The sequence below is a fragment of the Pontibacterium sinense genome, assembly GCF_015209595.1.
Classification (GTDB): Bacteria; Pseudomonadota; Gammaproteobacteria; order Pseudomonadales; family Balneatricaceae; genus Pontibacterium; species Pontibacterium sinense.
On record NZ_JADEYS010000002.1, the window covers coordinates 57,672 to 115,342 of the forward strand.

49 protein-coding genes (2 of these 49 cut by a window edge) are annotated in these 57,671 nt (G+C 49.1%); 29 read left to right on the forward strand and 20 right to left on the reverse strand.

Going from position 1 to position 57,671, the window contains the following annotated elements; translation table 11 throughout:
• Positions 1 to 1,002, reverse strand: partial view of a glycosyltransferase family 4 protein gene (locus IOQ59_RS02515; RefSeq protein WP_193951686.1) — the 5' portion only. 51 nt of this gene lie to the left of the window's left edge; 1,002 of the gene's 1,053 nt are visible here — the first part of the coding sequence; its start codon is at positions 1,000 to 1,002; its stop codon lies off the left edge, out of view.
• A 283-nt stretch (positions 1,003 to 1,285) separates the two neighbouring features.
• Between IOQ59_RS02515 and IOQ59_RS02520 the strand changes: the two genes are divergently transcribed.
• A complete protein-coding gene (locus tag IOQ59_RS02520) occupies positions 1,286 to 2,233 on the forward strand; it encodes an NAD-dependent epimerase/dehydratase family protein (protein WP_193951687.1) in 948 nt (315 codons plus the stop codon).
• Positions 2,234 to 2,255: 22 nt separating this feature from the next.
• Here IOQ59_RS02520 and IOQ59_RS02525 read toward each other — a convergent pair whose 3' ends face one another.
• The gene (locus IOQ59_RS02525) at positions 2,256 to 3,413 is read right to left on the reverse strand and encodes a benzoate/H(+) symporter BenE family transporter (protein WP_193951688.1); all 1,158 of its coding nucleotides are present in this window, start codon (positions 3,411 to 3,413) and stop codon (positions 2,256 to 2,258) included.
• 145 nt (positions 3,414 to 3,558) lie between these two features.
• On the opposite strand from IOQ59_RS02525, the gene IOQ59_RS02530 reads away from it, so the two are divergent.
• On the forward strand, positions 3,559 to 4,134 hold the full coding sequence (locus IOQ59_RS02530; RefSeq protein ID WP_193951689.1) for a helix-turn-helix domain-containing protein: 576 nt from the start codon (positions 3,559 to 3,561) through the stop codon (positions 4,132 to 4,134).
• Positions 4,135 to 4,172: 38 nt separating this feature from the next.
• Here the strand turns inward: IOQ59_RS02530 and IOQ59_RS02535 are convergent, their stop codons facing one another.
• Entirely contained in the window at positions 4,173 to 5,087 is a 915-nt protein-coding gene (locus IOQ59_RS02535; RefSeq protein WP_193951690.1) for a LysR family transcriptional regulator, read from the reverse strand.
• A gap of 107 nt (positions 5,088 to 5,194) precedes the next feature.
• Here IOQ59_RS02535 and IOQ59_RS02540 point away from each other — a divergent pair, with 107 nt between their 5' ends.
• The 7 genes from IOQ59_RS02540 to IOQ59_RS02570 all read left to right on the forward strand — a co-directional run bounded on the left by IOQ59_RS02540 (position 5,195) and on the right by IOQ59_RS02570 (position 10,450).
• The gene (locus IOQ59_RS02540) at positions 5,195 to 5,776 is read left to right on the forward strand and encodes a flavodoxin family protein (protein WP_193951691.1); all 582 of its coding nucleotides are present in this window, start codon (positions 5,195 to 5,197) and stop codon (positions 5,774 to 5,776) included.
• Positions 5,777 to 5,881: 105 nt separating this feature from the next.
• Complete coding sequence (locus IOQ59_RS02545) at positions 5,882 to 7,099, forward strand: Bcr/CflA family multidrug efflux MFS transporter (RefSeq protein WP_193951692.1); 1,218 nt, start codon at positions 5,882 to 5,884, stop codon at positions 7,097 to 7,099.
• Positions 7,100 to 7,184: 85 nt separating this feature from the next.
• Complete coding sequence (locus IOQ59_RS02550) at positions 7,185 to 7,730, forward strand: DUF2878 domain-containing protein (RefSeq protein WP_193951693.1); 546 nt, start codon at positions 7,185 to 7,187, stop codon at positions 7,728 to 7,730.
• Positions 7,723 to 8,244 carry a chalcone isomerase family protein gene (locus IOQ59_RS21685; protein ID WP_193951694.1) on the forward strand — a complete coding sequence of 174 codons (522 nt, stop codon included), beginning with the start codon at positions 7,723 to 7,725 and terminating at the stop codon, positions 8,242 to 8,244. Before IOQ59_RS02550 ends, IOQ59_RS21685 begins: the two co-directional genes overlap by 8 nt.
• A gap of 288 nt (positions 8,245 to 8,532) precedes the next feature.
• Positions 8,533 to 9,426, forward strand: coding sequence for an SDR family NAD(P)-dependent oxidoreductase (locus IOQ59_RS02560; RefSeq protein WP_228050641.1), 894 nt, complete (start codon positions 8,533 to 8,535; stop codon positions 9,424 to 9,426).
• A 5-nt stretch (positions 9,427 to 9,431) separates the two neighbouring features.
• Entirely contained in the window at positions 9,432 to 9,920 is a 489-nt protein-coding gene (locus tag IOQ59_RS02565) for a nuclear transport factor 2 family protein (RefSeq protein ID WP_193951695.1), read from the forward strand.
• Between the two features lie 62 nt (positions 9,921 to 9,982).
• On the forward strand, positions 9,983 to 10,450 hold the full coding sequence (locus tag IOQ59_RS02570; protein ID WP_193951696.1) for a GNAT family N-acetyltransferase: 468 nt from the start codon (positions 9,983 to 9,985) through the stop codon (positions 10,448 to 10,450).
• Positions 10,451 to 10,542: 92 nt separating this feature from the next.
• Here the strand turns inward: IOQ59_RS02570 and IOQ59_RS02575 are convergent, their stop codons facing one another.
• From IOQ59_RS02575 to IOQ59_RS02585, 3 genes are read right to left on the reverse strand one after another with little or no spacing between them, the layout of a single operon-like run.
• Positions 10,543 to 11,775, reverse strand: a complete 1,233-nt coding sequence (locus tag IOQ59_RS02575; protein ID WP_193951697.1) for an SAM-dependent methyltransferase — start codon at positions 11,773 to 11,775, stop codon at positions 10,543 to 10,545.
• Positions 11,762 to 12,568 (reverse strand): DUF1365 domain-containing protein, encoded by an 807-nt coding sequence (locus tag IOQ59_RS02580; RefSeq protein WP_193951698.1) that lies wholly within the window; start codon positions 12,566 to 12,568, stop codon positions 11,762 to 11,764. The genes IOQ59_RS02575 and IOQ59_RS02580 overlap by 14 nt, the downstream gene beginning before the upstream one ends.
• Complete coding sequence (locus tag IOQ59_RS02585) at positions 12,561 to 13,937, reverse strand: NAD(P)/FAD-dependent oxidoreductase (protein WP_193951699.1); 1,377 nt, start codon at positions 13,935 to 13,937, stop codon at positions 12,561 to 12,563. The genes IOQ59_RS02580 and IOQ59_RS02585 overlap by 8 nt, the downstream gene beginning before the upstream one ends.
• 149 nt (positions 13,938 to 14,086) lie before the next feature.
• On the opposite strand from IOQ59_RS02585, the gene IOQ59_RS02590 reads away from it, so the two are divergent.
• From IOQ59_RS02590 to IOQ59_RS02610, 5 genes are all read left to right on the forward strand, one after another.
• Positions 14,087 to 14,683, forward strand: coding sequence for a sigma-70 family RNA polymerase sigma factor (locus IOQ59_RS02590; protein ID WP_193951700.1), 597 nt, complete (start codon positions 14,087 to 14,089; stop codon positions 14,681 to 14,683).
• Positions 14,680 to 15,345, forward strand: coding sequence for a ChrR family anti-sigma-E factor (locus tag IOQ59_RS02595; protein ID WP_193951701.1), 666 nt, complete (start codon positions 14,680 to 14,682; stop codon positions 15,343 to 15,345). The genes IOQ59_RS02590 and IOQ59_RS02595 overlap by 4 nt, the downstream gene beginning before the upstream one ends.
• A 34-nt stretch (positions 15,346 to 15,379) precedes the next feature.
• Positions 15,380 to 16,342, forward strand: coding sequence for a YbgA family protein (locus tag IOQ59_RS02600; RefSeq protein WP_228050642.1), 963 nt, complete (start codon positions 15,380 to 15,382; stop codon positions 16,340 to 16,342).
• 54 nt (positions 16,343 to 16,396) lie between these two features.
• Positions 16,397 to 17,803: a cryptochrome/photolyase family protein gene (locus IOQ59_RS02605; RefSeq protein ID WP_193951702.1), complete on the forward strand. Its 1,407-nt coding sequence runs from the start codon at positions 16,397 to 16,399 to the stop codon at positions 17,801 to 17,803.
• Between the two features lie 481 nt (positions 17,804 to 18,284).
• Entirely contained in the window at positions 18,285 to 19,148 is an 864-nt protein-coding gene (locus IOQ59_RS02610) for an MBL fold metallo-hydrolase (protein WP_228050643.1), read from the forward strand.
• Between the two features lie 19 nt (positions 19,149 to 19,167).
• On the opposite strand, the gene IOQ59_RS02615 is transcribed toward IOQ59_RS02610, so the two are convergent.
• Positions 19,168 to 19,536, reverse strand: coding sequence for a thiol-disulfide oxidoreductase DCC family protein (locus IOQ59_RS02615; RefSeq protein WP_193951703.1), 369 nt, complete (start codon positions 19,534 to 19,536; stop codon positions 19,168 to 19,170).
• A 121-nt stretch (positions 19,537 to 19,657) separates the two neighbouring features.
• Here IOQ59_RS02615 and IOQ59_RS02620 point away from each other — a divergent pair, with 121 nt between their 5' ends.
• A complete protein-coding gene (locus IOQ59_RS02620; RefSeq protein ID WP_193951704.1) occupies positions 19,658 to 20,419 on the forward strand; it encodes an SDR family NAD(P)-dependent oxidoreductase in 762 nt (253 codons plus the stop codon).
• A 94-nt stretch (positions 20,420 to 20,513) separates the two neighbouring features.
• Here the strand turns inward: IOQ59_RS02620 and folE are convergent, their stop codons facing one another.
• On the reverse strand, positions 20,514 to 21,152 hold the full coding sequence (gene folE / locus IOQ59_RS02625) for a GTP cyclohydrolase I FolE (RefSeq protein WP_193951705.1): 639 nt from the start codon (positions 21,150 to 21,152) through the stop codon (positions 20,514 to 20,516).
• 129 nt (positions 21,153 to 21,281) lie between these two features.
• Here folE and IOQ59_RS02630 point away from each other — a divergent pair, with 129 nt between their 5' ends.
• On the forward strand, positions 21,282 to 21,833 hold the full coding sequence (locus IOQ59_RS02630; RefSeq protein WP_228050644.1) for a DUF3833 family protein: 552 nt from the start codon (positions 21,282 to 21,284) through the stop codon (positions 21,831 to 21,833).
• Position 21,834: 1 nt separating this feature from the next.
• On the opposite strand, the gene IOQ59_RS02635 is transcribed toward IOQ59_RS02630, so the two are convergent.
• Entirely contained in the window at positions 21,835 to 22,857 is a 1,023-nt protein-coding gene (locus tag IOQ59_RS02635) for an NAD(P)/FAD-dependent oxidoreductase (RefSeq protein WP_193951706.1), read from the reverse strand.
• 346 nt (positions 22,858 to 23,203) lie between these two features.
• Here IOQ59_RS02635 and IOQ59_RS02640 point away from each other — a divergent pair, with 346 nt between their 5' ends.
• The 7 genes from IOQ59_RS02640 to IOQ59_RS02670 all read left to right on the forward strand — a co-directional run bounded on the left by IOQ59_RS02640 (position 23,204) and on the right by IOQ59_RS02670 (position 34,698).
• Entirely contained in the window at positions 23,204 to 28,492 is a 5,289-nt protein-coding gene (locus IOQ59_RS02640) for a diguanylate cyclase (RefSeq protein ID WP_193951707.1), read from the forward strand.
• 222 nt (positions 28,493 to 28,714) lie between these two features.
• Positions 28,715 to 29,281 (forward strand): response regulator, encoded by a 567-nt coding sequence (locus IOQ59_RS02645; RefSeq protein ID WP_193951708.1) that lies wholly within the window; start codon positions 28,715 to 28,717, stop codon positions 29,279 to 29,281.
• 86 nt (positions 29,282 to 29,367) lie between these two features.
• Positions 29,368 to 30,150 carry a phosphate/phosphite/phosphonate ABC transporter substrate-binding protein gene (locus IOQ59_RS02650; RefSeq protein ID WP_443094386.1) on the forward strand — a complete coding sequence of 261 codons (783 nt, stop codon included), beginning with the start codon at positions 29,368 to 29,370 and terminating at the stop codon, positions 30,148 to 30,150.
• A gap of 26 nt (positions 30,151 to 30,176) precedes the next feature.
• The gene (locus IOQ59_RS02655) at positions 30,177 to 31,799 is read left to right on the forward strand and encodes a sensor histidine kinase (RefSeq protein ID WP_193951710.1); all 1,623 of its coding nucleotides are present in this window, start codon (positions 30,177 to 30,179) and stop codon (positions 31,797 to 31,799) included.
• Positions 31,800 to 31,842: 43 nt separating this feature from the next.
• Positions 31,843 to 33,126, forward strand: coding sequence for a response regulator c-di-GMP phosphodiesterase, NosR family (gene nosR, locus IOQ59_RS02660; RefSeq protein WP_193951711.1), 1,284 nt, complete (start codon positions 31,843 to 31,845; stop codon positions 33,124 to 33,126).
• Positions 33,127 to 33,337: 211 nt separating this feature from the next.
• A complete protein-coding gene (locus IOQ59_RS02665) occupies positions 33,338 to 33,955 on the forward strand; it encodes a chemotaxis protein (RefSeq protein ID WP_193951712.1) in 618 nt (205 codons plus the stop codon).
• Positions 33,952 to 34,698: an oxygen-binding di-iron domain-containing protein gene (locus IOQ59_RS02670; protein ID WP_193951713.1), complete on the forward strand. Its 747-nt coding sequence runs from the start codon at positions 33,952 to 33,954 to the stop codon at positions 34,696 to 34,698. Before IOQ59_RS02665 ends, IOQ59_RS02670 begins: the two co-directional genes overlap by 4 nt.
• A gap of 39 nt (positions 34,699 to 34,737) precedes the next feature.
• On the opposite strand, the gene IOQ59_RS02675 is transcribed toward IOQ59_RS02670, so the two are convergent.
• Together IOQ59_RS02675 and IOQ59_RS02680 are read right to left on the reverse strand one after the other, a co-directional pair.
• A complete protein-coding gene (locus tag IOQ59_RS02675; RefSeq protein WP_193951714.1) occupies positions 34,738 to 35,865 on the reverse strand; it encodes an HDOD domain-containing protein in 1,128 nt (375 codons plus the stop codon).
• A gap of 14 nt (positions 35,866 to 35,879) precedes the next feature.
• Complete coding sequence (locus IOQ59_RS02680) at positions 35,880 to 37,907, reverse strand: EAL domain-containing protein (protein ID WP_193951715.1); 2,028 nt, start codon at positions 37,905 to 37,907, stop codon at positions 35,880 to 35,882.
• Between the two features lie 599 nt (positions 37,908 to 38,506).
• Here IOQ59_RS02680 and nosR (IOQ59_RS02685) point away from each other — a divergent pair.
• The 4 genes from nosR (IOQ59_RS02685) (at position 38,507) to IOQ59_RS02700 (ending at position 41,974) form a co-directional block, all read left to right on the forward strand.
• A complete protein-coding gene (gene nosR, locus IOQ59_RS02685) occupies positions 38,507 to 39,853 on the forward strand; it encodes a response regulator c-di-GMP phosphodiesterase, NosR family (RefSeq protein WP_193951716.1) in 1,347 nt (448 codons plus the stop codon).
• Between the two features lie 10 nt (positions 39,854 to 39,863).
• Positions 39,864 to 40,367 carry a response regulator gene (locus tag IOQ59_RS02690; RefSeq protein WP_193951717.1) on the forward strand — a complete coding sequence of 168 codons (504 nt, stop codon included), beginning with the start codon at positions 39,864 to 39,866 and terminating at the stop codon, positions 40,365 to 40,367.
• A gap of 76 nt (positions 40,368 to 40,443) precedes the next feature.
• On the forward strand, positions 40,444 to 40,989 hold the full coding sequence (locus tag IOQ59_RS02695; protein WP_193951718.1) for a heme NO-binding domain-containing protein: 546 nt from the start codon (positions 40,444 to 40,446) through the stop codon (positions 40,987 to 40,989).
• On the forward strand, positions 40,982 to 41,974 hold the full coding sequence (locus IOQ59_RS02700) for a sensor histidine kinase (RefSeq protein ID WP_193951719.1): 993 nt from the start codon (positions 40,982 to 40,984) through the stop codon (positions 41,972 to 41,974). Before IOQ59_RS02695 ends, IOQ59_RS02700 begins: the two co-directional genes overlap by 8 nt.
• A gap of 4 nt (positions 41,975 to 41,978) precedes the next feature.
• Here IOQ59_RS02700 and IOQ59_RS02705 read toward each other — a convergent pair whose 3' ends face one another.
• The 4 genes from IOQ59_RS02705 to proV form a co-directional block, all read right to left on the reverse strand.
• A complete protein-coding gene (locus IOQ59_RS02705) occupies positions 41,979 to 42,503 on the reverse strand; it encodes a MarR family winged helix-turn-helix transcriptional regulator (protein ID WP_193951720.1) in 525 nt (174 codons plus the stop codon).
• A gap of 181 nt (positions 42,504 to 42,684) precedes the next feature.
• Entirely contained in the window at positions 42,685 to 43,692 is a 1,008-nt protein-coding gene (gene proX, locus IOQ59_RS02710; RefSeq protein WP_193951721.1) for a glycine betaine/L-proline ABC transporter substrate-binding protein ProX, read from the reverse strand.
• Between the two features lie 43 nt (positions 43,693 to 43,735).
• A complete protein-coding gene (proW, locus tag IOQ59_RS02715; protein ID WP_193951722.1) occupies positions 43,736 to 44,845 on the reverse strand; it encodes a glycine betaine/L-proline ABC transporter permease ProW in 1,110 nt (369 codons plus the stop codon).
• Entirely contained in the window at positions 44,835 to 46,040 is a 1,206-nt protein-coding gene (proV, locus tag IOQ59_RS02720; protein WP_193951723.1) for a glycine betaine/L-proline ABC transporter ATP-binding protein ProV, read from the reverse strand. The genes proW and proV overlap by 11 nt, the downstream gene beginning before the upstream one ends.
• Before the next feature lie 625 nt (positions 46,041 to 46,665).
• Between proV and IOQ59_RS02725 the strand changes: the two genes are divergently transcribed.
• Positions 46,666 to 48,966: a putative bifunctional diguanylate cyclase/phosphodiesterase gene (locus IOQ59_RS02725; protein WP_193951724.1), complete on the forward strand. Its 2,301-nt coding sequence runs from the start codon at positions 46,666 to 46,668 to the stop codon at positions 48,964 to 48,966.
• Between the two features lie 4 nt (positions 48,967 to 48,970).
• On the opposite strand, the gene IOQ59_RS02730 is transcribed toward IOQ59_RS02725, so the two are convergent.
• Together IOQ59_RS02730 and IOQ59_RS02735 are read right to left on the reverse strand one after the other, a co-directional pair.
• Positions 48,971 to 50,329, reverse strand: a complete 1,359-nt coding sequence (locus IOQ59_RS02730; RefSeq protein ID WP_193951725.1) for an MATE family efflux transporter — start codon at positions 50,327 to 50,329, stop codon at positions 48,971 to 48,973.
• Positions 50,330 to 50,654: 325 nt separating this feature from the next.
• Positions 50,655 to 51,200, reverse strand: coding sequence for a hypothetical protein (locus IOQ59_RS02735; RefSeq protein ID WP_193951726.1), 546 nt, complete (start codon positions 51,198 to 51,200; stop codon positions 50,655 to 50,657).
• A 347-nt stretch (positions 51,201 to 51,547) separates the two neighbouring features.
• Between IOQ59_RS02735 and IOQ59_RS02740 the strand changes: the two genes are divergently transcribed.
• On the forward strand, positions 51,548 to 53,845 hold the full coding sequence (locus tag IOQ59_RS02740; protein WP_193951727.1) for a DUF6351 family protein: 2,298 nt from the start codon (positions 51,548 to 51,550) through the stop codon (positions 53,843 to 53,845).
• Between the two features lie 54 nt (positions 53,846 to 53,899).
• Here the strand turns inward: IOQ59_RS02740 and IOQ59_RS02745 are convergent, their stop codons facing one another.
• From IOQ59_RS02745 to IOQ59_RS02755, 3 genes are all read right to left on the reverse strand, one after another.
• Complete coding sequence (locus IOQ59_RS02745; RefSeq protein WP_193951728.1) at positions 53,900 to 55,642, reverse strand: PHA/PHB synthase family protein; 1,743 nt, start codon at positions 55,640 to 55,642, stop codon at positions 53,900 to 53,902.
• Positions 55,643 to 55,791: 149 nt separating this feature from the next.
• Positions 55,792 to 57,303 carry a methyl-accepting chemotaxis protein gene (locus tag IOQ59_RS02750; RefSeq protein ID WP_193951729.1) on the reverse strand — a complete coding sequence of 504 codons (1,512 nt, stop codon included), beginning with the start codon at positions 57,301 to 57,303 and terminating at the stop codon, positions 55,792 to 55,794.
• 12 nt (positions 57,304 to 57,315) lie between these two features.
• Positions 57,316 to 57,671, reverse strand: the 3' portion of a protein-coding gene (locus IOQ59_RS02755; protein ID WP_193951730.1) for a PAS domain-containing protein. Its footprint extends 169 nt past the window's final position; only the last 356 of its 525 coding nucleotides appear in the window; the start codon falls outside the window, past its right edge; its stop codon occupies positions 57,316 to 57,318.

The following is a 57,671-nucleotide window of genomic DNA, read 5'->3' on the forward strand; positions in this document are numbered from 1 at the left end:
TGACTGGCAGTAGAGGTCAACAATCCTGGGGCATACAACATCGCTGGAATATTCTCGATTAATACGCGCACGGGCGGCAGTTCCCATTGCATGACGTTGTTGTTCAGACAATGTTATCCACGTATGGATCGCTTGTTTAAAGCTGGCGTTGTCATCGGGGTCAATGAGCCACCCGTTCTGTCCATGAGCTATCAGCTGAGGTAATGCACCGAGAGAAAAGGAGACAACAGGGATGCCACGAGCCATCGCTTCCAATGCGACCAGTGGTAACCCTTCGCAACGGCTGGTAATACAGAGCAACCCAATCTTATGCCAGTGCATCTCCATGGTGACGTTACCGTTGAAATGCAGATGGGGTTCAGACATTTCCAGTTCTTTACGCAGTGGACCATCACCGTACACCTGAAGGTCGGCCTCTTTGGCAAACTGACGTGTCATGAGGGCGAATTGATCGGGGCCTTTTTCTTCTGATAGGCGTCCCACGAATGCGACCTGTTGCCCGGGTGGGGTGGGGATATGGTTTCCTTTCACAAAGTTGGGCAGCAGCAGTGACTGGGCCGGAAGTCGGTGCTTGATCTCTGGACTGACACAGATCGTTCCGCTGGCCAATACCGACGTGAATGCATCTAGCCAGGTGTAGAATCGCAACTTGCCGCTACCCACATCGCCGTTATGGTAGGTGGATACCACCGGTGTACGGCAGAGCTTGCCCACTAAACGCCCGATCAGTCCTGCTTTATATCCATGGGTTGCTAACAGGCAGTCGTGTTTTGTCAGTAGTTGGATCAGTGCTGTAGTGCCGTTTAAGGTGCGCGACTTGATATGCGCCGATGCCAATTTTTCCTGCAATGGATGAGGGTTGCCATAGCCACGAAGAAATACAATTTCAGTGCGATATCCATGTGACGCTAACCAGCGAGTGAGATTGAGGATGTGGCTTTCAATGCCCCCGATGGTGCGGCTATCCACCAGTTGAAATATTGTTTTTTGATGTAACAGCATATAGACCCCCTTGTGCTTTCTTATCTATAGAAGCAAACACGTGGCCAGAGCTTTATAACATCCTAAATATCAGAGGGTTAGGTGATCGTGGGCATCAAGTGTTGAGTCTGGTGTCTGTTATCGTGCGATTAATCCGCAGACTGCAACGACAATTCTCATTTTGCGATTCAATGTGATGCTAACAATCAATCGAAAATTTATAACATATTGAAAAATAAGATATAAATAGATTGGCCGCGCAATTGCTAGATACTCGTCAGACATTTGAGAAAAGGAGACTGACATGAGATATCTGGTAACCGGAGGATGCGGTTTTATTGGCTCCCATCTATGTGATGCGTTGATTGAAAGGGGGGATCAGGTACGTGTTCTCGATAACCTGTCGACGGGGTCAGTAGATAATTTGAATGATAAGGCAGAACTGGTATTGGGTGACGTTGCTGATCCCGCGATTGTAAAAGCGGCAATGGTGGAAGTGGATGGCTGTTTTCATCTGGCGGCCATCTCGTCGGTTGAGCAATCGGTCACTGACTGGATTGGTACACACCGGGTAAATCTGCAAGGAACGATCAACGTGCTGGATGCTGCACGGGCTGATGAAATTCAACAATCTACACCGGTGGTATATGCCTCTTCTGCAGCGGTGTATGGCGATAATGCGACCGTGCCTTTGGATGAACGTTCAACGCCTCGTCCGATCAGTGCGTACGGTGCAGATAAATTAGCCGGGGAATACCATGCTCGTGTGGCATGGCTATCTCATGGTATTTCTACCGTCGGACTACGCTTCTTTAACGTATATGGCCCACGACAAAACCCTGATTCGCCGTACTCGGGTGTTATTTCTATCTTTATCGATCGTCTCAAAAAGGAGCAACCGCTCACAATATACGGAGATGGGCGTCAAACACGTGATTTTATCTATGTAGATGATGTGGTGTGTTACTTGATGGCTGCGATGGACAAGCAACGGGGTGAAGCATCGGTGTACAACGTATGTACCGGCCAGTCTACGTCTATCAATCAGCTGGCGCAGGTGTTATCGATGATTTCGGGCACCAAGGTGGATGTTGAATATGCGACGGCTCGCTCTGGAGATATTGCGGTTTCATTGGGTGATCCAGGTAAAACTGTCAAGCGTTACAACATGACCTCTCAGGTTGAATTGGGCAAAGGGTTGCGCCTGATGCTTGAATCGATGCATCAGGCGTCTGAGGCAGAATCGACATAATCAAAGCGTTTGTGGACACCGCTTATCGGGTAAGCCGTTTAAGTTGATGAACGGTCAGGCCGAGAACAACGCCCCAGAACGCCGATCCAACCCCCAGTATTGTCAGCCCGGAGGCCGTGACCATAAAGGTCAGCAGGGCCTCTTCGCGTTCTGACTCATCACCCAAAGAGGCCGCCAGACTGTTGCCAATGGTGCCAAGCAGGGCGAGTCCCGCAATGGCGACAATCAGTGCGGTCGGAAACGCATCAAAGGCTGCCGCGACAGTGGCACCGAAGATACCGGTCAGGCAATAGAAAACCCCCGCCCAAATTGATGCAAAATAACGTTTCTGTGGATCGGCATCCGCTTCTTTACTGGCGCAGATCGCTGCCGTGATAGCGGCCAGATTGATGGAGAACCCACCAAAGGGCGCAAGAATGGCACCGGTAAATCCTGTCCAGCCGATCAGAGGGGATGCGGGTGTTTGATAACCGTTGGCGCGTAACACGGCTAAACCTGGCATGTATTGGGATGTCATCGACACAATAAACAGGGGTATCCCGACACCTATCAGTGATTGCAGTGAAAACTCGGGCATCATTAATACGGGTGTTGTGATTTGCCAGCTCATATTTTCAAAATGCATGGTGCCCTGAAAACCAGACAAAACGAGTCCTGCGGCTAAGGTCAGCGGAATAACGTAGCGAGGTAGCAACTGCTTCATAAGCAAATAGGTTGTCAGCATCACCCCCACCAGCAACAGCTGATCTTCCAGTGCAGAGAACATATTTAGACCGAACTGGAATAGCACGCCTGCGAGCATAGCGGTAGCTAATGAGGTGGGAATAAACCGCATCAGCTTGTCAAACCAGCCGGTGAGCGCACTTAAGGTGATCAGCACCGAACAGAAGATAAAGACGCCGATGGCCTCGTTCATCGATACCCCTTCAAGGCTGGTGACCAGCAGGGCGGCACCTGGCGTACTCCAGGCGGTCAGGATCGGTGCACGGTATTTGAGCGACAGTCCGATACAGGTGATACCCATCCCTAACCCTAGCGCCCATAACCATGAACTGATCTGTTCCGGTGTTGCGCCCGCAGCAGCAGCGGCCTGAAAGATAATGGCTGCCGAACTGGTGTATCCCACCAGCACCGCAATAATCCCGGCAGAGAAGCGAGATAGGTTGAGTAAGCCGAGCATCGGGTCATCTCCCTTAGGATGAAAAGCCACACAAAGCATCACTGTATTTTGTGCGTTATAACGTATAATTGGTCTGATACTATATGTGTGCGTTATAGCGCACAAGGTGTTTGTGATTGTTTAATCTTTGTGTGGAGTGATCTGTTTGGAAGATCGTAATCAGCATTTTGCTGTCACCCTGAAAGCAATTCGTAAAGCCAAGAAGTGGAGTTTGGACCGGGCTTCGCAGGCGACAGGCGTCAGCAAAGCAATGCTAGGGCAGATAGAGCGTGGTGAATCGAGCCCCACGCTAGCAACGCTTTGGAAGATCGCTGAAGGATTCGAGACAGCACTGTCGACGTTTATTGAACCTAAGCCTGCAGATAATCAGGATGCGCGCGTGCGTACGGCAACGGAGTTACGCCGTAAACCGGTGAGCGACGACATGCTGATGGCTTCGATGTTCACCTATGATGAACGCTTTGGTTTCGAGATGATCGAGCTGACTCTAATGCCTGGTTATGAGCGGATCGCAGATCCTCATGAACAGGGTACGACTGAGCACGTCATTGTGGTGAAAGGGGATATGGAATTATTGCTTAACGGGGAATGGCTACCGATGCCGGAAGGCTCAGCATTGCGTTTTGCGGCAGATTGTATTCACGGCTATCGAAACCTGAACGATCAGCCTGCGGTGTTCCACAATTTGATTCACCACGCAAAAATCAGTCCTGATCGGTAATCACATATAGCTGTGGTGTGTCACCCAGACCTCGCTTGTTACTCCGTTTGCGCAGCAAATAAACTGCGCACCCATCGACACATTGGGTCCTGATGATGGCGTTCGTGCCAGTACAGGTTGAATGCTGTGGGTTCTAAGTCGATTTCACTAGGCAGTGACTTATAGATAAGGTTTCGTCCTTGAATCACCATTGGCGCGATGATCTGAGGCAGGGCGACGATCAGATCGGTGGTTTCGCAAAAATAGGCGGCTGAGGTGAAGTTGGGCAGACGGGTCGTTAGCTGACGCGTTCGGTTTAATGTACGTAGGTAGTGATCAATAATCGCAGGACCTTCGTTGGTGATCGATACGTAACCGTGATAACAGTCCAGATACTTGTCTAAGGACAGCTCTGTATTTGCCAATGGGTGTTGGGCACTCATCATGCACACCATATGAGCGGTCGCCAGAGGCATCATTCGATATTGATCCTGCATGACAGCAGGGATTTTTCCGCTCAGGGAAAAGTGAACGTCTCCTGCTTCCAATAGGTCGAAATGATTCCGCGGTTCACTTCGAATATCCAGTGTCATGTTAGGGGCATGTTCGCGTAATTTTGCGAATAATTTTGGCAGAAAGGCGATCACCTCCAGATCAACCGCATAGATACGAACGGTGTCGGTGGAGGTGAGGGGGTTAAAGTTTTCTTCTGCCACTATCCGCTCAAGACTCTTCAGCAGCAACTTCAGTTCAGGCAATAGTCGTTCAGCGCGCGCACTCAGGTCATATCCATCCAACGTACGCACCAGTAGAGGATCTCCAAATGCATCACGCAGCTTCTGTAGCGCTCGGCTGACTTTGGGTTGGCTCATGTTGAGCTTTTCTGAAGCACGTGTGACATGACGTACTTCCAGCAATTCCAGCAGGATAATGAGCAGGTTCAGATCCAGGGTACGTAAATTCGGATTTCGCATGATGATTATCTTATTTATGCATTTTATGAATTAAGCAGGCGCAGATATGCTGGCTCCACATTAAAACGATTCCTCTTGAAGAATCTGAGTATACGGAGCACAAAATTATGTCTCAACAGGTTAAGGTCGCGGTCGCATACCACAGTGGTTTTGGTCATACCGAAGTCGTTGCACAATCGGTTGCTACAGGTGCTGAACAAGCCGGTGCGCAGGTCACGTTGGTGTCAGTCGCAGATGTGGATGAAATTGATTGGGACACGCTGAACGAAGCTGATGCGATCATTTTCGGTAGCCCAACGTATATGGGCAGTGTCAGTGGTCCGTTCAAATCCTTTATGGATGCGAGCTCTAAGATCTGGTTCGAGGGTGGCTGGAAAAACAAAATTGCCGCGGGGTTCACCAACTCCGCATCTATGAGTGGTGACAAACTTAACACCTTGGTACAGATGAGCATCTATGCCGCTCAGCAGGGGATGGTCTGGACGGGGCTTGCACTGCCTCCGGGGAATAACAGCAGTGAGGGCAGCCCGGAAGACCTGAACCGTTTGGGTAGTTTCCTTGGCCTGATGACTCAGAGTAATGCGGACCAGAGTGCAGACGAGGTGCCGCCAGCATCGGATCATCGTACTGCTCAGGTATTGGGTGCACGTGTCGCAGAAGCGGCTCAGCGCTGGCAGCAACCGAGTTAACCAACCGGCAGTAACGCAGACTGTCATCTGCCTGACAATCTGAGTGATGCTTGTTCTACCGGGAATTGAATATTCCCGGTTTCTTCGTCTATATGGAGCCGCACAGTGCCCATCTCACGTTCTCGTTTAACATTGATGTTAGCCATGTTGGTGGCGGTTACCCCGTTGGCGATCGATATGTATTTGCCGGCCATGCAGTTGATGGCAACTGACCTGAATGCGCCCATACACCACGTGGAGTTATCGATCAGCGGATACTTATTCGGTTTTGCGTTGGGGCAGATCGGTGGTGGGACGTTGTCAGACCGGTGGGGGCGTAAACCAGCAGTGACGCTGGGATTGCTGATCTTTTCAGTGACGAGTCTTGCATTGACGCACGTTGAATCAGTAGACGCCTTACTGGTTCTTCGGGTTGTTCAGGCGTTTGGTGGTGGTATCGCTGTAGTAAACTCCTCCGCAATTGTGCGTGACCTGTATTCGGGTAACGAGATGGCGCGTGTATTGTCGATGATCGCGATGGTCATGTTGATCGCGCCATTGGTTGCTCCGTTGTTGGGTGCACTGGTCACAGAGACGCTTGGGTGGAGGGTGATCTTTCTCACGTTGGCGGTGTATGCGGGGATGGTTGGTGTTTTGTTTTTATGGAGGGTTCCAGAAAGCAGGGCGCGTCCAACTGACGGCAAACGTCCGCGTATGTTTGCTGCGTATCTGCACGTGTTTCGTCATCGAGTGGCGATGACTTATGTTCTGGTTTTGTCCTTTTCATTCAGTGGCATGTTTGCGTTTATTACCGCGGCACCGTTTGCGTATTTAGAATACTTTGAAGTGAGCCCGACGCTGTTTCCTGTTCTGTTTGGCGCTAACATCATTACGATGATGTTCTGTGGCCGCATCAATATGCGCTTGCTGAACCAATATGGCCCGGACTGTTTACTGCTTGTTGGGTTAAGTCTTCAGTCCATTGCAGGGCTGGGGCTTGTGATTGTCAGTGTATGGGATGCCGGGTTGGGAATGATGGTGGTGCTCAATATGCTGTTTGTCGGGTCTCTGGGGTTGGTCGCAGCCAATGCGACCACGGGGTGTTTACACTTTTTCCCAGAGATGAGCGCCAGTGCAAACGCGGTGATCGGTGTTGTGGAGTTTCTTATGGGGGCGCTGGTGGGGCTGATCTGGACTCAGTTACATGACCATACGTTGGTGCCAATGGCCTCGGTAATGGCCGCATGTGCCTGTTTGGGGCTGCTGTCTCTGCTGAGTATGCGTAAAATTTTCCCGCATTCGAATGATGAATCTATTTCACTCACAACCTGTATTAAGCGTTGATCCAGCACCGAGATGACCTCGTAACAGTACACAGTTATTCCAGCGGAGGTGATGCCAATCATCTTCGGTAACGAGGTCATACACCATGTTTTTCACCGGTTTGTCTCAAATTTTCTGGGTTAATCTAGTTGGTTTCCAGATGGTATGGTGGCTCAGTATATTGGGTCGCGATCACACGCAAAGCGTTATTGTCTTCCTCCTCCTAATGCACTTTATTCTCCACGCCCGTCCTGCCCATGAAGCCAAAGTGATGTTGGCGTGCAGTGCAATTGGGTACTCCGTTGATGCGGCCCTGACATTCGCCGGCGTGTTCGTGTTTTATGAGCATGGCGGCGGTGTATATATGCCACCCCTGTGGCTCTTACTCCTTTGGGTTGGGTTCAGCGCGACCTTACGTCAAAGTCTGGTGTTTTTCGTTGATAAACTGCCTTTGGCTGCTCTTTGTGGGGCGTTGGCGGGAAGCCTGACCTACGTCGCAGCGGCGAATTTGGGGGCTGTAAGCTTTGGGTATTCCGTAACTGCCACCGCATACCTGTTGGCAGTGATCTGGGCCGTACTTTTCCCGCTGTTACTCTGGGTCAGCGAATTGTTGGGGGAGAGTCATGCGCTTCATGATGCCACGCATGCCTGACATTCATGTAGGCGCCCGATTTTCAATCGCAGTACTGATATGTCTCAGCCTATTCACGTTGACGGCAATGTCGGCGCAAGAACTGCCGCAGCAATACAAGCCCGTGGGTTCTGCCACGCTACGTGTGCTTTGGTTTGATGTGTATGCTGCGGAGTTACGCAGCCCTGATGGCATATATTCTGCGATGAAAGGACCGTTGCTGCTCAAGCTGACCTATCTCAGAGACATCAAGCGACAGAAGCTGCTGGATGAAACCTCCGCACAAATGAAGTCGGTAGATCCCGAACTTCGAATGTATTGGCTTAGTCAGTTGGAGCAGATCTGGCCGGATATAGGGAAGGGTGATCAACTGTCGTTCTATCTGGATCCTCGAGGGTTAGGACATTTTTACTTTAACGAAGGTTATATCGGGTCGGTTAATGATAGTCGCTTTGGGATTGAGTTTATCGGCATCTGGCTCGCAGAGGACAGCAGTTACCCTGATCTGGCACGCAAGCTGAGGGGAGAACTGTAAAATGTTTACGTTAGGTATTGCCGTTAAGCATCGGTTGCTCATCGTGCTATTGGTGTTGGTTGGGTGCGCGTCGCCTATGCAGGGTGCGTTGTCCGATCTGTCACAGACTTGTATAACAGGGCCTTTCGCTGCAATAGTCGAACGTGGGCCCAACGTTTTATGGACTACTAAACCTCATGATTTGGCTGTAAATCTTATAGCGGAGCATAGAATTCAGTGCTGGCCGCTATCGGCGGACCTGAAGAGTATGACGCCGAGCTTTAATCCGTATGCTGAGCCGGAGGATGAATGCCGTTATCCTGTCGTAACGGCCAATGCCAACACACAATTTATACTCTGATTGATCCGTTTTCACGTAGCACCGTACAACCAAGTGTTATGAATACACATATCTCTGCACAGCAAACCCACCAAAAGCTGCCATGGACACGCGCGTGGGTAACCGGCGCGGGACGTGGCATTGGCGCCGCTATAGCTGCTGAGCTTTGTCACGGTGGCGTCGATGTTTATGCATCGGCTCGATCTGAAGAGGCGCTTATTCAGTTAGCGTCAGATCTCGGGCAATGTCGAGGCTCAATCACTCCAATCCCTCTCGATATTTGCGACGATACCCAGATTCGCGCACTCACTGAATCCTGGCAACAAACTGATAGCTGGCCCGATCTGGTAATATTGAATGCAGGCACACATGATCCGTTTCCAGCGAGAGAACTAACCGCGCAGCGCAGTATCCAGTTACTCAATACCAATCTCAATGGCACACTTAACTGTCTTGAGCCCGTTCTTAAGCATTATATCGATCAGGATCGGGGGCAGATTGCGATCATGGCATCGGTTGCGGGATATCGCGGATTGCCAACAGCGGCGGCATACGGTGCCAGCAAGGCTGCTCTGATCAATTTATGTGAAGCACTGCGGCTTGATCTGGCGGGGAGTAACGTTAAGTTGCAGGTGATCTGTCCAGGTTTTGTCCGCACGCCTCTCACCGATAAAAACACCTTTAGCATGCCAGCATTGATGGAGCCGGAAGACGCGGCAAAAGAGGTCATTGGTGGTTTACAGTGTGAATGTTTCGAGATTACTTTCCCTAAGCGGTTTGTGTACTGGTTAAAACTGCTGCGCATTTTGCCATACAGCTGGTATTTTAAACTGGTCGAAAAAGCCACCCGCACAGGAAAGTAGCGATTATGTCTTTAGAGCAGACACCGTCAAAGACGTTTACGCCTGTATCATCCGCCGACATCGAATCCAGTCTACGGTGTTATGCCGATGTACTGGCATCCCTCACGGTTGAGTCATTACCGGCGTTAGTTGCGCTGACCAGTGAGCAGATCCGGTTCAGTGACCCGTTTCACAGGATTGAAGGACAGGATCACTTTAGGGCAATCATGCAGGATATGTTTACCCGGCTTGATGGGGTGTGTTTTTGCGTGCATCAGGTGGCACCGGTTGCCAATGAGACTATGCGAGGTGGTTTCTTATACTGGACGTTTACCGCCAGCAGTAAATTAACAGGAACCTTTAGTTTTGACGGTACCAGCTGTATAGAGCTGGATGCAGAAGGCTTGGTTCAGGTACACGAAGACTACTGGGACAGTGCAGCGTTGTATCGCCATATACCCGGTTTGGGGTTGTTGTTCAGATGGCTGCAACGCAAAGCGGCCTGTCAGATGTGATCTATTCCTCGTAACTTAGGCGATTCACTGTACTTCATCTCCCATCCTCCTTAAGAATATACATGCAGATTAGACACTATCAGGAAGCGGATGCGCGTGAAATTACGACTCTGTTTCATGACTCGGTCCATGCCATTGACCGACGACTTTATACGGATCAAGCGCTTGAAGCCTGGTCTCCCACGCCGCCGGACTATGAACACTGGCGGGCACGCCTTACGCTCAAAAAACCATTTGTTGCAGATATCAACGGTCAGATTGTCGGTTTTATCGAATTAGATACCGATGGTCATATCGATTGCCTGTACGTCCATAAAGATTATCAGCGGCAGGGTATTGGCCAGTCACTGCTGAAACACTTGTGTGATATTGCGAAACATAGAGGGTATGAGCGGTTATATGTGGAGGTCAGCAAAGCTGCAAAACCCCTATTTGATGCCTTGGGTTTCGAGACTCTGGGTGTAAATCAGATTGAGCGGAGGGGATCTGTATTGACGAATTTTAGTATGCAGTATTTTCTGAAGCCCTGAAGCCCTGAAGCCCAGAGGATCCTAGGATCCCGAAGCGATAAGGCTAAGTAACGCGTTCTACGTCTTAGCCCTGTGTCTATTGATGAGATCTATCACTTCACATCTGCACGCTTCAGCTGATACAAACCGACGTTGATACTGCCCTGATCGAACCCGCCTTCACAGTAAGCCAGATAGTAGCGCCACAAACGGTAGAACCGTTCGTCAAACCCCTGCGATTTAATTGTGTTCCAGCGGGTTTCAAACGCATCGCGCCAGTGACGTAAGGTGTGGGCATAGTCTGGTCCGAAAAGCAGCTTCTGTTCTAACTTGAAACCATGCAACTCAAACTTGTCTTGCAGCGCTTCGATACTCGGTAACATTCCCCCCGGGAAGACATATCGTTGGATGAAGTCGGCCTGTTTGCGATAGGTTTGGAAGCGTTCGTCATCAATCGTAATCACTTGCAGAACGACGTTACCCCCGGGCTTCAATATGCGTTTCAGCGTCTTGAAATAGGTATCCCAGTGGGCTTCGCCAACGGCTTCAAACATTTCGATCGAGACGATACCATCGTATTGATGGTTCAGGTCACGGTAGTCGGTGAGGCTTAAATTCACTTTTTTGTCTAACGCCGCGTTACGAATTCGGGCTTTAGCCCAGGCTAATTGTTCCTGAGACAGCGTAACGCCGTGCACATCAAGGTCGTGCTCAACGGCGGCCTGTTCAGCAAAACCGCCCCAGCCGCAGCCGATCTCTGCGATATGATCACCGGGACTGGCATTTAGCATCTCCAGAATTCGGGCATATTTGTTGCGCTGTGCATCTTCCAGCGGTTGAGTGGGTTGCTCAAAAAGGGCGGCAGAATACGTCATCCCCGGATCAAGCCACTCTTTATAAAAGTTATTTCCCAGATCGTAGTGGGCGGCAATATTGCGTTTACTGCCTTGTTTGCTGTTATCTCGTTGCCGGTGATAAAGGTTGTGCAGTACACCAGTAAAGAATTGAGCTTTTGCCATTGAGGAGAGAGCGTCTTCGTAGCTGAGCGCCCAGTGAATGAGCGCCGTTAGGTCAGGGCTATCCCATTCTCCTGCCAGATACCCTTCGGACCATCCATTCGCACCACCAAACAGCAGTCTGGCAAGCGGGCGATAACTGTGGAGTACCACAGTGGCTGCGGGCTGGTTGTTGCCAAAATGGCATTGAACGCCGCTGGGTAAAGTGAGTTGGAGACTGCCACATGTATTGTCGAGTCGCTGGTGTAAGAAACTGATCAGCTGACGTTCCAAAAGACTGGGAGCAGTCTGTTTAACGGAGGAGGAGCTTGGACAGTTAATGGCTTTCATGATGGATAACTCCGTGTTTGTCCTGCCAGCTGATGCTGTAGTGTTCGCCCGGTGTACGGGGCTGGATTTTGACATTCTTGCGCCACAGGCGAAGGGCTTCCCAGTGGATCGCAGTCATCACTTTCAGTGTCATCAATGGATATCTGATAAATGCCTTCAGAAGGCCTGCGTCGGTCAGCGACGCATGTTTGCCACTGAACATGGCATGTAATACGGCTTTACCTGAATCCCGCTCAGTTTGTCGGATATTGACGGCAACCTTTTGTGCTGGGGGCAAGATGCGAAAGCTGTACCCGGTGTTCATAGGCATAAAGGGACTGACGTACATCTGCTTATCGCATTGTTGGCGTACGTGACCGGTTTTGTCCTGTTCTGCCGTGAGCAGATAGGTGTGTCGTTGCCCGAACGTGTTACTGACTTCGTAAAGAATGATTTCCAGCTTTGCATCGCTGTTGTAACAGAAGTACACACTGAGCGGATTGAAGGTGTAGCCCAGTATGCGTGGGTAACAGAGCAGCCGGATGTGAGCAGTCGCAGAGTTATAGCCGCGTTCCACGAGTATCTCAGTGATCTGATCGCGTAATTTCCCAGTGCCACGCCCGTGATCCTTTTCGTGGAATGAAAAGAGATTAAAGCGGTTGAGTGAGAACAATCGATGCTGTTCATCGAGACTCTCCAGTTCATCCAAATTCAGACAGAGTGAAAATACACGGTAGATGAACCGGTGTTTTTTGGGTCTGAACCGATGATGCATCACGACGCCTTCATACAGCGAAGAGCTGAGATCAGCCATGGGCCTGTTCCTTCAGATCAGCAAAGACACCTGTAGAACTCCGAGTGGATGACACATGGATCCGGCTGTTGGGGTCATCTAGTGTCCATGGCCGAGGAATACCGCCCAGTTGTTCCGCCACGGCAAGGCCTGCCTGAAGACCATCTTCGTGGAATCCATAGCCGAAATAAGCACCGCAGAACCAGGTGTTCTGACGACCTTGTAGTCCCCACAATAGCTTTTGAGCGGCCATCGCTTTGTTGCTGAATTGCGGATGATCATAAAAAAAGCTGCGCAGGATACTGCCGTCAGCCGGTTCTTTATTTGGGTTAAGTGACACAAACAGAGGATGCTCGGTGTTCAACGGCTGCAGTGCGTTCATCCAATAGCTCACGGAGACCTGATGCTCTCGCCCATCTCCGCGTTCCGCCATATAGTTCCAGCTGGACCACACCGTTTCCCGCTGTGGCATCAGCGATGCATCGGTATGTAGAAACGCCTGATTTCTCAAATAGGGAAACTGCCCAAGTAAATGTTGTTCTTCTGCCGTGGGTTCAGCAAGCAGGCCCAGTGCTTGATCAGAGTGACACGCCAGCACCACGTCATCGTAGTATTCGCGGCGCCCGTGGATGTCTTCAATAATGACCTGATTGTTTTGTCGAAGAATACGATGGATGTGACTGTTGAGACGAATGCGATCCTGTAAAGCTTCTCCAATGCGGCTGACATAGTTACGACTTCCGCCGATCACGGTGCGCCACTGTGGACGGTCTTTCAGCTGAGCCAGACCATGGTTACTGCAAAACCGCAGGAAACTGCTGGCGGGGTATTGAAGCATCTGATCTACCGGGGTTGACCAGATAGCGGCCCCCATTGGCAACAGGTGGTCGTAAATAAATCGGTCCCCGTAGCGGTGTTGTTTGAGTAAGTCGCCCAGCGACAACATCTCAATATCCGCTTGTTGCCCCATACGCTCAGACTCGCGGTAGAAGCGCAGTAAATCACGGATCATCGACCAAAATGATGGTTTCAATAGGTTACTTTTTTGAGCAAATACGCCGCTAAGTCCTGTGCCAGAGTATTCCAAATCCCCCTGATTGACAGAGATCGCAAAGGACATATCCGTTTCACAGGTGTTAACGCCAAGCGTGTTGAACAGCTGTACGAGATTGGGGTAGTTCACAGGATTAAACACAATGAATCCGGTATCTACATCCACACTGTCGCCGCCGACGTCAACGGTGACAGTATGAGCATGTCCGCCGAGACGATCGTCTTTCTCATAAAGGGTGACATCGTGTGCTTTATTCAGCAGCCACGCGCAACTGAGGCCGGTAATACCGGAACCTACAACAGCTATTTTTCGGGGGCGTATTGCAGCGATATTCATGGTTTCGTCCATAATGAGTACGTTGTTTCATGTTACGCAGCCTAGACCATAAAAGATCACAAAAAAATTTGAGGCCGGATTTAGCGGCTTTTATGACCTGATAGAAAATAAAACTGATCCGGTGATGCACAAGGAGCGTAGGAGAAGATATGGAAAGCAAACCGCCGGGAGATGACGTGGAAAAAGTTGTGACAATAAACAGAGATCAGTCTGCTAGCCGGGAATGGACGCGCTTGCTTGCTCAGTTCGCTGAAACCCGTGATAAAGCAGAGTACGTTCAACTGTTCCGTCACTTCGCTCCCAAAGTCAAAGGATACATCGTGCGTTTGGGGCTTACTGATGCAACGGCGGAAGAGTTGATGCAAGAGACGATGTTAGCGGTGTGGAATAAAGCGCATTTGTACAACCCGTCTAAGGCGGCAGCGAGTACCTGGATTTTTACACTGGCAAGAAACCAAAGCATTGATTGGATGCGTCGTCAGAAGTACCCCGAATACGAGCTGGAAGACTGGCACGTGGGTGAAGATGAAGGCGATGCGGGGGAGCAAAGTGTGCTCTCTGATCGTATGGCTGGCGCGATTAAAACGTTACCTGAAAATCAGGCGCAGGTTATACATATGTCTTTTTTTGAAGGGCGCTCTCATCAGGAGATAGCTGACCGAATAGGTATCCCCTTGGGGAGCGTGAAGTCCCGTCTCCGTTTGGCAGCGGATAAGTTGAAAACGATCTGGAGGGCTGAAGTATGAGCATCCGTCATCATCTGGATGAAGCAACCCTGCTAAGTTACGCTGCTGGATCAATGTCTCAGGCGATGGCGCTGGTCACTGCCTGTCACTTAGTAATGTGTTCACAGTGTCGTACACGGGCACAGCAATCTGAAGCGATTGGGGGGGCTCTACTAGATAGCTTGATACCGGCCTCTGTGAATGACGATGCCCTGGCATCAGTATTGGCGGCGATTGATGCTCAAGATGAGACCGTGCAGATTCGCTCGGTTAAACCGCCATCACAGCGTCCCTCTGTAAAGTCAGATGTGCCTGCGCCACTGGCGGACTATATTGGTGAATCGTTTGATGATGTCGAGTGGAAACGCATTGTGCCCGGTGTCTATTATTTTGATCTGCCCTGCCAAAGTGGTGGTGTATCCCGTTTATTGCGGATCGCACCCGGCAAAGCGATGTTGCCACACAGCCACGACGGTAATGAGCTGACCTTGGTGTTACGTGGCTCTTTTACTGATGAAATCGGCCGTTTTGCGGCGGGTGATATTGCCGATCTGGATGATCAGATTGAACATCAACCCTTAGTGGACAGCGCCGAAGATTGTATTTGTCTGGTCGCAACGGATGCGCCACTGAAGTTTACAACCCTGTTAGGTCGCCTGGTGCAACCGATGACCGGCTTTTAAGCTGAAGCATAAACGAATGCAGGAGAGCATCGACATGAACGATATAGCCAGCCTTTCAATTCCAGTGGGTATCAGTGCCTGTCTGTTAGGACAGAAAGTACGTTTTGATGGTGGTCACAAACGCTCTGTTTATTGTCTCAACATATTGAGCGAGTGTTTTGATTTTAAACCCTTCTGCCCGGAAGTTGCGGCAGGCCTTGGGACACCGCGTCAACCTATTCGTTTAGTGGGTGATGCCGCTGACCCACGCGCTTTAGGCACCCGGAACCCGGATCTTGATGCAACCGATGGCTTGGCCGAGCATGCTGATTTTGTGACTGAGCACCATCCCGAACTCTGCGGTTACGTCTTGATGAAAGGCTCGCCAAGTTGCGGAATGGAGCGGGTGAAGGTCTATCACCCCAATGGTATGCCCAATGAAGCGGGTAGCGGAATTTTCGCCGCACGTTTGATGGCCAATAATCCTGCGTTACCGGTAGAGGAGGAGGGGCGTCTCAATGATGCGGTGCTACGTGAGAACTTCATTACGCGTGTCTTCGTCTATTACAACTGGCAACAAGAGGTTGCGACCGATCCGTCCGTTCACAGCATCATCCAGTTCCACAGCCGACATAAATATCAGCTGATGGCACACTCGTATAAAGGCTACAAAGAGTTAGGACGCTATCTGGCAAGTGATGCGCCACAACAGCCGTTGGATGAGGTGATGAATCACTACATTCTGACGTTGATGACTTTCCTGAAGGAACGTGCCAACCGTAAGAGTCACACCAATGTGTTGATGCACATTATGGGGTACATGAAGAAGGACCTTGATCAGGACACCAAACAGGATCTCCTGACCACGATCGAGGAATACCGTACACGAAAAGTACATCTGGTCGTTCCGCTGACATTGCTGAAGCACTACCTGAAACGACATGGTAATGACTATATCCTCTCCCAGGCGTATCTTGATCCTTACCCGCATGAGCTGGGACTGAGAAACTATATCTGATCGCTTATCTACCACAGGGAGGTGGCACGATAAAACAGATCTGAAGGACATTCTATGAAACTGGTTTGGTTCAGAAATGACCTGCGGGTGCGTGATAATCAAGCGCTCTACCGTGCATGTGAGGCATTCAATGGGATTCCGGTTGTTGCCGTTGCTGTACTGACTCCAGCGCAATGGTTGATGCAGGATGAAGCGAATAGCCGTGTTCAGTTTTGGTTGGCGAACCTTCGTGAGTTGAGCAAGGATCTGGCGGCGCTGAATATCCCGTTAAAAATTCTCCGAGCGGGCAGTAACAACGAAGTGCCCGATCAACTTTTGGCTCTTGCTACAAGGCTTAACGCAGAATCCATCTACTTTAATCATGAGTATGCTGAGTATGAACAACGCCGAGACGACGCCGTTCAGATGCTTTTCCAGCAACATCAGCTAAGCGTGGAGGCTTTTCACGCCGACACGATTATTACCCCGGGTAGCGTGCGGAACAAACAGGGACAGCCATTCAAAGTGTTTACGCCGTTTAGCAGGGCGTGGCGTGTCCGGTTCACCGATGAGTGGCCAGAAACTTTGCCCATGCCCGCGCCACAACCGCTCTGCACGGTGCAGGCTGATCCTATACCTGATGCGTTGGTGTACGACGCTCCGGTACAGAGTATCTGGCATGATCAACTCTGGCCTGCAGGGTCCGAAGAAGCCCATCAGCGTTTAGCACTTTTTGCGCAAAGCAAAGCGGCTGAGTACAAGTCCCGTCGTGATTTTCCCGCGATGGACGCAACGTCAGCGTTGTCCCCGTATCTGACTGTGGGCGCTATATCATCGAGGCAATGTCTGTCGGGGTTGAGGGCGTATTCAGGTGACCCTGAATGGTTGGATAATCATTGGACATCTGAGTTGATCTGGAGGGAATTCTATCGCCACCTGCTGGTGGATTTTCCTGAGATGAACCGGTTGTTGCCGTTTAAACCGGATGTGGAAAGTCGGCTAACCTGGTCTTCAGATGATCAGCTATTTGATGCATGGTGTCGGGGTGAAACCGGCTTTGCGCTGGTTGATGCGGGTATGAAGCAGTTGCTTGCCACGGGATGGATGCACAATCGACTGCGTATGGTGACGGCTTCCTTTCTAACTAAACTATTGCGACAGGATTGGCGCAAAGGGGCTCGCTTCTTTATGCAACATCTTATCGATGGCGACTTTGCCTCCAACTTGGGCGGATGGCAGTGGAGTGCTTCAGTGGGTGCGGATGCCGCGCCATATTTCAGGATTTTCAGTCCTATGCGGCAAGCTGAGCGATTTGATGCCCAAGGTGAATATGTTGCACGCTGGATACCGGAGTTGGCTTCATTGAACGGTGTCCAACGTATTGATCCTATGTTTGGGGCGGGTGAGGGTCGGCCTTTGCCGATTATTGACTATGTTCACGCGCGAAGTCAGAGCCTGGATGACTATAACCAGGCCAGCTGACCACATGTAAACCGGAGGTATCGTTATGAAATTGTCCACGGATCTCAAGATTGTTCAGGTTATTGCCGTTATTGTGCTGGCGTTTACCGCAGTACACGCATATGCCGGCTAGAACAGAGAGTCTTATTCGCCAATACGGAGTGCCGCATTGAAACAATTAGGTCAGGAAGAGCAGGGTAATCTGTATCAGTCGTGATCTCGCTGCGGAGCATACACTGACGTATAACGTTGTTGGTCATCGAAAAATGGTTTGTATTTTATTGCAACTCGATGTGCAGGTGCGCGCAGATGTTAAGTCGATCTTCGAGCGTTCTGTGATCTGAGCACCTGCGAAACTCAGGTGTTGTATGCCAGATGCGCCTCTTTAGACCCAACCTCCGAATTAACGGATAAGTTGTCGGATCCCCGTTCCTCAATCTGTATTCAAGCTATCATTCCCTTATTAGCAGTGTATGAGCTTTGTTAAATTGGGAGTGTCTCCATGTTTACCCGTTTGTATCGCCATCTTATTGTTTTGCTGATGTGTTTGTGTAGTTCATTTGCATTTGCGGATTACAGCATTGAAAAGATCAACGGCGACCTCTATCGATTTGTGGATGATCGGCATCGTTCAGTATTTTTGGTCAAAGATGATGGGATTCTACTGGTTGACCCACTGAATCATGATGCAGCGAGTTGGCTAAAAGCCGAACTGAAAAAACGGTTTGATAAACCCATCAAATACGTGGTGTATAGCCATAATCACGGGGACCATATCTACGGAAGTGAAGTGTTTGACGATCCTGAGACGGTGTTTGTGTCTCATGTGCTAACCAAGCAGGATATTGTTGAGACGCGGACAAAAGTGGTTGTACCGGAAATAACCTTTCAAGATCAGCTGAACCTTTCATTGGGGGATAGCGAAGTGCAGTTACGCTATCACGGTCCCAATGATGGTCGAGGGTCAATCAGCATGCTCTTTGCGCAGGAGAAAACCCTGTTTGTTGTCGACTGGGTAATAGTCGGACGGATGCCGTGGCGTAAGCTGTGGAGTTACGATATCCGGGGCATGATCAACTCCACGCGTGTAGTTTTAACGCTCGATTTCGATACGTTTGTTGGCGGCCATGCTGATATGGGGACGAAAGCAGATGTCGCGCGTTATCTGGGGTATATCGAAGCTCTTCAGGCTGCGGTAGTAGACGGTATCCATGAAGGTAAAACCATCACTGATATGAAGGAATCGATACGACTGGATGAGTACAAAGATTTCCGTAACTACGAAGCGTGGTTGCCGTTGAATATAGAAGGTGTTTATGAGCGCCTGGTCGAAGAGTCGGGCATGGGGTGGAGGCCCGATCTTTGAGGGACAGTGCAGTGCGTGGTCAGTCAGGAATCTGACAGCCTTCTTTGCAGCGTGAACGGAAACGTCGACGCGCGAACCGTTGATACACTATGTCCATCAAACCTATGAGCTTGAGTCCCACGACAACCCGTGCCAGCCATCGATAATAGGGAAGCTCGCGCCAGATGACGACGAACGAATAAACACCTCGGTGCAGATCTCCATTGTGATCGGTTGTGTGCAGCCATTTCATCGCATCGCTAAACTCTATGCCACGTTTAGCCAGATTGTCTCGTTCCTGCCATATATTGCGCCAGTTCACCCGTTGATCAGTGTCCAGCCGGATATAGTGATTGATCTCCTTACGGCACAGTGGGCAGTCGCCATCGTAAAAAACTTCAGGTTTCATCGTCGCATTACTCCTATGGGTCAGCGAATTGGCTGACTGCAGATTCCTTTACGTGCCACTTCGATGATCGGTTCAGTGCGGGTTTACGTAAGTATTGAGACAGGGGTGAAAGGGGATTTTTATGATCAGTTTACAAAGTTTCGGCCGGGACTTAAACGCAGTCGTCATAGGAGGTTCTGGCGGTATTGGATCAGCACTGGTTGCGCAGCTGCTAATGTGTCCGGATGTTAAGTGCGTGACCGCCTTTTCGCGCTCTGGGATTTCGGTTGATGACGAGATGTCACGAGCGCCATTGCGTAAGCTTGAATGCCATCCTATCGATCTGATGTCTGAGAGCAGTATCAAGGACGCGAGTGATGGGGTGTCGGAAATGACGATTGATCTGATCATCGTGGCGACAGGTATTTTACACAGCAAAGACATTCGTCCAGAAAAGAGTTTGAACGCGTTGGGGGCTGATAGCTTTAGCGCGGTCATGCAGATGAATGCGCTGGCACCGATGCTGGTTGCGAAACACTTTCTCCCGAGAATGCGCAAATCCGGAAAATCGGTATTTGTTGCGCTGTCGGCGCGGGTAGGCAGTATCTCAGATAATCGCCTGGGCGGGTGGTATAGCTATCGGGCGAGCAAAGCGGCGTTGAATATGTTGCTTAAGACATTATCGGTAGAAAGTCATCGCACCCATCCTCAGTTAATCGTAGCGGGGTTGCATCCGGGAACGGTTGATACCGCTCTGTCCTGCCCGTTTCAGCGAAATGTGGAACCGACGAAATTGTTTAGTCCATCTCAGTCAGCAGGCTATTTGCTCGATGTTATCGATGGATTGGATCATTCAAACAGTGGCGGGGTCTTCGCGTGGAACGGCAGCCAGATTGAGGCGTAAGGGGTGGTGTATGAAACGAAACATTGGATGCAAATAAAAAGACCTTGATCTCCAACGAAGGATCATCAAGGTCTTTTTTACATCTGTGGCTGAATCAGGCCAGAAATTCTGCGCGTGTGCGGTCGTTCGTTTTAAAACTACCACCGAGGGCTGTTGTGCAGGTGGACGAATTGACGTCCATCACACCGCGAGACTTCACGCAGTAATGGGTGGCTTCGATGCTAACTGCAACATTCTCTGTATCCAGCAAGGTTTGCAGTGCGATCAGAATCTGCTGAGTCAGACGTTCCTGCACTTGTGGGCGCTGTGCAAAGAAACGCACCAGTCGATTAATCTTGGATAGCCCAATGATCTTATCGCCCGGGATATAGGCGACCTTGGCCACGCCATCAATTGTTACGAAATGGTGTTCGCAGGAGCTGGTCAGGCCGATATCACGCACTTTAACCATCTCTTCTACGCTCATCTTATTGTCGATCAGACACATGGCTGGAAATGTTTCGTAGTCCAGACCCGAGAAGATCTCGTGCACGTACATTTTGGCGATACGATGAGGAGTCTCGGTCAGGCTGTCGTCGCTTAGGTCCAAGCCCAATGTGCCAAGTACTTCGGTCATCAGTCCTTTGATTCGGTCGTACTTTTGGTCACTGGTATAACCTGTCTCGATCAGCGGCGTTTCCAGACCCTTTTCGATCAATTTATTGCGTACCGCTTCTGCTTCGGGAGAAATCATTTCTAGTCCTGTCTTACGGGTGTTTCCGGCTTCTACGTATGCTGTCAGAAATTGGATTGCTGCTTTATCGGAAGAGTGATCTGCATCGGGCTATCTTGCGTAATCTTCCTAGAGCGGGGTCATGCACAGATGATTGTGTTTCCCTACACACCACCACACAGTCATGACTGTTTTATTTCTGACAACTTTAAACGACACATTATACCTATGATTAACTCTACGTATGCAAATGAAGCTGAGGAATTTGATCTTTTTTCCTATTTTCAGGGAGAAACCCGAGCATGGGGCCTGTTTGAAGACCGTTTCGGCGTAGTTCGACGCCAATTTGTCGTACAGATTGTAGGTGAAATTAAGGCTGGCGAACTGACTCTAACTGAAGATTTTGCATACGCAGGTGGGATAACTGAGCAACGTATCTGGCGTATTCGCCGGACAGGAGACTGCGATTTTCGAGGGCTGTCTGAGGATATATTTGATCAGGCGGTTGGGCATCGTGATGGGAATACGCTGTATTGGCGTTACACAATGAAAATACACATCGGTGGTCAGTGGTGGCGTGTGAAATTTGATGATCGTATGTATATGCTGCCTGAACAGACGTTGGTGAACCGGGCCCGAGTGAGTAAATTAGGCATCACTCTGGGCACCGTATCTCTTTTTTTCAAAAAAACGAATTCGTAAATCAGATATCGAGCTTCGCTTCCTGGCGTGCCAGAATGTGGTCCGCTAGTGCATTGCCACTTCGCCAGGCGCTTTCACTGTCCGCGATTTTTTCCGAACCCTGTCCATGTAACCAGTCCCCACATACACCAATGCTGCTCTCTTGCCGCCATAGATAGGTTCTATCGGTATCGGACTGTTGGCGAGCATATAGCCATCGATGAGCGCGATGCTCTTCAACATCTAGTGGCACGGACATGAGATCCTGAAAAGCTGCGAGTAACTGCTCGGCGACAGCTTCTGTCGATGCGTCCTGATGCTCTTTGCTCCAGTCGCTATTGGCTTCTATTGTCCAGATTTCTGCACGTTGCGCACAACTCCTCCCAGGTTTTGCGCTATCTTTGATCGCGCGCGCCAAAATCGGGTGGTCTCCCTCCAATAAACCCGCGTTTAGACCGGATGGCGTATTCAGTGTTACAACGAGCATCCAGGCAGGTAAGGTTTGTACGGTTGCAGCACGTTCTGCATAGCGCGGAACGGCTTCAAGCAGCGGAGCTGCCTGAGGTGCAGGTGTTGCGACAACAACATGATCAAAGTGGCCCACCGCGTTACCTGATTCATCTCTGACAACAACACCTTGCGTTTCTGGCCAGATATACCCGATACGGGTGGAGGTGATGAGTTTCGCACCTTGCAACAACGCTCGGGTCAACGCACTCTGACGGGGTGTTGCCGTATACATCGTCTTGGTATTGAGTTTATGGCCTGCGAAGTCAGTAATCTGAGGTTGCCAGCCAATCAGCTCGGGTTGAAAACTCAGCCATTTACGAAACTCAGGACTGACGGCATCAAAAAACGGAGCGCCTAAATCAGCACTGTTATTACCCATTCGGCAGCCTGCGTGACGGCCGCCTGTGCCGCGGCTTTTATCAAATACGGTGACTTTATATCCCTGAATCAGCATCCTTCGGGCAAATACTGCCCCTGCCAAACCGGCCCCGATTACAGCGATATGTCTTTCCTTGGTGGTGTCCTTCGAATTCATTTGATCCTCAATGTCTTTCGGGTCACTTCTGTCTACTAGTCCATAGTAGGGCGCGAAGGTTACAGTCCTGCAGCGTTAGTTCAAGTGACTACGCTCAAGATTTTGTAATTTTATTAGGCTTTTCTAATGGAACTCTTACGACGTATATAGCAGGTCAGATCATTGATGTAAGTTATTGTATGGTAAGGATGAAGCCCAAATTGATCGATAAAGGTATTAGGTGAGTTCTTTCTGATGTAGTAGTTTCAGGTAGCAGGGAAAAGCAATATAGTAATCCGTACAACAAAGAGGGACTCTTCCTTAAGCCGAAGGGAACGACTACGCGCTGGGGTTCCGAGGACATTTCATGGTGCACACTCGCTCATCTTCGATTTTATCGGATGACTATCTACAGCTAACCCCTGTAGGAAAAGAACAAGATCAGACTGTATTTGAGCGCTCCTACCTACATCGGTTGCCCCCTTTTGAAGTTGCTGCCGCACTCAAAAATGAAAACCATATACTGAGTTACCTAAATGGCAGTGGCGCGCCGTATTTGCATGCATCTGAAGTGAATAGCCGTGATACAAAAACGCTTCTGCGCACCGAGTGTCGCATACCGCTCAATGAGCTTTCACCGTTGCAGCTGTCACTTCGTCAGCGGTTAAAAATTGCGGTCAGCATGGCGAGAGCGTTGTGTGAAATCCACGAAAGAGATGTTCTGCACCTGGCCCTGCGTCCCGCAACATTTTTGTTTAGTGCTGATTTTGAACGCGCAGTGTTGTTAGATTTTTGTTCGGCCCGGCATGTGCCGAAAAATACTGCGGATTTGACCGGTTTTCGGCCAGTTATGGCTAAGCCTCATTTTTTAGCCCCGGAACAGGGTTATCAGTTTTCTCATACGCTAGACCGGCGTACGGATCTATATGCTTTCGGGTGTGTGCTGTATTGGTTGTTCTGCGGTGAGGCCCCGTTTTATGGGTTGAACGATGATAATGCGATCGGATATGCGCAGATCGCCCAGCCGTTGATCATTGATATCAAAACGGGCGTATCGGAAGAACCTGATGCACGTATAGAGAGGATGAGCACAGCACTGAGTGCCGTTTTAAGTGCATTGTTAGAAAAGGAGCCATCCAACCGTTACCAGAGCTGCCCGGGGATGTTGGCTGATTTGCAAGCCGTACTCGCGTACGTGCCAGAGCAAGGGGCTTTTAGTATTCGAGGTCAGGATTGTTCCGACTGTTTGTATATCCCGCAGCGCTTATATGGGCGTAATGTAGAAACACAAGCGTTAATGCAGGCGTTTCAGCGGGTAGCGAAGGGGTCTTCGGAAGCGTTTCTGATTGCGGGATACTCTGGCGTCGGAAAATCAGCGGTGGTAAATGAAGTACGATTGCCTGTCTTGCAGTCCAATGGCTTGTTTGTGACCGGTAAGTTTGATCAGTATCGGGGCGGTACACCCTACAGTGCAATTGAACAGGCATTTAGTCAGTTTATTCGTACTTTGTTGGCATTACCTGATATTGAAGTGGAGACGTGGCGTGATCGATTAGAGATTGCGTTGAAGCCTAATGCACAAGTGCTGATCGATATTCTACCGGACTTGGGGTGTTTATTGGGGCCTCAGCCAGAACCGGTCCCTCTCGGGGCTGAGGAGCAACAGAATCGCTTTAACCGAGTATTTTTGCAATTTGTGCGGGTAATTTGTACAGCTCACAAACCACTGGTCGTATTTATTGATGATTTGCAGTGGGCCGATCTGGCAAGCATCAATCTGTTACGCATGCTGATGATGGACACGGAAAATCGTTATTGTCTTTTGTTGGGGGCGTATCGGAACAATGAAGTCGATGACCGACACCCGTTTAGCCGCATACTGCAAGATCTCATGGCAGAGCAAAGTCGGCTCAGCCAGATTGATTTAAAGCCTTTGCCGCTGAGGGCTTTGCATGAGGTTATGCGAGATACTCTTGGGCTGCCTTTGGCGCAGATTCAGTCCCTCGGCGATCTGGTGTATCAGAAAACTGCAGGTAATCCGTTTTTCTTCCGCCAGTTTCTGCATGAGCTGTATCAGCAGGAGTTATTGGTCTTCGATTACAGTCAGAATCGCTGGCGTTGGTCCGAGTCAGATATTGAAAGGCAAGCCAGCACGGACAACGTGATTGATCTGATGATCGCAAAAATTGGGCGTTTACCGCAGAAAACCCAGCGCGCACTCATGCAGGCATCATGTATCGGAGCGCGTTTCCCGACTGACCTGGTGACTGAGGTCGATACGGCGAATACCACGTTGGATGAGATCCTGAAGCCTGCATTGGATATGGGGCTCATACAGCATGTGCATAACATGCAGGGCAGGCCTACTAAAGGCGAGCTCAGTTTCCTGCATGATCGGGTTCAGCAGGCTGCGTATTCCATGTTGGATGAACAGGATCGTATGCAGTTGCATTACCGCATCGGGTGCCTGTTGTTGGAACGGTTTGCGGAGATTGATGAAGATACTGCAGATCACCGCTGTTTCGATCTGGTTTCCCATTTCAATTGCGCCTTAGCGTTACTGAATGAACAGCAACGTGAACAGGTGATGGCGCTCAATCTTCAAGCTGCAAAGAAAGCGAAGTCTACCTCGGCTTACAAAATTGCGAATGAATATCTGGAGTATTTCTTTGAACTAGCACAATCGTCCAGTTTAGTGGCTCAGAGCGTCTTGTTTGATGCTGAACTGGAGAGACTGGAGTGTCTCTATCTTGCCGGTGAATATGAGTGTGCAGAACGGCTGCGTCCCTCGCTGGAAGGGCGCGGAGAGAACGTAGATCAAACAGCGCGTGTGCATGTTGTTTTGATCACTCAGTACACCCGAGTCGGCCAGTTGGACAAAGCCATTACCCAAGCTCAGTATGCGCTGAGGGATCTGAATTATCCGATGCCCGTTGAACCCACGATGGATGATGTCTGCGCGGCCATCGAATCTGTTCAGCAGTTGTTGTCAGAAACTTCATTTCATCAGCTGAGTCAAAAAACACCGATTTCCAACAAGAAGGTTCTCCTTCAGCTCGATATTCTGATGGCTATGCAGCCATGCTGTTATAACTCTGGATCGTTATTGTTTCCGCTGACCATTCTTGGCTTGCTGCGTTTGACTTTGACTGAGGGCAACAGCCAGCACTCGTCTTACGTATATATGATGTACGGTCTCATGTGCACCAAGGTACTCAAAGATTACGACACGGCATTTGAAGCGGCAAAATATTCCCGCATCGTGGGGGAGTCTTTTCCTGCGAGCCCGCTAATTGAGGGGCGTTTACAGATGATGCTAAGTAATTTTGTCCTGCCATGGCAGCAGCCGTTGATGTTGAGTAGCCATGTGAGGGATGCCGCTTACCATCAATGTCTAGAGCAGGGCGATTATTATTGGGGTGTGCACACGTATATCTTTGGTTTCTATGCTGATCTGATGGTGTGTAGCAGTGTGGAAACATTGCTACATCGAACGGAACAAGTCTCAATCACCTGTGAAAGGATTAAGCAACCTGCACAGGTATATCTGAGTACCTTGCAATGCAATCTGCTGAAAGTGCTCTCGGGTGAGTTGGATAATCAGCATTCCTTGGATCATGTGTCCGGTTATGAGGCTGAAGCACAGGCGTATTACGTAGAAACCAACTATATGTGTGGGCGTTATGATCGATTGCTGGGGCGTCTCTTGCAGAGTTACCTGTTTGGCAACTATGAGGAGGCATTGAAGGTATCGTTGTCGGTTGAACTGACGCCTGCAGATTTGGACGAAGGTATTTTTCATGAAGCAGTGTACACCCAGTTCAACCTGTTGGCGCTGCTAGCACTAAAACAGGTTCGGCCCGATGCAGTACGAGAACAGTGGCAAAGCTGGTTTGACCAACACTGGACGTTGTTGCAACGGTGGTATGCAATGAACGCCGACAATTTCGCACCAGGCTATTATCTGGTGAGCGCAGAACTTGCCGCACTTGAAGGCAAAGAGATCAACGCGTTAGACGCGTTTGAGCGGGCTATCCTCAGCGCCCGGGATGGTGGTTTTGCGTTATGGCAAGCACTGGCAAATGAGCGGATGGGTAAATACCGGATTAGCTGCAAGCAAAGTACGTTGGGTAAAGCGTACCTGGAAGAATCGATCAGCCTTTATCATGGTTGGGGGGCGGGAGCAAAAGCCGCTGAGCTAGAGTGTTTTGTGCGTACCCTGAGTCCTGAACACGTTATCTCTGCGGGGCATCGCTACGACCTGCACTTGATCAGTACAGCGACACAGGAGTTGTCCCGGTTGCTAGGCGAGGGGGAACTTTCTCAGCGGATGTTAAGCTGGGCGACGAAGGTCTCGGGTGCGCAGCATGCCGCATTGTATATGTGGACTGATCAGGGGTGGTCGCTGAAAAATGTACAGCAAAACGGTGTGGATTTGGATCCGATCGCGGATGTGCCAATCATGCCGGTAGCCATGTTGAATTATTGCCGGAACAGTCAATCGGTGCTGATTCTGGACGATGCCTTGAACAAAGGTGACTTTGTGCTTGATCCATATGTCACCCTCTCTGGTAGTCGCTCCGTGCTGCTTATCCCGCTTTATCATCATGATCGGTTAATCAGTGTCTTGCATTTGGATCATCGCGATACACGTAATCTATTTACCGCACAGCGTTTGAGGGTGTTGGAATTACTTAGCAACCAATTCGCCAGTAGTTACCACAATAGTGTGTTGTATGGGCAATTGCAGACTCACAACACGGTGCTGGAAAATGTAGTGCAGAGCAGAACCCATGAGTTACGGCAAAAATCTGATCATTTGGAAGCGGTGCTGGATGCGTTACCAATTCCTTATGTTATGACACGAGAAGAAGGTTCGATTATCGAGTGCAATACGCTCTTTATGAGACATTTCGGGCTGACGCATGACGCCATAAGCAAAACGGATGTTAGTACCTTCTACGCCGATCCAAAGGATCGTAAAAGAATGCTAGAGGAGTTGTCTGATCAGGGGCAGGTGATCGGTTTTGAATGTCAGCTCCAAACCCTGCAGGGGGAACGCTGTTGGGGCTTATTCTCGGCAACTTACATTGATGTGAATGATGAGCGTCGGATCTTTGCTGCGGTCAGTGATATTTCTGAGCGCAAAGCGTTGGAACACCAATTGTTGGAACAGGCCAACACGGATCCACTAACGGGTGTTTATAATCGAAGGGCGCTACTCAGTCTAGGCAACCAGTTGCGCAATGGATCCGATGAGAAACCACTGTGTATTGCTATGATCGATCTAGATCATTTCAAACACCTTAATGATACCTATGGGCATGTTGCGGGTGATCACGTATTAAAAGCGTTTACTGAGGCTGTTCAGCGAGAGCTGCGAGAAGCTGATCTGTTCGGAAGGCTGGGTGGGGAAGAGTTTGCAGTGATCCTGCCCGACCTTGATTTGGAGCGTGCAGCGATTGTCTTGGAGCGCATACGGATGATGACCGAAATGTTGGTTGTCGCATTTGATCAGCGGGAAATGCGCTTAACGATGAGCGCCGGGCTGGCGTGTTGGCACACAAGTGAAACTATGACTGATGTGCTTGGTCGGGCTGACTTGTGCTTATATGATGCGAAGCAATCGGGTCGCAATCAGATCAAAGCAGACTAGACTGTACGGACGATAGAAGTATTGGCCTTGCGCCATATGCTCTCTTCTAGCCGGCTGGCAGAAAGATCTGGTCTTACATTGTTGCTCCGAGTCATCCCGAAGCATCATGTCTTTTTATTATCCTCGTGACTCTGAATGATATTTTTAGTCGCATATGTCGCATATGTCGTATAACTAGTCTACGCTTCAATGAAGCAAAACGTAGCAGGGTTGAATTGACCTATGAGAACACTCACAACCGGTGATATTGCAAAATTCTGTGATGTTAACCAACGCACGGTTATTCGGTGGCTGGATAAGGGCGTCTTAAAAGGCTTTAAGCTACCAGGGCGTGGCAATAATCGCGTGAAACTGGATGACTTCGTCAGCTTTTTAAAGCAGAACGGAATGCCAATTCCCGAGCAGCTTGCGGAAGACGCTCAACCGAAGGTGCTTGTCGTAGATGACGAACTTGCAATTGCTAATGCCATCCGCCGTACGCTGAAGCCTTTGGATGTGAGTATAGAGATTGCGAACGGCGGCTTTGAAGCGGGCAGTCAGCTGATGATGCTAAAGCCCGACCTGATGACCCTTGACCTGAGTATGCCGGGCATGAACGGATTTGATGTAATCAAGTTTGTTCGCAGCACTGAAGAGATCGCAAATACGCAAATTCTTGTCATTTCTGCACTGAATGAAATAGAGCTTGGTAAAGCGATTGAGCTGGGTGCGAACGGCGCACTCTCAAAGCCTTTCGATAATGATATTTTGCGTCAGGCAGTGTCTGATTTACTGTCGATCAAAGCCTAAAGCAACCCCAAGGATAGGTGATAATGGTTATGAAAACTGTCGTAAAGAAAATTCTAGGCGCAACGTTGGTTTCTGGCGCGGTTGCTATGGCCGCCGTGCCGGTACAGGCGGAAACCCTAACATTTGGGATTGTACCCCAGCAGTCTGCGAAAAAATTGGCCCGCCTGTGGACCCCGATCTTCAAGCACCTGAGTAAAAAAACAGGCACCACTATTCGGTTTGCGACTGCCCAGAATATTCCAACATTCGAAAAAAGGATGCGTGCGGGAGAATATGATGTGGCTTACATGAACCCATATCACTATACGGTGTTCAGCCAAAAACCAGGTTATGACGCGATTGCCCGCCAGAAAGACAAACGAATTAAGGGAATTGTCGTTGTTCGTAAAGACAGTCCTTTGAAAACCCTCGCTGAATTGGATCAGAAAAAACTGGCTTTCCCGTCTCCAGCCGCGTTTGCTGCGAGCGTGTTGCCGCGTGCCAAAATGGAACAGGAAGGGATGAACATTGAACCTAAATACGTTTCGTCCCATGACTCTGTCTATCTGAGTGTTTCAAAAGGTTTCTTTGTGGCTGGTGGCGGTGTGATGCGAACGTTTAATAACACAACGCCTGAAGTTCGCGAGCAGCTACGCGTGTTATGGAGTACTCCAACGTATACACCACATGCTATTGCGGTGCATCCACGCGTGAAACCGGAAACTGTCGCTAAACTGAAGCAAGCCTTGCTGGAGATGAATACGGATCCAAGCGGCCAAAGCCTACTCAAAACGATCAACTTTAAGGGCTTAGAGTTGGCGGAAAACGGCGACTGGGATGATGTGCGAGGGCTGAACATACGCTTGTTGGATAACCTGCTTGCGCAATAAGGGATTAGCTTTTTCAGGAGTGTTTGGTGTCACTGCGTCTTAAAACCATTTTAGGTATCGCCACAATTGAGGCGATTCTGCTGATATTACTGGTGTCTATGACGCTGGATTACCTTCGTAGTACGAACTACGAAGGTATGGTTAAGCGTGCTTCCACCACAGCAACACTGTTCGCAACCACCAGCAAAGATGCCATCCTTTCCTATGATCTGGCGTCACTCGACGCCTTTGTTACAGAAGTCATGCGTAATCCTGATTTGGTGTATGCACGTGTGCTTGGTCCCGAGGGTGAATTGTTTGCACAAGCGGGGGATGCCGAAGCGCTCGCGCGCCCATTTCAGGTGGATTTGGATGTCCCATCGGTAAGCGATGGGATATTTGATACGCGCGCAGAAGTATTTGAAGGCGGAGAGAATTACGGACAGGTGCAGATGGGGCTGGATATCAGCAGCATGAATGCGAAGATTGAAGAGGCACAGAAATGGAGTGCCGCGTTAGCCGCTATTGAGATGGGCTTAGTGGCGTTATTCTCATTCTTATTAGGCGCCTATCTGACGGGGCAATTAAAAGTACTGCGTGGCGCTGCACGTGATATATCCCAAGGCAATCTGGATGTTGAACTGCCGGTTCGAGGCAGTGATGAAATCGCTGATGTAACCCGTGCATTTAACAAAATGGCTTCTAATTTACGTGATGCTAGTGCCCGGAGAGATCAGTTTGAGCAACAGTTGCGCAGCCTGAATCAATCGTTGGAAAGCCGTGTAAAAGAACGCACAGAAGATTTGATCAATAAAAATCAGGATCTGGAAAGTGCGAACCGTGAGATTAAAGACACGCAGGCTAAGCTGCTTCAGTCTGAAAAGATGGCCTCTGTGGGCGTACTGGCTGCGGGTGTTGCGCATGAGATCAATAACCCGGTGGGTTATGTTCTGAGTAATATTAAAACCTTAGAAGGATATGTTGTTACCTATCAGGTCTTGCTAGAACAATATCAGCTATTGGCGGCGTTAACGGATGATCAAGCTCGCGCGAAGAAAATGTCCGAAATCGAGGCGTATGCGCAAGCTCAGGATCTGGACTTTATTCGTGATGATTTGGAGGGGCTGCTTAAGGACTCTCTGGAAGGCGCTGAACGTGTCAGGGATATTGTTCGTGGCCTCAAAGACTTCTCGCACGTTGACCAAACTGAGGATTTTCGCCCTCATGACATGAACGAATGTATCCGTACTACCCTGAAGATGGTTGATAACCAGCTTAAATATCACTGCAAAGTGATAACCGATTTGGCGGACTTGCCTAAAAGTTACTGTTCTCCAGGGAAGATTAACCAAGTTATTTTGAATTTGCTGGTGAATGCGGGGCAGGCTATAGAGGACAAAGGCGCTATCAAGGTGACGTCTCACTTTGATGGTAGTCATATTGAGATTCGGGTAACGGATAACGGAAAGGGCATAGAAAAGGGTGCGATCGAAAAGTTATTTGATCCTTTCTATACCACAAAACCTGTGGGCGAGGGCACAGGCCTTGGGCTGGCAATCTCATATGGCATAGTAAAAGAACACCAAGGCGACATTCTCGTACAAAGTAAACCGGGTGCAGGGACCAGCTTTTCGCTGGTATTTCCATTACTGCAACATGCACCTGCTTAAGCGCATTAATGCCGACGCGGCGACAAAGATGGAGTGTTAATTGATGGATTATTCTGCGCATACGTTGATGCTAGTCGATGATGAAAGCCAGATTCTAAAAGCACTGACACGCGTTGTGCGTCCGCTGAAGTGTAAGGTTATTGCGCATGAATCAGCTGTGGCCGCGCTCGAAGAACTTCAAACAACATCTGTCGATCTGATCATCAGCGATATGCGTATGCCGGAGATGAGCGGAGAGGTTTTTCTTGAACAGGTTGCAGAACAGTGGCCAGACACTGAACGTATTGTTATGACAGGATACGCAGACCTACAGGCCTCCATCGATGCGATCAATCGGGGGAGAATAAGCCGTTTTATGGCGAAGCCCTGGAGCGATGAAGAAGTTACGAAGGTTGTGCGCAAAGGATTCGAGTTAGCGAGTTTACGCCGCAGGAACGAAGAGCTACAGGCACTGACAGAGCAGAAAAACCAAGAGCTGGCGCAGCTGAATAAATCATTGGAAACAAAAGTGCTGGCACGTACGGAGCAATTGCGTGCTGTTAATGATGGATTGAAGAACAGTTATCGCTCCGTTGTACGAATGTTTTCTACGCTGACTGCACGTCGTTTGGGGATGAAAGCCAGTGATAACAACCAGAATCTGAATCGGCTTTTGCTGGGTGTGGCAAAAGCGTGCGGCGTTGAAGGTGCTGAGCTGAAGCAGCTTTATTACGCTTGGCAGCTGCGTAATATCGGTAAGCTTAGCCTAAGCGATGATTTGCTTTTTAAGCCTTATGTTGAGTTACCCGCGGATAAGCAGCGACAGTTTCAAAATCATCCTATTCTCGCTCAAGCCGCAACGTTACTGGTGAAACCGCTCTATCCGGCCGGAAATATTATTGTTCAGCACAAAGAATATCTGGACGGAACGGGTTACCCACGCGGACTTAAGAATCCAGAGATAACAAAGCCTGCGCGAATTTTATGTGTGGTAAATGATTACATTGAACTGATTGCCGGTACCTATCAAGAGCGCGCATATAGTACGAATGAGGCGTTAAATTTCCTGAAAAATTACGCTACTGAGAAATATGATGATGACGTTGTGAACACGCTAGAGCGTGTTGTCCGGGTGTTGTCCAAAGAAGGTGATATAAACCAGGATGACTGCATCGGAAGTAAAGACCTCCAGGTGGGAATGACTTTGAGTCGTGATCTGATTAGTCGTCAGGGTATCTTGCTGCTAAGTGCCGGTCAGGTCATTGACGATACCGTTGTCGAGCGTGTGCGGGAGATTGAATTTAATCTCGAAGAACAGTTTGAAATGTATGTTCACAACAAAAAATAGTATTTACTGATTTTGTGCCTTAATTGGTACTTGATGGGTATTTTATTGAATGAGAATGCATTCAATTTGTATGTTGAGTTAAATCAATAACTCTTCGGTTTCGTAAACATTTAAGTCTTCGTGTTGTAATACTTTCGGCTATAGTCTGTTTTTCAGAAAGCCTTGTTTAACCTGAGTAGGTTTCAAGGCGTAGTTTTCAGAAATCGCGATTATGGCCGCTCATACCTATAGTTATTTTGTTGTTGCTGCAGTTATTGCTGCCCGATTGGAAAAAGCAACACGTATTGCCCGACATCTATCCATCACTGCTAGCAACGCTCGCGCGTTGGCCTTTCGTGCTGGGGAAGGTGCGTCGGGGTTTCGACCCCTTACGGATTATATCCATCGCTTGGCTGATCTAACTGTTAGCTCTTCCAGTCGTATCAACCATCTTGCTTCTGAACTAAGTCGTACTGCTGCAGAAAAAGAACGTGCCGAACGCGCTTTAAGACACTTTGTCGACGTTGGTGAACGAGCGAAAGACTCTCCGTTTATTGACAGCTTGCAACCTGTATTCGAGCGTACAAGTCAGCGCCAGTGTGTGTTGAGGGACGCATATAACAGCCAGATCAAGCTCCTGACATCTGAACTCGATACGTTGGAGGGCGAGTTACGGGCGGCGGGTGTGCTCGCCACCATGTCCAGAGTCGAGGCGTTGCAGGCAGATGGCGTATATCAGCAAGCATTGAATAATGTCGCTGACAATGTGGAAAGTGTGACCGCGTCTATTAAAAAGCATATCCAGTCGTCCCAGACACTCGTCCAGCAGTTAACGCAGGAATTATCATGAAAACCCACACGCTTTACGACGGTGATTCGCATCGCTGGTTGATGTTTGGGCGCGATCCGAACAAGCCGGAAAAAATCATTGATACCAACCAATATATGGTCATTACGAAAGATAATGCGCTGTTGATGGATCCCGGTGGGATCGAGCTTTTTTCGGCAATGTTAACCACTGTAATAAAGCAGGTACCGGTCGATAAAATCACCCATATTTTTGCGTCTCATCAGGATCCAGATATTATCTCGTCATTGGGGCTGTGGGATCAGGCCCTGCAAGATGCGACGTTACATTCTCCCTGGATCTGGGAAAGCTTTATTCGCCATTTTGGCATGCAGAACATCAACTTCAATGCGATCGCAGATGAAGGCGGAAGTCTTACGTTGGACGACGTGAAATTGGTGTTTATTCCCGCTCACTATCTGCACTCATCAGGTAACTTCAATGTCTTTGATCCGCAAACAGGGATTCTAATGTCCGGCGATATTGGGGCAGCAATAGAGGCTGACGATGCCCCGATGTTTGTGGACGATTTCGAGTCTCATATTCCCAGAATGAAACTGTTCCACCAGCGTTGGATGCCCTCCAATGAGGCCAAGAATGATTGGGTGGAGCGGGTGCGTGAGCTTGATGTGAAAATGCTTTGTCCGCAGCATGGTCGGATATTCAAAGGAGACGATGTTGGTCGTTTTCTCGATTGGTTCGAAGGTCTGGAAGTCGGGCTAACCGGAGCGCGCCTTCGTCAGTAAGAGATGTTGAAGGAATGGCAAGGCTACCAGAAGTAGCCTTTATTGATTGGCCGTATCAGCCTGAAGATATTGTTCGACTTGTTCAAGCATTCCCGCGTCCCTTAACAGGGATTGATTTAGGCCTGAATCTGCTGCGAGTGGATCGCCCCCGATCTGATGCGCGTGATTGATCACGGTTGACGCGTGTAAGCGCAGCGTCATCGGTTTTATCTTGTGAGCGTTCTCCGGGTGCAGCTGATAGAGTACGGCGACAACGGTGTCCGAATCAAACCCCCATAGCTTAAGCAGATACGCGCTGATGACTGCATTGCGTTCGGAATTACCGGTCTCGCCTGAGATCAAACCACCAACGTTGTGTAGCATGCCTAGCACATAATGGTGATCAGCTTCGGCACGTGACAGTTTCATCTCCTGAGACAGTGTGCGCATGATGCCGGCAACATGCTCAGCCTGTCGACAGAGCTGCTCGTGTTCGTAGGTATTATTGGAACTGTCTTGCCTGAAGATACCTGCACAGAGCACCAAATTTTTGATCATGCCTTGTCCTAAACGTACGACTGCATCGATAGCACTCGTAGCGGGTGTCGCAAAGCCAAAAAAGGCGGAGTTGGCGAGCTGCAGGATTTTGCTGAGGATTGCAGTGTCTTGCGTAATGATTTCGGCGATGCGTTCGCTATCAGGTTCGTCAGTCTGATTTAAATAAGATACCAATGCCTTATATACAGCAGGGAGGACAGGCAGGCTATCGATGCAGCCGATTTGTTCCCTTAGGTGCAGTGGAATGGGCAGTTCACGCAAACATTGTGCGGCATGAAGTGCATCAATCAGGCCTTCCATTTCAAACGGCTTTGGCAGCATCAGATGGGCTACACCGACCGCGGGTACCGCTTTGTCAGTATCGGTTTCGCCACTCAGTAAGATACGTACGGCGAGAGGGCATTGTTGCCTAACGTGACCCAGAAACTCGATACCATCCATTCGTGGCATACGTTTGTCACTCACGACGACCCAGGGTGAAAGCGTGTCGAGCTGTCTAAGTGCGTCTTCAGGGCATTGTTCAAAAACTAGCTCCCAATCTCTGAAGTGCCTGCGCAGATTGCGATGCAGAGAACGTAGAGCACTGCTTTCGTCGTCGAGAAAAAGAACTTTTGGTTTGTCTGGCGTCACAATACAGGCTCCGATTACTCAACCGCAAAAGCAGGTAAGGCGAGATTATAGTTATTATCGATCAACGGCTGGTTCTCCAGTAGCATCCTGAATTTGTCAGGTGATACAGGAGGGCTGATAAAGTACCCCTGCACTTCGTCGCAGTTCAGTGATTTAAGCAGTTCGAATTGTGTCTGAGTTTCGACACCTTCAGCCACGACCTGCATACCCAGATCATGGGACATGCGAATCACATTTCGTACTAGGTTGTATCTTTCCTTACTTTCTTCCAGGTCAACTACAAAGGAGCGATCGATTTTTAGCGTATCAACGGGTAGTCGGCTTAGATAGTTCAGCGAAGAATAACCGGTGCCGAAATCATCAAGCGCTAGCCGGATGCCTATGGACTTTAATTCGTGCAAAAGACTAAGACTGTGATCGATATCTTGCATCAGAAACGTTTCGGTAACTTCCAGCTCAAGCAAAGTTGGGTCAATTCCTGATGTCCGGATAATGCTGCGCACCGTGTCGAGTAGTCCGTCTTCCTGTAACTGGCGGCCGGATAAGTTAACAGCAAGGAGAAAGGAGGGGAGGCCATCTAATTGCCAGAACTTACTTTGTGTTGCAGCGGTTGCCAGCACCCATTCCCCAATCGCTTCAATCAGCCCATTGTCTTCTGCCATGGGAATGAAGGTTGCCGGGGATATCATCCCCAGGGTTTGGTGTTTCCAGCGCAATAAGCTTTCGGCTCCAAGAATCCGTCCGTTAGAGAATGACACTTTAGGTTGATACACCACGGAGAACTCATTTCGTTCCAGAGCGCGATAGAGGTCGCTCTGGATAGTCATCAATTCGTTATTCCGTTTATTCATCTCGGGCTTATAGCGCGGATAAATATAGCGGCCACGGCGTTTGGAATAGGACGCTGCTGCCTGAGCGTTCTGTAAGAGATCTTCAGGGCAGCGGCCGTCTACAGGGGCTATGGCATAGGCAACACTGAATGAGATATACACCTGTCGGTTAGCGAAGGTGATTGGGTTTTCGAATACCTTGAGTAGTTGATTAATCAGCGTGAGGGTTTCTTCATCGCTACTTATGCCGGGAATTGCCAATACAAACTCATCGCCGGTGATACGGCCAACATAGGATCCTGCGGGTTTATGTTCAATCAGTTTGTGGGCAACTTCCGCCAGTAACTTATCGGCTTCTTGATAGCCTAAGCTGTCGTTAAATGTTTTGAAGCGATTTACGTCCATGTAGATAAGGCAGGCCGATGGCAGGGGCGTGCATTGATCCGTTTCTTTATCAGGTAATATCCATTCTGAAAGGCGTCGGATGATTTCACTGCGATGAAGCAGATGTTTTACGCCGAGACCTCCATTGTGCGATTTCTGTCGAACGCTGAGAATCCAGAGGCTGTTCGCCGTTGGGCGGCAGGCCAGCTCGAATATGTTGTCTTCGTACACCAGTTCGGTCTGGGTTTCGCTATTCAGGCAGAGTTGCTCTATCTGCCGTGGCGAGACGGCATGTAAAAATTCACTAATCGGCTGCCTCAAAACATCGTTTTCAGATGCGCAGCAGAGATCACAGGCAGCAGGATTAAGGTGGGAAACGATCCCTTGTGCATTAATTTCAAATAGGGCTTCGTCACTTTCCCATACCATACGTGTCAGGCCGTGCTGCTTTTGCAACGTTGCCCAGTGCTCAAACGCCATCTCTATTTGTGCGATTAGCGCAGTGTCATCCCAGGGTTTGTGAAGAAACTTATAGGCAGTCCCGCTGTTCAGTATGCTTGTGACCGACTCCAAATCTGCATATCCACTCAGGACGAGGCCAACAATATGGGGATGTTCCTCTTTAACCCTAAGTAACAACTCCCCACCGGTCATATAGGGCATTCGAAAATCTGAAAGTACGACCTGAATGTCATTTTGTGACAAAACAGCAAGCGCTTCTTTACCCGAATTTGCGGTATGCACCGTAAACCCTGCTCGCCTTAGAAGGCGGTTAAGTGCACGCAATATAGCGGCTTCATCATCAACTAATAAAATCGATTTCAGCATGGTTCAAACCTTGAACATGAATGATGTTAAGTACGAAAGTCTGATCAGTGTTGGGGGGTGCATTTAGGCAATGTAGTGTAAGAGGGCAGTGAGTATCAGGAACGGGCGATCCATAAAGTAGCGGTGCTAGGGAAGCTACATCCATGTTTATCAACAACGACACGAAGATCTCCTCTATCTTCAGACACAGGCCCTTATGGCCGTGTCACTTCTGATGCAACAGCCCCGCTGTGTGGGCTGTTTATCATCCATGTTGAACGTTTCATTCAGCGTAGCACCATATTGTCTTTTTGTCCGCGACTTGGCGGGTATTGTGTTGATTTGTCTCATAAAAACCTCCTGTCCTTCGGCCTTAGAAAGGTTCCGGTTTGGTAATCGGTCTGATGTCGTTCTTGTTTTTTATGATTTTTAGTTCGCTTTAAAAACAATAAGATAAAGAATAATCCTGATAAATATTTGTTTGAAATCTTGAAGATGATTCAAGCATAGACTATTTTCATACCAATGCGACATTTGTGACATTGTTGTCTTAGTGGACATTTTTGAATGCTCGCACTTTAAGATGTGTTGAGTGGGAAACTTTGGTGGAGATCTTTCGGATGGAGCAACTAGCAGAGACGGCACCCTCAGATAGTGCAGGCTTTGTGGCTAATCAGAAGATAAAGATTCTGTGTGTTGATGATGAAGCAAGTGTTCTCAGTTCCTTGAAACGCGTGTTGCGCGGAGCGTCATACCAGTTTTTCTCAGCGAGCTGTGCCAGGGACGGTCTTTTTATACTCAAAAACCAGCCGGTTGATATCGTTATATCTGATATGCGTATGCCGGAAGTGAACGGAGCTGAATTTCTTTCAGATGTGGCCAGCCAATACCCTAACTGTGTGCGGATATTGCTCACAGGTTATTCGGATATCGAATCCACTATACAGGCAGTCAATGAAGGTCAGATTCATCGTTACATGCGTAAGCCCTGGAACAACGAAGACCTGATTCTAACCGTTAGTCAAGCTGTTGAACGGGCGCGATTGCAGTCGGAAAACACACGCTTGCTATCTCAGGTTGAGAAGCAAAATCAGTTGCTTATGAATATGAATGCCGGGTTGGAGAATAAGGTTCAGCAGCGAACAAAGCAGATTCGGTTGGCAATGGGAAAATTGCATAAAGCGAACCTCCAGGCCAATGACAATCTAAAGTCTACGATCCGCGTGTTTTATAACCTGATCAGCCTTAACCCACATCTTGGTGGCCGTATTGCTGTAGAAGTTGGTGAACTTTGCAAATTGCTTGCGACGCGGATGAACTTAACCAAGCGGGAAATAAGAGCGATCCACTTATCTGGCTTGTTGTACGAGTTGGGGCTTCTGGGTTCTGATGATGAATTGCTGAATAAACCGGTTTATGAACTATCTCCTGACGAGTTGAACCGATATCGCAAACATCCGGCTCAGGCTTATATAGCGCTGGCCCCAGCGACGGGTCTGCAAGATGTAGCGACGATTATCAAATATCAGTATGAAGCCTATGACGGCACGGGGCTGCCGGACCGGTTGTCAGGTACGGATATTCCCGTGGGTGCGCGAATTTTGGCCATTGCGAGAGATTACATTCTCTCGGTGCATGGTCGGTTACGAAAGGGACGAAGCAGTGTTGATGGGGCCTTGCGTCGACTTGAAATGAACGCTGATAGGGAATATGACAGCTGTATAGTAATGAAACTTGGCGATGTACTTCCATGCCTGCAACAGGATGTGCTGGGGCAGGATGAATGGGTAGTATCGATAAAGCAGCTGCGTGTCGGGATGCAGTTGTCGAGAAACTTATTTAACGACAACGACATACTCTTGCTGCCGGAAGGACATAGATTCACGAATGAGACGGTAAGACGTCTGCAGTCATTTGAACAAACTGATCAACAGTTGTTGGAGATTTACGTTTTCAACAACGAGTGAGGTATTCAAAATGATAAAGACAGTGATGATTATTGATGATGAAGCTCAGGTGCTAAAGTCTCTGCAGAGAATGCTGGGGCGCAGTGGGTGGCAGGTCATAACATTCGTTAATCCTGCGGATGCGTTGGAGTTTGCTCGCCATCGTATTGTTCCTTTAGTCATTACTGATTTTCGCATGCCTAAGATGACAGGGACTGAATTTCTTCAAACTTTGGAGGCAATTCAACCCGTATCCTATAAGATAATGCTGAGTGCTCATGCGTCCCGTCATGACATTGTCCAGGCAGTTGCGTCGGTCGGGGTCCATTGTTTTATGGAAAAACCGTGGAAAAGCAGTCGATTGCTTGAGGAGCTAAATGCGGGGTTGGAGTATTTTCGACTGATGCTGAGAGCTGAGTACATGCATAATAAGGATATGATGTCGCCAGAACAGTTTGGGCTTTGGTACAACGCTTTGCTAAAGAAAATTGACCCGAGTGTCGCGCTTGGATCCGATAGGGCAGAGAGGACTTGAGCTGTTGGGCTTAATCGATTTTACTGACTGGAACGTGATGTAGAGGCATTTTGTCTTTTCTGTAAGGAGGCGGGTGATGAAAGGTGTTGTTTTCAATGTGCTCGAAGATATGGTTATCAACCAGTGTGGGATGCAAACCTGGAATGACGTATTGGATGAGCAAGTCTCTGCGACGGGTATTTATACTGCAGGAGAAAGCTATCCTGATGAGGAGTTGCTTGGTCTTGTTGAATCAGTGGCGGCTAAATTAGAGATGCCGATTGGAGAGGTCATTGGCGCCTTTGGCGTGTATATGTTCCACCAGTTGGCTGAAAGGTATCCAGTATTCCTTGAGCAGTCGGATAATTTACGAGACTTTCTGATCAGTGTGGAGTCGGTCATTCACATCGAGGTGTGTAAGCTTTACGAGAGCCCTAACCTGCCATCGTTCTCTTATGATGAAAGTCGTGACGATCAACTTATTATGCAGTACACCTCACCGCGAAAACTCTGTGTATTGGCTGAGGGACTTATAATGGGGGCATCGGAGTACTATAAAACGCCGGTTGAGATTGACCATCCGGTGTGTATGCATAAAGGTTCAGACCACTGTGACTTAGTGATTAGGTTTAATCATGGCTAGCAGCGATAATCCATATGAGGTTGCGTATACGAGAGAGAGAAGTGCGCGGCTGAAGGCTGAACAGTTGCTCGAGGATAAAGCAAGAGAGCTTTATTTCAAGAATCAAAAGCTTGAGGAAAGTTACAAACAGCTAAAGCAGCAACAAGCGCTGACGATGCAAAATGAAAAGCTGGCGACATTGGGTACTCTGTCAGCAGGCGTCGCTCATGAAATTAATAACCCACTAGCTTTTGTTCTGAGTAACCTCGAGAGCTTACCAGTCTACAAACAGGCTTTTATGCAGTTGCTGAAGTTCAATCAGGGCTGTATCAATGATTCCAGTATGCCCTCCCAGTTCAGGGAGGAACTGAAGCAGCTTATAGAAAGAGAAGATCTTGAATTTCTGTCTGAGGATATGTCAGGCCTGATTGACGATACGGTTGAAGGTATTCAGCGTGTTAAGGAGATTGTGCAGAACTTGCGTAGCTTCTCGCGAACTCAAGGTAGCGATTACGTTGAGGCAGATTTGCTGGAAGGCATTAGTAGTACAATTAAGCTGCTTAATGCGGAGCTAAAAAACTCAGTAACATTAAAACTTGATTTAGATCCGTTGCCTCGCATCGTCTGTAATCCTAATCAGCTAAATCAGGTATTTCTCAATCTGATTATGAATGCGAAACATGCGTTGGCTGACAGCAGTAAACCTCTTATCAAGGTAACGACAAGCGTATGTGATGAGATCATCCATATCCGGATCGCAGATAATGGATGCGGTATGCCACCAGAAGTCCTGAAAGAAATATTTGTTCCGTTTTATACGACGAAGCCGATAGGACAGGGAACCGGTATGGGGTTGGCTATTGCGTATGGGATTGTTAGAGATCATGGAGGAAAGATCAACGTACGCAGTCAAGTAGGGCGTGGGACTGTGTTTGATGTAGAGCTGCCGGTGTCGTCTGATATGCGAAAAACTGATACTGATCGGATTGGCACTGCCGACGTATAAGTGCTCAGGAGTCTGGGTCTTTCTCTTCGTTCAGATACGCAGGAACATCTGTGCGTAGTGTTCGATCCAGTTGGCCGATATCAAGCAGTGGAGCTGCATCGATATGTTGAGCGTTCAGGATGTGGGCGATACGTTCAAGGGATGCGACAATCATTGATTGTTCCCATGTGTTCATATCGTCAAACTGGCGTACAAACGTATCTTGTTGCGTCGTAGGGGAGCCTTTTAGTAGCTCCAGACCCGATTCGGTCAATTCAATCCAGACCTTTCTTTTATCTTCCGTGCCTCGAACGCGGGAGACGTAGTCTTTCTTCTCTAAACGATCAAGAATACTGGTAATGGTTGCTTGTGCCAGCCCCATCTCTTTTGCCAAATTGCCTGCGATCATCGGTGCCTGATCGCGCAGGGTTTTCATAGTTAGCAGTTGAGGTGGTGTCAGGCCTGTGCTGCGACTGATATGTTTGTCGTGCAGGTCGGTTGCTCGAATGATCTGTCGTAGCATGATCAGAACCTGTTGGCTTTTTTCCATTGTATAGTCCGTATGGAGGCAAGATCGATTCGCTTTGTAGTGAAATAATGCTCGGATAGCCCTTGTGGAGTGTACATCAAGGGTATGTGGGATCATCTCTGACTGGGCGAAGTGAATGTCTGGCTGGTCGTGCTGGAAAGTGAAATAGTGCCCCGGCTGGGGCACTAATAATATCTGTGCGTTATTTAGCGGCTTTACGAGCCTGTTCTAGCCAGCCGTTAAATGTTGCCTGGTGCGCACTAATCCAGCCATCAGCGTGACGTTCGATCTCACGTGCACTTTTTTCACCGTCGCGCATACGGCGGTTCTGTGCAGAGATGTCGTTTGCAGGCAGTTTCATGATCGCAAACAGAGTCGCAGCAGCAGGGTTTTCCTGTGCAAATTTCAGATTCGCAACGATACGCTGGTTGTTGACCTGGAAGCCGTAGTTAGAGCCATCTGGCAGCTCGGTGCTCATGCCCGCCATACCGCCCGGAAGGGAAGAATATGGAACCTGCAGCCAAGTAACGTCTTTACCCGGTACCATTACGCCACTGACCCAGTAAGGAGTCCAAGTGTAATACAGTACAGGTTTTCCGCTTTTTTGACGTGTGATCGTATCAGCGATAATTGCTGAGTATGAACCTTGGTTGTGGGTGACTGTGTCGCGCAGTCCGAACTCGTCAAGTTGATGTTCGATAACCTTTTCGCAGCCCCAGCCAGGGTTACAGCCAGATAGATCTGCTTTACCGTCACCGTTGGAATCAAACAGTTTAGCCAGCTTAGGGTCTTTCAGCTGCTGAATATTTTTGATGCCGTATTTGTCAGCAGTTGCTTTATCAATCAGGTAACCCTGCAGTGCACCGCCGGAATATACGCCCTGACGGAACAGTTTCTCATCGCCACCAGCGTTGGCGTAGAAATCTGTGTGCATTGGGTCCCAGTGGTCGGCCATGAAAGTTGCGTCGCCGTTAGACAGTGCGACGTGTCCAGTTGCGTACTCAACTTCCTTAATAGGCTTAACATCGTAGCCGAGTGATTCCAGTGCGCGCATCACTAGGACGGTCTGGAACGTTTCTTCGGCGATAGAGGATTTGATTGGTTGTACTTCAACTCCTTTGCCTGGCATATCAGCAGCAAATGCATGGCTGGTCATTGTCAGGGTGCCGACTGCGAGTGCAGCGGTCAGTTTTTTATTTTTGAACAACATGTGATCTCCATTGTTGTTTTGCCGATGAGTCGGTGAAATTAATTTATTGGGCGCTTTTGTTTTTAGAGCGACGTCGTTTTTGTTGCTCACCCAAAGATTGTGTCAGGCGGTCGAGAATGATCGCTAAAAGGACGATACCCAGTCCGCCCACGGCAGCCAGGCCCATATCCAGACGACCAATACCACGTAGAACCATTTGCCCCAACCCTCCTACGGCGATCATGGAGGCGATTACCACCATGGACAGGGTCAGCATCAGTGTCTGGTTAATGCCTGCCATAATGGTTGGCATGGCCAGAGGCAGCTGAACGCGGAACAGAAGCTGGCTTTTATTGGCACCAAATGATGTTGCTGCTTCGATCAGGTCCTCTGGCACTTGTCGAATGCCGAGGTTGGTCAAACGAATGAGTGGGGGCAGTGCGAAAATGATTGTTACAACGACACCGGGAACGTTGCCGATACCGAATAGCATTACGATCGGCACCAGATAAACAAATGCGGGTGTGGTTTGCATGGCATCGAGGACGGGGCGGAATATACGCAATGCCGTGTCGCTGCGTGATAGCCAGATACCTGTCGGTAATCCGATTAGTACGCAGAAAAAGACCGAGGTAATGACCAGTGACAGGGTAACCATCGCTTCCTGCCACGCACCGATAAAGCCAACAATCGACAGTGATATTACGGTCGCAATAGCCAGGCCGCGGCCAGAGGCTTTCAGCGCCATTAGCGCGAATAGCGCAATAATTAGAAAATCGGGGGCCGCCTGAAGTAGAGACTCAACGCCGGTCAGTGTAGCGTCAATAGGTACTCGAATTGATTGGAAAACCGGACGAAAGTTCTCGACCAGTGACATCAAGGCACTGTCGACCCACGTATCCAGCGGGATGACTGCTTCTTGAAACGGGTGCATCCAATCAATGGCTTGATCTTCTACCTGGGGCTGAGCGCTGCTGAGCCAGTCTGCGCCGCTGTTAGAGGTTTCTTCTGCAGGTGCAGAATTCCAGGCATTCGCAGCATCAGATGTGCTTTCTTCAGTCTGGGCACCCCATGGATTAGCAGACTCTGCTTGTGCGGCCGTTTCGTTTGCAGACGTCGCTGATGAGGTGTCTGCTGTGTTTTCGGCTGTTGTAGCCCAAGGATTATCCGCCATGAGTAACAACTCCTTCTGAATCCAGTGTGTTGAGCAGGTGCGCGCGAGTAATGACGCCCAGATAGATACCTTCATCGTTAATGACAGGTAAACCATAAGGGGTGGAGGCCACGGTGCTGATAATATCGTTCAGGCTTTCAGTTGCCTTGATGGTTCTGACATCGCTCAGCATCGCAGCAGCGATTGATCCGTCATTCTCGTACTGGCTTTGAAGGCTGTCTGGGGTGACGATACCGGAGAATGTTTTGTTCTTACCCAAAACATAACCCCAGTCGCGGTCATAGTCGCTGAGACGTTTAATGGCTGAGCGTACGCCTGAGGTCTCTTTTTCGATAATCGTAACCTGGTGTTTGGTTGCGATGTCGCCCGCTGTCAGGACGTTGCTCACATCTACATCGCGGAAGAACGCACGGACATAATCATCGGCCGGATTCTTAAGGATTTCATCGGGTGTTCCAACCTGAACGACGCGACCGCCTTCCATGATTGCGATTCGATCACCGATACGCATTGCTTCATCGAGATCGTGAGAGATAAATACGATGGTCCGTTTCTGGTCAGCCTGAAGCTTAACCAGCTCGTCCTGCATTTCGGTTCTAATCAGTGGATCAAGCGCGGAAAACGCTTCATCCATCAACAATACTTCAGGATCGTTCGCCAGTGCGCGAGCGAGGCCTACACGTTGCTGCATGCCGCCAGATAGCTCATCAGGGTAGCTCTCGCTGTAGGCTTCCAGGCCGACCTGACGCAGGGCTTCCAGAGCGCGCTCTTCGCGTTGTGATTTGCTGGTGCCGGAGAGTTCTAAACCAAAGCATACATTTTCCAGTACGCTCATATGTGGCATCAGTGCGAAAGATTGGAACACCATGCTTATCGCGTTGCGACGAACTTGGATCAGTTCGTCATTGCTGAGTTTGGCAATATCAACGTTATTTAGAAGAATCTCTCCCGCAGTGGGCTCGATTAAGCGGTTAAGCATGCGTACTAGCGTTGATTTTCCAGAACCAGACAGGCCCATGATGACGAATATTTCACCTTCATGGATATCAAAGGAGGCATTGTTGACACCCACGTTCTGACCGGTAGCGGCAAGAATTTCTTCCTTGGTACTGCCGTTACGCAACATCTCCAAAGACTTACGGCTGTCCTCGCCGAAGATCTTACAGACGTCTTTTATGCTTAATTTTACTGTCATGATTGTCCTGAAGTTCCTTTCTCACAAGATGCGTTTAAGTGTTGTATCTATGTTCCTTAAGATCACGCGGTTGGAGCGCCGTGTGTTGCTAAGAGACGTAGTGCAGAAATTTCATTCTGCGATGTCGGCATCGTCTTGAGGGTTTTGATCCATGATGCAATCAAAATAGATCGTTTGGAAAAATATATCGAAAATCAAAATAATATTTCGAAAGTTGCTTTGCTTTCACGAAATATCTAGAACGCTACTCATGCAAAAACGGTATGCGTTAGAGCACGGGTCCGGGCCAATATTTGCCGATATTCAGCGCACATAGGCGGTGTGACTTGATGGGGTAGGTGAATAGCATTCGTTTAAATACTTCATGCTTATAAGTAAATTTGCTTAGAATCATAAACTAATTTTCAGCAGCGTGATAGATAAATGCCACACGGATCAATAGGTTGTAGTGTGTAGAAGTGGTACGAACGGCCGTAGAACTATAATCTGCATACAATAAATGCTTTGGACCATGCCAATTAGTAGTAAATCCTCTACATTTTTAGGATCATCCATGCTAAACACATGTGTAATCAACGAATTGCCGACCTTATCGTGCCAGCTGATGGCTTTGGAATTGAAGTAGATGGATACAGCCAGTTTTTCGGCGCTGCTCAACAACGCAATCCTATTACTGGGCTTGGGAGTGATATACGACACTCTGGGGTTACGCAGCATATCTAACCGTATATTGCGTGACAGTTTGTCCGGTGTGTTAGTGGGTGCAATAGGCATTGCAGTTATGTCTACTCCGTGGGAGTTGGAGCCCGGGATATTCTTTGATTCACGGTGGGTGTTGCTGAGTTTATGTGGCCTGTTTTTTGGGTGGCGTACCACACTGATCGCTGTTGTTATGACCGTTGCCTATCGGTTATATCAAGGTGGTGGCGGTGCCATTGTGGGTTCACTCGTGATTCTTTCGACCTCTGCGGTGGGGCTTCTCTGGCGTTACTGCTCAAACCGTTTCAACTGGTCTTTAAGTTGGTGGCGTCTCTATCTGTTTGGTCTGGTTGTAGAACTCACGGTTGGCGCTTGTCTATTCCTCATGCCGACGGAAATGCATGCTGCGATTTTTACCAAAGTTGTGCCGCCTATTATCGTTATTTTCCCATTCGGTACGTTGTTTATGGCGCTTATATTACGTCGTCAGCGAGATCGGCGTATGGCAGAGAAAGCGTTACGAGAGAGCGAGGCAATGTTGAACCGAGAACGCGGTTTATTGCGTGGCTTGATTGACGCGATCCCTGACCTTGTTTTCGTCAAAAACACGGATCGTGAATATGTAAGCTGCAATAAGGCATTTGAAGCGTTTACCGATTCTTCTGAAATGGAGTTGCGCGAGAAAAACGATCTGCAGTTGTTTGCACCGCAAGTAGCGGAACTTGTGAGGCAGAAAGATATGGAAATTATGTCGACCGGTGAGGCTCAGTCATATGAGTGCACATCCTATTACCCAGATGGTCGAGAGGTGGTACTGGATGTGTACAAGGCGCCTTTTTACGGTCTTGATGGAACATTATACGGTGTCATGGGAATCAGCCGTGATATTACGGATAAGCGCGCAGCCGATGAAATGATATGGAAACAGGCCAATTTCGATGCGCTGACCGGGCTGCCCAACCGCAATATGATGCGTGACCGCATGGCGCAGGAGATGAAAAAGGTTTCGCGTGAGGGCCAGCGAATGGCCTTAATGTTCCTCGACCTGGATCGCTTTAAAGAGGTAAACGATACATTAGGCCATGATATGGGTGACATTCTTCTGGTCGAGGCCGCGAAACGCATTCGGGATGCGGTTCGCAGTTCAGATACGGTGGCGCGTCAGGGCGGTGATGAGTTTACCGTGATATTAGGTGAACTGGACGAGATCGATTGTGTTGAGCGGGTCGCACTTAATATTATTTCAGCACTGGCTGAACCCTTTGATCTGTCGGGTGATACGGCGTACATCACAGCGAGTATCGGCGTGACATTTTTCCCTGATGATGCGCCCAGTATTGACCAGCTGCTAAAGAATGCCGATCAGGCAATGTATGCGGCAAAGAATAATGGTCGTAATCGATACTCCTACTTTACGCCATCTATGCATCAGGCCGCCTTGAATCGTGTTCAATTAGGAAAAGATCTGCGAATTGCGTTGGAGAAAGAGCAGTTTAGCGTCAGTTATCAGCCCATCGTGGAGCTGGCGTCAGGCTCAATCAAAAAAGCTGAAGCGTTAATCCGTTGGCAACATCCTCAAAGAGGATTTGTTTCACCTGTTGAGTTTATTGCTGTTGCTGAGGAAACCGGTCGCATTCTTGAAATTGGAGACTGGGTGTTTCGTGAGGCTGCACGTCAGGTGACTCAATGGCGTGAAACAATCGATAAGGATTTTCAGGTGTCGGTGAATACCTCTCCCGTGCAGTTTCTGGAAGAGGCATGCAAACCGGAAATATGGATAAGTGCCCTGGAACGTTTAGGGCTGCCAGGATCAGCGCTGACGGTGGAAATTACTGAAGGACTCTTGATGGATTCAGGGCCTGAGGTGAGCCGTAAACTGTTAATGTTCAGAGATGCTGATGTTCAGGTAGCACTGGATGACTTTGGAACAGGTTATTCATCACTTGCATACCTGCGTCGATTTGATATCGATTATCTCAAGATCGACAAAGCATTTGTTAGCAGTCTGACGGCCGAATCGGACGATATGGCGCTTTGTGAAGCGATTATCGTGATGGCGCATAAACTCGGCATCAAGGTGATCGCTGAAGGTATTGAAACGGAAGAGCAAAAAGCATTACTGACCAGTGTAGGTTGTGACTACGGACAGGGTTATTACTTTGCGCGTCCAATGACAGCTCAACTGTTTGATGATTATTACCAGCAGAGAACCTTTGAGGGAATGTAGCGGTTTAATCGCAGGTTATGGTTCTGCTGCGCCAAACAAGTCTGCGAGCCAGCATTGCAGCAGCTATCGTTAATGCGATCACTAGCGCAATCCAGAATCCCTGAGGCCCCATCGCGGGGACTAGCAGGTCAGTTCTGGCCAGAATAACGCCAAGTGGTAAACCAACTACCCAATAGGCTATAAACACGATTAAAAGTGGGATGTTGGTGTCTTTGTAACCGCGTAAAGCGCCAGCACAAGACACTTGGATAGCATCTGAAAATTGGAAAATTGCCGCAATTCCAATCAGGCTGACAGCGATCTCGATGATCTCCGGGCTATCTGTATAGAGCGATACAATGTGTGGTGCAAACAAAACCATGGTTGTTGCGCTCACGGCGGCGAAGCCGATGGTTATCATTACACCTGTTGCCGCACTATAACGGGCACCAGAGTTTTCCTTTGCGCCGAGTCGGTGTCCAACACGAATTGTTAGTGCCATAGAGATACTGAGTGGGATCATAAAAATCATCCCCGTGAAACTCAGTGTAACTTGGTGAGCGCCCACAATAACTTCGCCTAAATCGGCAAGTAGTAACGCGATAATCGCAAACATACTGACCTCAATAAGCAGTGCCATCCCAATCGGTAATCCTAGGCGTAGAAAGTGTCCAAGCGCAGGAGCGGTGGGTAGCAGAGAACCCTGAAATAGATCGCACTCAGTGAATGTCACGCTGCGACGAAGATATAAAATCCCGGCACCTAAGGTTAGCCACATTACAATCGCCGTTGCCCAACCACAGCCCACACCACCGAGCTCAGGTAAGCCAAGCTTGCCATAAATCAGCACGTAGTTGAGGGGGATGTTGGCCAGCAAACCCAATATTGCGATTTTCATGATGGGGCGTGTTTTACCAAAGCCTTCTGAAAAACTACGTATCACCTGATACAAGAGAATGGCCGGAAAACCCCAGGATATTGCTTTTAAGTACGCATCTGTTTTTGCTGCTAATGCCGGATCGACGGCCATCCAGTGCAGCAGTGGGAGGGTGTTGTGCAGGAGCAACACTGAGACCAAGCCGAGTACCAGGGCAATGACTGCGCCTTGGGTGAGTACCTCGCGGGTACGCGTTAGCTGGCTTGCGCCAACAAAGTGAGCAACCAGCGGTGTGGTGGCCATCAATACGCCTGAGGCTGCCAGAAAGATGGGTAGCCAGATGCTAGAGCCAACGGCGATGGCTGCTAGATCTTGTGGGCCGTACCGTCCAGACATTAGCGTGTCTACGAATCCCATACCGGTTTGGGAGACTTGAGCAACAATAATTGGCCAACCAATTACAAGCAATTGGCGGACCTCTGCCCACCGGTCATTGTACTTTTTCATATCAGGCGAGGTCGTTGAGAGAGTGTTGAGCTTCAGATCTGAAAAATGCCCATAGAGGGCTGGTGCCGTGTATGACTGAAAAAGAATTAGGCAGGTTTGGATTGCGGTTGCAGATGATATTCAAGTGCGTAGTCAGGTTGATAGAGTAAACCGAGTGGCGCGTCTTACAAAAGAGGCTATGTTGCATAAATTCCCTGTTTACACGCCTGACAGTAGTCTGGGCTAAGTTCCGATCGATAGAGATCATGAGACTATGCTCATGTCATTTTCCACGAAGCATAGAGCCAGTTGCAGCAGAGTGCAACGACTCTGGAGCCCCTGCGAATTATTGCGCAGGGGTTGCTTGAGAAAGTTGACTGGAATCAGTCTCTGATTGGGGGAGTAGCTTGATCAAATTGCGTGCAGACGCTTCAACCACCGTTGTGAAGTTGATGACTTTTTCACTGCTGGTTTCTTCAGCAACGATAAGCTCCTCAACACCTTCCCAGGCTATGGAACCGGTCGATGTGTCCCAGATCTGAATGAACATGCGTATATCCGCATGCTTAGTCTGAAACAGCCGATAACCGAGAAGACTGAAACGGCCTCTGCTGCCTTGGTTGAAGCTTGCAAGATTCAGCTGTATCACATAACGGGCGTTTACCGCATCGCCAATCTCTCCGAGTATTTGACGGCTAAAAATCCCCGTACTTTGGTAATCCTCAAACATCTGTTTGTAGTCACGGGCAAGGCCTGCGTTATTGATGGCACCTAACGCATGAGGCAGTGAGACCTGACGGATATCAGGACGTTCCTGCTGCAATACGCGACCAACGATAAAAGCCAGAGCCTGCTTATCTTCCTCACGGCCTGATACGGTGGAGGGGCTCATAAAAGCCAACCCGTTCTGTTTCAGATCTTTGGGGGAGAGGTTGATTGCAAGATGTTGTGCAGTTGAATGATTTTGATGAACGGAACAAGCGGTAATGAACCCGAACATCAGCGAAACGGCTATAACTCGTAGGATCCGGCAGTCCGGTCTTAAGAGCGGGGGCGTTCTTCTACTTCGTCTGTCCATCGGTCTGTTTCCATCGAATAGAGAGGTCTGCCTAGTGTTGTGCAGAGGCAGGGCATATTAAAAAGTGTAGATCGTTTCTGAGAATTTGATCAATCTGCGATCAAAGTTGTGACTTTGGGCACTATATTGAATGTACAAATGTCATTCAGGATGCTTCGTGTATGCAGAGACGAACGAGTGTCTGGCGGTTTGTAGGCAGAGCGACGGCCCTGCTGTTGTGTCTGTTAGCCGTGACAATACTACTGAGTTATAGCGCATTAAGTATGCTTATAGACCGACCCGCCGTGAATAATCCCGTGGTGGGTGTGCCGCCGGGTATGAATACTGCGTCTAGTATTCCACCCTATCGTGGGCCGCACCCGCGCATAGCATCGCGCCCGCTTGATACCTACTCATATCCAATTCAGGTGGGTGATGTAGGTCCGCATGAAACGTTATATGCCGGGCCTGCTCAGTACCCTTTCTATTGCCGAACTGAGGATTCAGAACTCGGACAGCCACTGGTCGATAATCAACACCATATCGGAGTTCCTGTCTTCAAAGAGGTCAACGGGAGAAAAACGGCTCAAATTATCGGCTACAGCAAAGACTGCTTGCTTCCCACACGTGTCGGTTACTTTTACAACAAACGAGGCACCGATCAGTTCTTTCCGCTTGAGGATGCCGGAGAGGATATCGCTGAAATTGTAGTGAATGGTGTATCCACTGAATTTATTGTGCGTGTGGAAACAGGGACAATAAATCGGTTTATATACATGTTGGCTGCAATCACTAGTCGTGACCGTGCTGAATCCTCGATGCCTGAGCAGGTAGATAGTACGCTGTGGAATCAGCGCCTGATATATCAATTTAGGGGCGGCGTTGGTATTGGCAAGGTTCAGGGGCGCCTTTCTCAGAGGGGGTTGCTTAAGAGGCGCATAGAGCAATTACGTTTAGGCTACGCAATTGCGTACTCAACGGCCAATCAAACCACTAATCACTATAATATCTGGCTTGCGGAAGAAACAGCTATGCGGGTCAAACGGCAGTTCATTGCACGTTATGGGGAGCCAGAATACACCGTTGGCATAGGCGGTTCAGGCGGTGCTATCCAGCAATATCTGTTGGCACAAAATTTACCGGGTTTGCTTGATGCAGCGATTCCTCTGTATGCCTATCCCGATATGATCACACAAACGCACTATGTGTTTGATTGTGAGCTGTTGGAATACTACTTTGATGTGCTGGCCAGTCATAATCCACGTTGGCGAGACTGGTCTCAACGCAGCCTTATTGAAGGTCTGAATGCCAGTGAAACTTCGTTTAATATGCGATCGCTGTTATACGACATTGCGTTGCTGGTGCGTCAGAGGTCTCCTCATCTGAATTCCGGCAGCAATGAATGTGTGCGTGCCTGGCGAGGCTTAACGCCTTTAGTGAACAATCCCAAATATTTGTATCATGCAGGTCGTTACAGTCGGCGGGTTCTTGAACAAGGGCACTGGAGTTACTGGGATGATATGAAGCATATGCTCGGAACGGATTCTCAGGGGTATGCGCGTCAGACATGGGATAATGTTGGGGTTCAGTATGGGTTGGGTGCACTGCAGGATGAACGCCTGACACCGGAAGAGTTTTTGCATCTGAATGCAAATATCGGGAGTTGGAAGCCCGCTGGCAAGATGGCACCGGAACGGTACTGGAAATTGGGCGGTATCGGTGGCATGGCGGGACTGCTGAATTTCTCCCCTTGGGGTCAGCATAATATGCGTTTAAGCCCCGATAAGGGGAATACACCGGCGAAGCGCGGAGTAGGTGACTTGCAAGCAATTGAGGCCGCCTACAGATCGGGACAGGTTTTCATTGGATTAGCGAAAATCCCTATTATCGATCTACGTCATTACTTAGATGATGCATTGGATATGCATCACAGTTTTGCTTCGTTTTCTGCGCGCCAGAGGCTTCTCGATGGGCAGGGTAGCGCTGAGAATCAGCTGATTTGGATGACACGTCGTCCTCATGATCCCGTGCCTGATGCGTTTCTGGTGATTGAGCGTTGGATGGAGAATATGATGAAATCACCGTCACTAAGTGTTGGTGAAAGCCGTCCCGAAGGGGCCGAAGACCGGTGTTACGATGAAGAAGGTGAGCTGATTGCTTCTGGTCCCACGGTTTGGGATGGTGATTGGAATCAGCGCTCACGTGGTGTTTGCTATCGCCAGTATCCACCCTTTAAAGATTCCCGAATGGTGGCAGGTGCGCCAATAAGCGGGGAACTATTCAAATGCCAGCGCCAAACAGTAGGGCAGGCCATTGAGTCGGGTGTATACGGTGACATCGACATGCGTCCCTATCTATTAGAGCTGCAGCGCGTATTTCCAACAGGAGTCTGTGACTACCGCTTACCGGATAAAGGTAAGCCTGTTAACTTGTTGCAGCGGGATGGGGCATTGAGGTCTGGTACATTAAGGTTGCCGTGAGAGGCATAAAAAAACCGGAGCTTATGCTCCGGTTTTTAATTAGTCAGCCATTAATCAGGCTTCACGTGCTTTCACGTAACGACCCGGAGCTGGCTCGATCTCGGCATATTCAGCACTACCGCATGCGGCTGGTGCTTCAACTTTCTTGCCGCCACGACGCTTAACCCACTCAGACCAGTGAGGCCACCAAGAGCCTTCCTGCTTCTCAGCAGTTTCCAGCCAGTGGTCAGCACCGTTACCCAGTTCACCTTTGGTCCAGTAGCTACGACGGTTTTTGGATGCTGGGTTAATAACACCTGCAACGTGACCGCTCGCACCCAGTACAAACTCAATGTTGCCTTTAAACAGCTCAGTACCTGTAAAGGTGCCTTTCCAAGGTGCAATGTGGTCTTCGATCGCGGACAGGAAGTAAACAGGGATTTTAACTTTACCCAGATCGATTTTCTCACCGCAAATTGTCAGGCCATCCTTTTCAGCCAGTTTGTTTTCCAGATACATCTTATTGATGTAGTAGGTGTACATGCTGGCAGGCAGGTTTGTCGAATCACCATTCCAGTAGAGAATATCGAATGGAGGTGGTGTCTGACCTTTCAGGTAGTTGTTAACAACGTAAGACCAGATCAGATCATTGGAGCGCAACATGTTGAAAGATGTTGCCAGCTCACGACCGTTAAGGATGCCGTTGCTATTAACCTTGTTTTCCAGACGTTTAACTTGCTGCTCGTCGATGAAGACGCACAGGTCACCTGGATCCTGGAAGTCGGTCAGTGTGGTCAGGAAGGTAGCGGATGCTACAGGAGTCTGTTTGCGCGCTGCCAGCACTGCGAGGGAGCTAGACAGCAGAGTACCACCGATACACCATGCGACGGCGTTCAGCTTTTCAGTACCCGCGATGCTATTAACAACTTCCACTGCTTTCAGGACGCCGTCACCTACATAGTCATCCCAGCTGATGTGGCTTTGTTCAGCGGTCGGGTTCAACCAGGATACCAGGAAGGTGTTCTGGCCCTGATCAACGCAGTATTTAACAAACGAGTTATGCGGCTGTAGATCAAGGATGTAGAACTTGTTGATGCACGGAGGCACGATCAGCGTAGGGCGTTCAGCAACTTGCTCGCATGTCGGCTTATAGTGAATCAGCTGGAACATTTCGTTCTCAAATACAACGGAGCCTTCGGTCATCGCCAGGTTTTCACCCAGGTTGAACGCGCTCTCGTCAGTCATTGAGATACGACCTTTATCCAGATCGCCTAGCAGGTTTTTCAGGCCGTTAACCAGGCTCTCACCTTTGGTTTCCATTGCCTGCTGCAGAACTTCGGGGTTGGTCATTGCGAAGTTGGTTGGAGACATCGCATCGATATACTGCTGCGTGTAGAACTCCAGTTGTTTCTGCTGATTGTCAGACAGGTTGGCTTTAGAAGCCATATCGTTCAGCAGGTTGGAGGTCAGCAGGTAAGACTGCTTAATGTAATCAAATACAGGGTTCTGAGACCACTCGTCAGCCTGGAAGCGACGATCACCGCGTGGCGGCTCAGCGACCGGATTAGTTGTGGCGTTGCCGGAGAGCAGGTTTTTCCAGAGATTCATCTGGCTGGTCTGGTAATCTGTAATTGCGCGAACCCATACAGATGGGTCTTCCCAGGAGCGGGTCGCCAGATCAGTCCAAGACTGTGTGAAGGAACTGAGAATGTCATCACCGCCAGTGGCAGAGAACATCTCCAGAACTTTTTGCGTCTCCTTGTTTACGTAGTCGATAAACTCTTGCGGGTTGGAGGGCATGCTGCTTTTGTTTTCCATAAATACGCCTTTTATAGTGCCGATCCGCCTGCCTGAAATGCGGTGCACAACAGATAGAACTGACGGACTTTGTCTGCGTCATTCCCGAGACAGAGCTGGAAATATTTATAACCCGTTACTACATGGGTAGCGCCACTCAGTAAGCTGAATCAGCGCTGGCCAGATCCATCTATCGAATGACGTTCCTCAATCATGTCATCGATATATTGCAGTATTTTGTAACTTTCTTCTTCTGCATTCCGCATAGCGTCAACGATCTTTTCGCGAACTTCAGCATGTTTCTGCCAATTTTCGTCGCGTAAAGATACTGCCTGCTGTACAGCATGGTGCACTGCCGCATGAGGAAGTTCAAGTGCTTGGTAACTAGACGTATGTCGAAACTCCTCTTGTCCAAAGCCCTCGTAATACCACTTTCCGAGGCGGCATTCGGTGTGAGTTGTTGATATTGCAGCAATTTCTGGGTCTCGGTTCTCGCTGGTATCTAAAGCAAGATAACCGTTTTGTTTGAAGATAACGTGGTCAGCTTTTGCCAAAGAGCCAAATGTTCGGTCCTTCGCATACGAAACATAACGTTTAGTATCTTCTGCAGAAGAGGCAATTTCTGAAAACTGGTGGCGGAAATCTTCAATTTTTTCGGTGACTTCGGAGGCTGCGCGGGTGGATGATTCTGATTGCTCAACCATCTCTTGTACGCGCTGGCTAAAGCTGTCGATGGTTTGGCTAACATCAATGGCTGCTTCTTTAGTGCGATTTGAGAGGGCTTTAACCTCATCAGCTACAACAGCAAATCCGCGACCTTGTTCTCCGGCGCGAGCGGCCTCGATGGCTGCATTTAATGCAAGTAGGCTGGTTTGGTCTGCGATGTCGGTAATTATCGACAGTGACTCGGTTACCCGTTTGCTGTCTTGCTCCAGCTGGTGGATGACGCTGCTAACGGATTCGATGTTACCGCTGATATTTTCTAACGATGTGGCCATCGCATTAACAGCGCTTTGGCTATTATCTGCCACTTCGCCGTTGCGCGTCGCAATTCCTTCTACTTGAGCCATTTCATCCGATATCTTGACCAGATCTGCCTGTGTTAGCTTCAGGTTACGTATCAGGTGGCCCGTATTGAGGTTGTGAAGCTCTGAGTGCAGGGCGTTGGCGGCCAGAAACTCTTGTCCGGCCTGCATCTTCTCTAAGGACTCATTGATTCTGATAAGGGACTGGCGCAATTGGCCGGGCAAGCCTTTGTACAGTGCCAGTCTGTCATAGTTGCCTTCAGATACATGCTTAAAGCAGGAGTCCACTTCGCGGAGGTACGACTCTACCCGGTCGAGTAGATCATTGAGTTCCCAGGCGACCATGCCCACTTCCCCTAAGCCTGCCATGCGGGTGATACGGCCGCTAAGGTTGCCTTTGTTCGCCTCTTTTAGGGTGAAAAATATACGTTCCAGGCCGTCAATGGCATGGCTGTGGCTAACGTATGTGTAGATCCCCAAGCCGATGGCAAACCCCAACGGTATCAGAAGCCACCAATACAAGCCGCTGGTCAGTATTACGGTCAGGCAGGTTGCTGCCGTGAGTATAGGAATGGATGAAGAAATAATTAAATTGCGGGTACGCAGCATAGGGATGCCCTGGCTGGTACCGTTCTGGTAATTTTTTTGTTTATTCATATCGGCTACAGACTACTTATCCAGACTCATGACCAGGTCATTGTAGGTGGTACCCATTGCATCAAGTTTTTCCTGTAACAAGCGTGTTGACGCGTCAGGTCCATCTTTTGCACCGGCACGGGCTTCCAATTCAAGCATCTCTTTATAGATGGGGGCTAAGGCTGCGATAGCCTGATCGCTGGGCTTGCGGCGCACAGAGTAATATCCGACAATCCGGCCTCTTTCGTCGTAGTCAGGCGTGACGTTGGCAAATACCCAGTAGTAGGCACCGCTTTTGCACATGTTTTTGACGTAGCCGAAAAACTCCTCGCCGTCTTGGAGGGTTTGCCACAGAAACCGAAATACGCCGCGTGGCATGTCTGGGTGAC

Coding starts and splice junctions, on each gene's coding strand:
- IOQ59_RS02520 (WP_193951687.1), top strand. CDS start 1,286: ATGAGATATCTGGTAACCGGAGGATGCGGTTTTATTGGCTCCCATCTA.
- IOQ59_RS02525 (WP_193951688.1), bottom strand. CDS start 3,413: ATGCTCGGCTTACTCAACCTATCTCGCTTCTCTGCCGGGATTATTGCG.
- IOQ59_RS02535 (WP_193951690.1), bottom strand. CDS start 5,087: ATGCGAAATCCGAATTTACGTACCCTGGATCTGAACCTGCTCATTATC.
- IOQ59_RS02540 (WP_193951691.1), top strand. CDS start 5,195: ATGTCTCAACAGGTTAAGGTCGCGGTCGCATACCACAGTGGTTTTGGT.
- IOQ59_RS02550 (WP_193951693.1), top strand. CDS start 7,185: ATGTTTTTCACCGGTTTGTCTCAAATTTTCTGGGTTAATCTAGTTGGT.
- IOQ59_RS21685 (WP_193951694.1), top strand. CDS start 7,723: ATGCCTGACATTCATGTAGGCGCCCGATTTTCAATCGCAGTACTGATA.
- IOQ59_RS02560 (WP_228050641.1), top strand. CDS start 8,533: ATGCCGTTATCCTGTCGTAACGGCCAATGCCAACACACAATTTATACT.
- IOQ59_RS02565 (WP_193951695.1), top strand. CDS start 9,432: ATGTCTTTAGAGCAGACACCGTCAAAGACGTTTACGCCTGTATCATCC.
- IOQ59_RS02570 (WP_193951696.1), top strand. CDS start 9,983: ATGCAGATTAGACACTATCAGGAAGCGGATGCGCGTGAAATTACGACT.
- IOQ59_RS02575 (WP_193951697.1), bottom strand. CDS start 11,775: ATGAAAGCCATTAACTGTCCAAGCTCCTCCTCCGTTAAACAGACTGCT.
- IOQ59_RS02580 (WP_193951698.1), bottom strand. CDS start 12,568: ATGGCTGATCTCAGCTCTTCGCTGTATGAAGGCGTCGTGATGCATCAT.
- IOQ59_RS02585 (WP_193951699.1), bottom strand. CDS start 13,937: ATGAATATCGCTGCAATACGCCCCCGAAAAATAGCTGTTGTAGGTTCC.
- IOQ59_RS02590 (WP_193951700.1), top strand. CDS start 14,087: ATGGAAAGCAAACCGCCGGGAGATGACGTGGAAAAAGTTGTGACAATA.
- IOQ59_RS02595 (WP_193951701.1), top strand. CDS start 14,680: ATGAGCATCCGTCATCATCTGGATGAAGCAACCCTGCTAAGTTACGCT.
- IOQ59_RS02600 (WP_228050642.1), top strand. CDS start 15,380: ATGAACGATATAGCCAGCCTTTCAATTCCAGTGGGTATCAGTGCCTGT.
- IOQ59_RS02605 (WP_193951702.1), top strand. CDS start 16,397: ATGAAACTGGTTTGGTTCAGAAATGACCTGCGGGTGCGTGATAATCAA.
- IOQ59_RS02610 (WP_228050643.1), top strand. CDS start 18,285: ATGTTTACCCGTTTGTATCGCCATCTTATTGTTTTGCTGATGTGTTTG.
- IOQ59_RS02615 (WP_193951703.1), bottom strand. CDS start 19,536: ATGAAACCTGAAGTTTTTTACGATGGCGACTGCCCACTGTGCCGTAAG.
- IOQ59_RS02620 (WP_193951704.1), top strand. CDS start 19,658: ATGATCAGTTTACAAAGTTTCGGCCGGGACTTAAACGCAGTCGTCATA.
- folE (WP_193951705.1), bottom strand. CDS start 21,152: ATGATTTCTCCCGAAGCAGAAGCGGTACGCAATAAATTGATCGAAAAG.
- IOQ59_RS02630 (WP_228050644.1), top strand. CDS start 21,282: ATGATTGTGTTTCCCTACACACCACCACACAGTCATGACTGTTTTATT.
- IOQ59_RS02635 (WP_193951706.1), bottom strand. CDS start 22,857: ATGAATTCGAAGGACACCACCAAGGAAAGACATATCGCTGTAATCGGG.
- IOQ59_RS02640 (WP_193951707.1), top strand. CDS start 23,204: ATGGTGCACACTCGCTCATCTTCGATTTTATCGGATGACTATCTACAG.
- IOQ59_RS02645 (WP_193951708.1), top strand. CDS start 28,715: ATGAGAACACTCACAACCGGTGATATTGCAAAATTCTGTGATGTTAAC.
- IOQ59_RS02650 (WP_443094386.1), top strand. CDS start 29,368: ATGGCCGCCGTGCCGGTACAGGCGGAAACCCTAACATTTGGGATTGTA.
- nosR (WP_193951711.1), top strand. CDS start 31,843: ATGGATTATTCTGCGCATACGTTGATGCTAGTCGATGATGAAAGCCAG.
- IOQ59_RS02665 (WP_193951712.1), top strand. CDS start 33,338: ATGGCCGCTCATACCTATAGTTATTTTGTTGTTGCTGCAGTTATTGCT.
- IOQ59_RS02670 (WP_193951713.1), top strand. CDS start 33,952: ATGAAAACCCACACGCTTTACGACGGTGATTCGCATCGCTGGTTGATG.
- IOQ59_RS02680 (WP_193951715.1), bottom strand. CDS start 37,907: ATGCTGAAATCGATTTTATTAGTTGATGATGAAGCCGCTATATTGCGT.
- nosR (WP_193951716.1), top strand. CDS start 38,507: ATGGAGCAACTAGCAGAGACGGCACCCTCAGATAGTGCAGGCTTTGTG.
- IOQ59_RS02690 (WP_193951717.1), top strand. CDS start 39,864: ATGATAAAGACAGTGATGATTATTGATGATGAAGCTCAGGTGCTAAAG.
- IOQ59_RS02695 (WP_193951718.1), top strand. CDS start 40,444: ATGAAAGGTGTTGTTTTCAATGTGCTCGAAGATATGGTTATCAACCAG.
- IOQ59_RS02700 (WP_193951719.1), top strand. CDS start 40,982: ATGGCTAGCAGCGATAATCCATATGAGGTTGCGTATACGAGAGAGAGA.
- IOQ59_RS02705 (WP_193951720.1), bottom strand. CDS start 42,503: ATGGAAAAAAGCCAACAGGTTCTGATCATGCTACGACAGATCATTCGA.
- proX (WP_193951721.1), bottom strand. CDS start 43,692: ATGTTGTTCAAAAATAAAAAACTGACCGCTGCACTCGCAGTCGGCACC.
- proW (WP_193951722.1), bottom strand. CDS start 44,845: ATGGCGGATAATCCTTGGGCTACAACAGCCGAAAACACAGCAGACACC.
- proV (WP_193951723.1), bottom strand. CDS start 46,040: ATGACAGTAAAATTAAGCATAAAAGACGTCTGTAAGATCTTCGGCGAG.
- IOQ59_RS02725 (WP_193951724.1), top strand. CDS start 46,666: ATGGATACAGCCAGTTTTTCGGCGCTGCTCAACAACGCAATCCTATTA.
- IOQ59_RS02730 (WP_193951725.1), bottom strand. CDS start 50,329: ATGAAAAAGTACAATGACCGGTGGGCAGAGGTCCGCCAATTGCTTGTA.
- IOQ59_RS02735 (WP_193951726.1), bottom strand. CDS start 51,200: ATGAGCCCCTCCACCGTATCAGGCCGTGAGGAAGATAAGCAGGCTCTG.
- IOQ59_RS02740 (WP_193951727.1), top strand. CDS start 51,548: ATGCAGAGACGAACGAGTGTCTGGCGGTTTGTAGGCAGAGCGACGGCC.
- IOQ59_RS02745 (WP_193951728.1), bottom strand. CDS start 55,642: ATGGAAAACAAAAGCAGCATGCCCTCCAACCCGCAAGAGTTTATCGAC.
- IOQ59_RS02750 (WP_193951729.1), bottom strand. CDS start 57,303: ATGAATAAACAAAAAAATTACCAGAACGGTACCAGCCAGGGCATCCCT.